Here is a 45,145-nt window from a genome sequence, read left to right on the forward strand (position 1 = left end):
GACCGCGAGGTCGGGGCGCCCGCCCGTCACGGCCGTCACCGTCGCGGCGGACGCGCCCAGCAGACGCACCCGTCCGGCGCCGTGCGCGCGCACCCGCGCAGCCGCCGGACTCCGACTCTCCGCGTCAGCCGTCCCAGCCGCCGGGGAGGTCGCGGACCACCCGCCAGCGCGGATCGAGCTGCGTCGCCGCCCCTCCGTTCCACGCGCGGCTGTGGAACCACGGCGCGATCACGTCGGCGCCGCCGTGCACGTGGTCGCCGAAATGCGCGCCCCAGTACGAGAAGGTCGAGTTCGTCAGCACCAGGCGGCGGGACGCTGCCAGCAGGGCGAGCTGCTGCGGCACCGGCGTCCCCGCCCCCGGGAAGCGCACCTCGAGGCCCTCGAGGACGCGGGCCAGCTTCACCCGGCACCAGTCGAGGTCGTCCGACACGATCAGGACGCTGCGCACGGGCTCCCGCTCGCGGGCCAGGGCGAGCGCCGCGTCGACGTACTCGACCACGTCGAAGGAGTAGCGGCCGCGGAAGGCCGGGACGCTGTAGTAGTCGCCGCGCCGGATGTTCAGGGTGAGGTCCGCCTCCGGTCGCGCCGCCGCCACCAGAGCGGTGAAGGGGCCGCCGGGCGGGAGCAGCATCGTCGCGACGAAGTCCGCCAGCTCGTCCGCCGTGAACTCCACGCCGAAATCCTGGTGGACGCTCCCGAGCTCGCGGGGGCTGAAGAACGACATCCCCGCCGGGGGCACCACGAGCTCCTCGACGACCCGCGGGAAGACCTCCGCCCACTCCGCGGTCCGCCGCGTCGCGCGCACCGCGGTCGGCACCCCGCGGCTCCGACGGGCGTGGGCCTGCAGCCAGAAGTAGGCGAGGTTCCCGACCCCGAACGACTCGCCGGGCAGCAGCACCGTCGTGCCCCGTCGGCGGAGGGGCGCCAGCAGCGTCGAGCGGACGTCGCCGAGCGTCACCACCGCGGGCCTCCCCCGCTCACGAGAGCTCTCCGAGCGCCACGAGCTGGGCGAAGCCGGGGTGCGCGGCCCGCACCTCCTCGAAGGTGCCGGCCCCCTCGATCCGGCCGCCGTCGAGGAAGAGCAGCCGGTCGGCGCCGCGCACGGTCGAGAGCCGGTGGGCGACCACGAGGACGGTCATGCTGCCGTGCAGCTCGGCGACGGCCCGCGAGATCTCGTGCTCCGTGCGGTTGTCGAGCGCCGACGTCGCCTCGTCGAGGACGAGGACGGAGGGGCGCCGGTACAGCGCCCGGGCGAGGCCGAGCCGCTGGCGCTGGCCGCCGGAGAGGCGGACGCCGCGCTCGCCCACGCGGGTGTCCAGACCCTGCGGCAGCCCGCCGACGAACTCCTTGAGCTGCGCCGTCCGCAGCACCTCGCGCACGCGCTCGTGGTCGACCTCGGCCGCCGGCACCCCGAAGGCGACGTTCGCGGCGACCGTCGCGTCCAGGAGGAACACGTCCTGCGGCACCACGCCGAGCCCCGCGTACCAGGCCGCCGGGTCCTCGTCGATCGGCCGCCCACCGCAGAGGATCCGGCCGCTCGTGGGCGGGAGCAGGCCGAGGACCAGGTCGAGGAGGGTGCTCTTGCCGGCGCCGCTGGATCCGACGAAGGCGGTCGTGGCGTTCCGCTGGATCACCAGCGAGACGTCCCGCACCACGTCCACGTCGGAGTCGGCGTAGCGGTACGTGACGTGCTCGAGCGCGATGTCGCCGGAGTAGCGGCCGCCCGGCCCGGGCGTCTCGTCGTGCGCCCCCTCGGAGGCGAGCTCCTCGGCCGCCTCGGAGACGATCCGCAGCCCCGCCTGCCCGCTGCGCACGATCGCGAACGTGGCCGAGACGCGGTTGAGCGTCGGCAGGGCGCGGAGGGAGGCGGCCGCGAAGACGCCCAGGACGGAGAGCGCCTCGGCGCCGGAGCCGGTGGCGACGAGGATCCCCGAGACGCCCACGACGGCGACGACGAAGCCGATCTCGAGCAGGTACTTCGGCAGCTCCGAGACGAGCGAGAGGGAGCGCAGAGCCTGGGCGCTGCGGCGCTTGGCCCCGCTGAAGCCGGCGACCAGGCTCGCCGCGCTCGAGGTCAGGCGCGCCTCGCGGAACCCGTCGAGCGAGGGGAGCAGGAACTGCCACGACTCCAGCGCGGCCTCCGCCATCTCCTCGCCGATCCGGCCCTGCCGCCGCCGCAGGAGCGCCTGGACGCCGCCGAGCAGCACCGCGAAGAAGACGGCCGCGAACAGGGTCGCGACCGGCGAGGCGACCAGCAGGATCGCCACGATCGCGACGAGCACCAGCAGGTCGGAGGCGATGCCGATCACGCCGAGGAGCACGCCGGCCGCCTGCGCGCTGGCGTCGTTGATGGTCCGGTACACCTCGGCGAGGCGCCGGGAGCGGTGGACGGCGTAGGGCGCGAGGACGTACCGCCGGAGCAGCTCCGTCGCAGCGTCGGCCGATATCCGCGTGGTGCGGCCGAGCAGCCACCACCGGAAGACGATCGTCCCGGCGCTCTTGAGCACGAAGACGACCGCGACGAAGCCGGCGATGATCGGGAGGAGGGTCTGGACGTCCGTCGAGCCGAGGACGCCGGAGAGGACGCCGAGCGCGCCCGTGGTGGTGTCGGTCCCGGTGAGCAGCGCCATGAGCGGCACCATCGCGGCGACGCCCAGGGTGTCGAGGACCGCGAGCGCGAGGGAGCCCGCGACGGCGGCGGTGATCCAGCCCGGAGAGGCGGCGCCGGCCAGCGAGAGGAGGGTGCGCAGCCCCGGCCGCAGGGACCCGCCGCTCACGCCGCCACCCCCTCGTACACGGCGGCGATCCCGCCGCACATGGCGGCGACGTCCCGCACGGCGCGAGGAGCCGCGGCCCTCGACGCCTGCCGCTCCAGCGCCGCGGCCACCGCCTCCGGGTCGTCGGCGTCGACCAGCGAGTCCCGCTCGACGATCTCGGGGTTCCCGCCCACCGCGGAGGCGACCACGCCGATCCCGCGGGCGGCCGCGTCGAGCAGCGTGTAGGAGCAGTTCTCCCAGACCGAGAGCTGGGCGACGACGTCCGCCGCGGCGAGCGCCGCCTCCGGATCGGCGAAGCCGGGGAAGGACACCGCGTCGCCGAGGCCGAGCCGCTCGGCCCGGGCGCGCAGGGCGCCGTCGAGCGGTCCCTCGCCCGCGACGGTCAGCGTGGCGCCGGGGACGCGCCGGTGCAGCACCGCGAAGGCCTCGAGCAGCGCGTCCAGGCGCTTCTCCGGCGCCAGGCGCGCGAGCGAGAGGACCCGGAGGGAGCCCGGCTCCCCCGGCTCGCGGTCGCGGGGCGCGGCGTCGACTCCGTTCAGCACGACCTGCACCGGCAGGCTCGGCCGCCACTTCTCGATCATGGTGCGGCGGGTGGCCTCCGAGACGGCGATCGCGCCGTGGAACGACCGCAGCCGCGCGTGGTGCGCCGCCGCGGTCGTCCGCGCCCGCAGTGCGGTGCGGTGGTAGACGTCGGGCCCGGCGATGCCGTGCTCCGTCGTGACGCGGCGGACCCCGCGGGGCAGCGGGGTCGCCGCGGTCACGAGGTCGGCGTGGGCGAGGTGGGAGTGGACGACCGCCGGGCGGAGAGCCGCCGCGGTCGCGCGCAGGGTCGCCACGGAGGCGGCGGCGCCGGCGGACGCTCCGAAGCGCCCGGTCGTCACGGCCGAGCCCTGCTCCCGCAGCCGCTCGGCGAGTGCTCCCTCCGGGCAGAGCACGACGAGGCGGTGGCCGGGGATCCCGTGCCGGGCGGCGTCGAGGACGTGGCGGGCCACCCCGCCGAACTCGCCGACCGGCACCGCCCAGAGCGCGAGCGGGGTCACAGCCACTCCTCCAGCCGCTCGAGCGCGGTCCAGAAGCCCTCGCCGCTGTTCACGTGCCCCTGCCAGATCTCGGGGATGAACGGCACCCCGGGCGCCAGCTCGTCGAGCGACGCCGCGAAGTCCGGCCAGTCGATCTCGCCCTCGCCGATCTGCACCCCCTCGCCGTCGACACCCGTCGCGTCGACGAGGTGCAGGTGCGCGCTGAGCGGAGCGAGCAGCGTCACCGCCTCCGAGAAGGCGAGCCCGAGGTGGTTCGCTGCGAGCTTGGTGTGCGAGGCGTCGAGGCAGAGCTGCGTGCCGGTCGCGGCCGCGAACTCGGCGGTGTCGCGCGGGTCCACGAAGAGGTTGTGGAACTGCTGCCCGCCCATGAGCCACGGGTAGGGCGGGAGGGTCTGCGCCAGCACGCGGACGCCGCTCGCGTCGATCCGCTCGAGGGCGTCGGCGACGCGCTCGTAGAGGGGAGCGCGCTGATCCGGAGCCACGTGCGCGTGCCGGGTGAAGCCGCCCATCGTGACGACCATCATCGGGTCCTCCTCCTGGCGGAACCAGCGCGCGAGGCTCCGGGTGGTCTCGACGGTGCGCTGCACCTCCGCGATCGAGCGCTCCCACACGTCATCGTCGAAGGAGGCGAGGTCGACGAGGAAGTCGCCCGCGAACAGGTCCGGCAGGTGGGTGGTGAAGCCGGAGTCGAGGCGGCGGGTGAACACGTCGTCCGGCTCGATCTCGAGGTCGCGGTACGAGAAGTGGAACTCGAGGAAGTCGGCGTTCGACTCCGCGGCGAGCGCCGCGTGGTCGTGGTACCGCACCGGCAGGCCCCAGGGGCGGCGGAACCGGAACGGCCGACCGGACGGCGTGCTCTCGCGCAGATCGCCGGCGAAGAAGAACCCGCCCTCCTCGACGTCGCGGTGGAGCGCGCGGCCGAGCAGCTGCGGCAGCTCGTTGGGCTGGAGGCCCCGGCCGGGGCTGCGGACGACGACGTCGGCGGCGCGCACCACGTCCCCGATCGAGAGGTCGCGGGAGGCGACCAGCGACTTCGCGAGCGAGACGCGGTTCATCGACTCGCCCGTCGAGACCGATCGGGCGTCGCGCGTGCCGAGCGAGTCCTCGATGTCGCGGATCTCGCCGACCATGCGGCGGAACTCGTCCGGGAGCAGGGACACCGTGTGGTCGTTGCCCTCCATCCCCCGGTCGACCGTGAAGTGCTTCTCGACGATGCGGGCCCCGCGGGCGACGGCGGCGATGGGGACGTGCCAGCCCCGCTCGTGGCCGGAGTAGCCGACGACGCCGCCGCCGATCTCGGCGAGCCGGTCGAGGTAGGCGAGGTTGAGGTCGCGGTAGGGCGCCGGGTACGTCGACTGGGTGTGCAGCAGGGCGAAGGAGGTGCCGAGCGAGCGCAGCAGCGCGACCGACTCGAGGATCTCGGACTCGCGGGACATCCCGGTGCTGAGCAGCAGGGGCAGCCCCCGGGTGCCGGCGTCCTCGATCAGGCCGTGGTTGGTGAGGTCCGCCGAGGCGATCTTGAGGCCCGGGATCCCGTAGTCGACGAGGGCCTGCACGCTCGGGGCGTCCCACGGGGTGCAGAGGACGTCGATCCCGGCCTCGGCCGCGTGGTCGAAGACCCGGAGGAGCGGCTCGGCGGGCAGCGAGAAGCGGCGCAGGAGGTCGATCGTGTACTGGGCGCCGAGGTCCTCCCCCGCGGTGGCCCCGCCGGCGCGCCGGTAGAGGGAGTCGAGGTCGCGCAGCTGGAACTTCACCGCGTCGGCGCCCGCCTCGACCGCGAGGTCGACCAGCCGCCGCGCCAGATCGACCGAGCCGTTGTGGTTGTTGCCGATCTCCGCGATCAGGAAGGCCGGGTGGCCGTCGCCCACCTCGTGGCGGCCGATCCGCAGCGCCCGGTCGCCCTCGACCGCGATCGCGACGAGGTGCCCGCGATCGTCGACGAGCGGGAGGTGGCTGATCCCGTCGCGGCCGAGCCGGGCGGCGATCGCGGTGGCCGGCTCGTCCGCTCCCGCCGTGCGGACGGCGGTGTTCGCGACGGCGAGGGCCGGGACGTCGAGGGAGGCCGTCGGGTTCGCGATGATCCAGCGGCGGAAGTCGCCGTCGGACACCGACCCGCGGAGGATCCCGTGCCCGTCGACGCAGAAGACGATCCGCTGCTTGTTCGCGTTGATCTTGGCCAGCGCGGTGAGCACCGGGTCCTCGGCGAAGACGATGAACGGGGCGAGGTGCCGGTCGATGATCATGCGCCGCCTCCCGCCGACAGGCCGAGGAGGGTCTGCTCGACCACCGCGAGGTCCGCCTCGGTGTCGATGTCCCCGCCCTCCGCCTCGTCCATGACGAACAGGCCGACCCGGCCGCCGATCCGGTTGCGCTCGCGCTCGTAGACCTCGGTGCGGGTGAGGTAGAGGGACCCGGTCTCGCGGTAGAAGAAGTCGGCCTCGGCGAGGTCCTGGCGCCGCGGCCGGGCCGTGACGTCGTACTGCGGCACGGAGGCGCCCTCCTGCAGCCGCCAGAGGAACGGCGTCTGCGGGACGACGCCCACCAGCGAGTCGACCCCCGTCGAGGCGAACTGCTCGAGCGCGCGGGCGAGGGTGCCCGGGAGCCGGATCGGCGAGGTCGCCTGGAGGAGCATCACCGCGTCCGGGCGGCGCCCCAGCGCGGCCCGGTGCTCGATCGCGTGGAGCACGACGGGCTCGGTCGCCGTCTCGTCGCGCGCCAGCTCGGCGGGCCGGAGGAACGGCACGTCCGCTCCCGCCCCCTCCGCGATCGCGGCCAGCTCGGGGTCGTCGGTCGACACGAGCACGTCGAGACCGGCGGCGAGCGCCTGCTCGATGCTCCAGACCACCAGCGGGCGGCCCGCGACGGGGCGGGCGTTCTTGCGCGGGACGCCCTTCGAGCCCCCGCGCACGGGGATGACGCAGAGAACGGTCACGGGGTGCCTCCTTCGGCGATGGCGAGTGCCCGGCGGGCGACGGCGACGGCCGGCTCGACGGACGGGACGGGCGGAGCCGCGGTCGGCGTCTCCCCGCCCCAGCGCGCGAGCCGGTACCGGCTCCAGAACTCGAGCACCCAGGCGGGCGGGTCCTCGCAGACGACCCACGCGGGGATCCCGGCGGCCGCGGCCTCGAGGACCCCGGTCGAGAAGATCGAGGCGACCGGCCGGGCCTGCGCGGCGAGGTCGCCGCCGCGGAGCACCCGGATGCCGCGGCGCTCCCACCGCGCGTGCTGCCAGCGCGAGCGGCGGTCGACCTCGGCGGGGTGGGGGCGGTAGTCGGCGCCCGCCTCGCGGCAGAAGCGGGAGGCGGTGGCCGCGGCCGTCCGCCGGGGCAGCTCCGCGCCGTGCAGCTGGCCGAGGAACAGGGGCCGCTCCTCGAGCCGCTCGGGGCGCGGGCGGCGCGACGCGGTCCAGAGCAGCTGGCTGCCGACGACCTCGGTCTCCACGTCGCTGCGGCCGGAGGTCCAGAAGGCCGCGTCCTCCTCCGAGAACGCCAGCAGCGTCGCTCCGGGCGGGAGCGGCGGGGCGGAGGGGGTGAGCAGGCCGTGCTGCACGACCAGGAAGCGGGCGCCGAGGATTCCGGACCAGCGGTGGGCGGCCGCTCCCGCCGCGAGGAAGTGGCCGGTGGCGATCACGGCGCGGAGGCCCCGCAGCTCGGCGGGCGGGTCCGCCTCCGGGTCGACCGGGTGCGCCCTCCAGCGGCCCGGCAGCAGCCCGGACAGCGCATCGCCGGCTCCGGAGGGAGCGAGGACCGCCGCGGGAGCCCCGCCGAGAGGAGCGAGCGAGGCCGCGGTCGAGGCGAGGGCGCTCGCCGTCGACGCCTCCACCGCGAGCAGGACCGCGGGCCGGTCGCCGCGCACGTGCAGCACCAGGCGGGTCGGCTCGGAGCCCCGCAGCGCCGCCCGGGCGGTGCGCAGCGGGTCGCGGCCGCGCTGCCAGCGGCGCCAGGCCTCCAGGTCGGTCGGGTGCGTCAGCGCCACAGGGCCCTCACCTCCCGCATCCGGTGCACGAAGGTGTGCTCGGCGCCGGTGCGGCGCGCGCCCGCCTCGCGGATGCGCCGCGCCCACGAGGGGTCCGCGCCCGCCCGCCGCACGTGCTCGACGAGCTGGTCGCGCTCCTCGAAGACGAGCACCTCGCTGCCCACCTCGTAGAACTCCGCCACCTCGGGCCGGTCGATCAGGGTCAGCGCCCCGACGCCCGGCGCCTCGAAGGCGCGCATCGAGAGTCCGCCGTGGCCCGCGCCGTGCAGAGCCAGGGTCGCGGTCGAGCCGGCCATCACCCCGTAGTAGCCCGCCCGCGGGACGTCGCGGCGGGCGGGGACGCCGGCCGAGCGCCAGCGGCCGGTGCGCGCCACGTCCCAGGGATGGCGCGACCACTGCCGCCCGTACGCCTCGACCGCGACCCCGCCGGCCGCGAGCTCCCGCAGCACGCGCTCGCGCTCGGGGTAGCGGGCGCCGACGAAGGTCACCGCGGAGGAGGGGCGGGGGCGGAAGGAGAGGAGGGAGTCGAAGGCGTCGGGCAGGTGCCCGGCCGGAACCCCCGCGCGGACGAGCTCGGCGACGTCGGCGACGGAGTAGCTGACGATCGACACCGCCTCCCCGGCGAGGGAGCGCAGACGGTCGACGGGGTGCCCCATGTTGCGGAGCTCGTCGTAGAGCCAGAGCACCACGGGGACGCCGGCGCGGCCGATCTCCTCCCACCAGGCGTCGCCGAGGGAGTCGCCCTTCACCACGAGGACGGCCCGGGGCCGGACGGCCCGCAGCGACGCGATCGCGCGGTCGGTCTCGGCGCGCATCGACGAGCGCCGGAGCCGGCCCCCGGGGAGCCGGTGGCCGAGGGCGTCGCGCACGTGGGCCAGCCCGGTCGCGGCGTCGTAGCGGTGGACGACCACGTCGTCGCCCAGGTGGGCCAGCGCCGACTCGAGCGCCTCCCAGTAGCCGTGGAAGACCGGGCTCACCACGAGCACGGGCCCGCTCACCGGGACGCCGCCTCGGCGGCGGCGACGAGCCGGAGCTCGCGCCGGAGGACGGCCAGCGGGCGCACGTCGCTGCCGGCGGCGGCGCGCACCGCGTTGGCGGCGAGGTTCACGGCGGAGGCGGCGCGCAGGGCCGCGGCGAGGGCGGCGGGGCGTCCGCCCCACTTGCGGGCGTAGCGCAGGCGCGAGGCGACCAGCCAGACCAGCCGGCGCGCGGGGTCGGAGGAGCCGCCTCCCGTGTGCTCGGCGACGACGGAGCCGGCGAAGACCGAGGGCACGCCGCGCTCGCGCAGCCGGCGCTGGAGGTCGACCTCCTCGCAGTTCATGTGGAAGGACTCGTCGAACCCGCCGACCGCGCGGAACTCGGCCACCGGCAGCAGCATCACGGCGCCCACCACCCAGTCCACCGGCACCGTCGCGCCCGGGGCGCACCGGGTGTCGTGGCCGACGGCGGCGTGCAGCCGCGGGCGCCAGCGCGCGAGCGGAGTGAGCCACTCCACGACGTAGTGGCGCAGCCGCGGGAAGCGCCGGCCGACCCACTGCCGCTCCCCGCCCGCGTCGACGAGGTCCGGAGCGACGACCGCGGGCAGCCACGGCCGTCCCGCCTCGAGCAGGTCGCAGAGGAAGGAGGGCCCGACGACGAGGTCGCTGTTGAGCACCAGGAGCAGCGGGTGGCGCGCCCGGGCGGCGCCCGTGTTCACCGCGGCGCCGAAGCCGCCGTTCCGCTCGCGCCGCACGACCTCCACTCCGTCGATCCCGGCCGGGAACGGGACCGGGGAGGCGTCGTCGACGACGACGATCTCGAGGGCGGGGGGCGACTCCTGGCTGCGGAGCCGCTCGACGAGGGCGAGCGCGGGCGCGGGGTCGCCGTAGTGCGGGATCACGACGCTCACCCCCTCGGCGGTCACCTCGCGACCGTCTCGGCGGCGCGGTCCCGGCGGAGCGAGCGGCGGGTGCTCCGGACGGTGGCGGCCGGGGGCTCCGCGCCGACGGGCAGAGCGCCGAGAGCGGGGAGGATCACCCGGAGCAGGGCGTCGATGTCCTCGACGGCCGCCGCGGCGACGTCCGGTCCGCGCCCGAACGGGTCGGCGAAGTCGTCCTCGGCGCCGTAGGGGGCGGTGTCGTCGGCGAGCAGTCGCAGGAGCGGGACGCCGGGGGCGGCTCCCGCCAGCCGCGCCGCCCGGCGGACCGTGGTGGTGCGGCGCGCGGCGGCCGGGAAGTGGCGGGTGACCCACTCCCGCTGGCCCGCCTCGAACACCAGCACGGGATCGGTGCCGGCGAGCATCCGGCCGTCGGCCTGGCGCGCGCGGTGCCCGGCCGTGGAGAGTCCGCGGGCCCGCAGCGCATCGCTGAGCTCGGGGTCGATCCCGCGGCCGGCCTCCGCGTGCGTTCCCGCGCTCTCGACCCGCCAGTCGGAGCCGGCGCCGAGCAGGCGCGCCGCGATCAGCTCGGCCGAGGGCGACCGGGCCACGTTCGCATGGCAGAGCAGGAGCAGGCGCCCGCTCATCGAGCCGCCCGGCGGGACGTCTGCGGAGGCAGGGCCCGCGACTCCACCGGGGCGAGCTCGGACCGGCGCGGTGCCGCCGCCGCGCGCTTGCGCCCCGTCGCCGGCTGCGGCTCGGCGTAGTACGCGTTCTTGCGGTCGTAGTAGTAGTACCCGGTGTCGCCGTCGCGGGCGGTGACCATGTTGAGCACGGTGCCGAGCACGCGGGCGCGGACCTGCTGGACGATCCGCCGGGCGGCGACCACCTCGGGCCGGTGCGTCTGGTTCGAAGCGACGACGAAGACGACGCCGTCGACGACGGTCGCGACGATGGAGGCGTCGGTGACGGGCAGCACGGGCGGCGCGTCGATGATGACGAAGTAGTCCTTCGAGAGGCGCGCGACCAGGGCGCGCATCGCCTCGGAGCCGAGCATCTCGGACGGGTTCGGCGGGATGTGCCCGGCCGGGAGGGCGTAGAGGCCCGCGGTGCCGGTGGGGCGGATCGCGTCGTCCACGGGGATCTGGTGACTGAGGACCTCGCTGAGGCCGATGGCGCCGTCGATGTCCAGCATCCGCGCCACGGAGGGCCGGCGGAGGTCCGCGTCGACCAGGAGGGTGCGCTGCCCGGACTCCGCGGTGACGCGGGCCAGTCCGGCGGCGATCGTGGACTTGCCCTCGGCCTGGTTGGCGCTGGTGATCACGACGCTGCGCGTCTCCTCGTCGACGCTGGAGAAGCGCAGGCCCGTCCGGAGCGAGCGGAACGCCTCCGCGGTGAGCGCGTCGGTGCCGCGGCGGCCGCCGGTCCGGCCCGGGCGTCCCGCCTTGGGGATGCGCCCGAGGACGCCGACGCCGAAGAGCTCGGTGAGGTCGTCGACGGTCCGCACGCGGATGTCGAGGGCCCGGCGGAGGAAGGCGAGACCGAAGCCGAGAACGAGCCCGCCCAGGGCGCCGAGCAGGATGTTCCGCACCCAGTCGGGGCTCGTCGGAGCGGCGGGCGGCTCCGCGTTCTCGAGCGGGACGACGGTGATCTGCGGTGTGCGGTCGGCGGCGGACTGCGTCTCGATGTCGGTGATGACGGCCGCCAGCGCCGCGAGCGCCCCGTTGGCCAGGGCGGCGGCGTTCTGCGCGGTCCCGGCCGCGGCGGTGACCTCGATCAGGGTGCTGCCCGGAGCGACCCTCGCGGTGAGGCGGCCGCTCAGGGCCTCCCCGCCCGGATTCGCCTCCGGGTCGGCCTCGATCCGCTCGGAGACGGCGCTGCTCGAGATCAGCGGCAGGTAGGCGTTGGCCCGGGTCACTGCGGTCTGCGACCCGCTGATCGCATCGGCCGAGCTGCCGTCGCTCGCGGCGATCACGAATCCGGCCGAGCTCGACTCGTAGACCTTCGGAGTGAGGAACGAGAAGGCGGCCATCGCCAGAGCTCCGACGAGCACGGCGACCACGAGGGTCCGCCAGTTCCGCCGGATGAAGGCGATGAGATCGACGACAGTCACTGCGCACCTTTCTGCGTGCCGCGCATGCGCCGCACGACGATGCTGAGGTGTCGGTCACGCTAGCAATGCGGAGCGCCTTTCCCTAGGCGGTCCCCGACCCCTCGGGAGGCCCTTTCTGCGAGGATGACGACATGTCCGCGCCAGGGGGAGAGATCGTCGCCGAGAGGCGTTACCCGCTCGTTCATGAGGCCTTTCCGATAGCACATTCCGCTCGGATACTCGATGCCGTCCTGATGGGCCTCCTGGTCTACCGGCTCCCCACTCCCTTCCTCCCGGGGAGCGTCCCGCTGGCCCAGACGGCGCTGGCCGCCCTGGTGCTCGTCAGCCTCTTCCGGCGGCCCACCCGCCGTCTCGGACGGGCCGCCTGGTACCCGTGGCTGTGCCTCGCCCTGCTCGCCTTCGTCCTCGCCGGCTCGTCCTTCGACGGCCTCGACGCCCTGCGCCGGGCGGCGAACATCGCGCTCGTCATGCTCGCCGCGGGCTTCCTCGCGAGCGGGCGGATCGACGTGGTCTCGGGGCTCAAAGGACTCGCCGCGGCGCTGTCGCTGAACGCCGTGCTGTTCGTCGCGGGACTCGCCCCGGACAGCTACCAGGGCGCCCTGACCGGCTACCTGCAGGACAAGAACGTGGCCGGTCTCGTCTACGGAGCGGCGGCGCTGCTGGTCTCGGCGCTCAGCTCGCGGCTGTGGCTGCGGATCGGCGTGCTCGCGCTCGGAGCCGCTGCGGTCGTCGCCACCGACTCCCGCACGTCGATGGCGGCCTACGCCTGCGCGCTCGTGTGGCTCGTCGCGGCGCCGTACCTGCGCCTGCTCTTCCGCGCGCTCCTCGGCGGCGGCCTCGTCCTGCTGTTCCTCTGGGCCGAGCGGAACCTGGCGACGGCGGGCGACTACGGGGTGGAGCGGGCCGGCTCCGACGCCCTGCGCGCCCGCATCCTCGACGCCTCGGTCGACAAGGTGGCGCTCTCGCCGTGGACCGGCTCCGGACTCGGCGAGGCGACCGCGCGGGTCGACGGGATCGACTGGTTCTTCCACAACTCCTACCTGGCGCTGATGGCCGAGGGCGGCGTCGTGCTGCTCGTCGGCGTCGTCGGCACCGTGCTCGTGGCCGGCTTCGCGACGACGGCCGCCGGGGCCGGGAGCCGCCCGGGGCACGCGGTCGGCGCGGCGAGCATCCTGGTGCTGCTGTGCGCGACGCAGCTGGGCGAGGTGTTCTTCGCCCCGATCTCGTTCGTCGTGATCGGCGCGGGTCTCGCTCTGCTCGCGGAGCGGTCCGCTCGCGCCCGCGCTCTGCCGCCGGAGTAGCGCCTCCCGCGTCCGCCCGATCCGGCGCGGATCCACGGGTCCGGGGCGCGGAGGTCCCGGTCGGCGGGCCCTTCCCGGCGGGGCGGAGGTCGCCTGGTGTTGCCCCGGCCGACCGCTGCTCAGCCCCGGCCGCGCTCGCGGACCGCGTCGCGGAGGATGGCGCGGACGCCCGCCCACATGTGCCGCGCGTTCAGCTCGGCCAGCACCCGCTCCCGGCCCGCGCGGGCGACCTCGGCCCGCTTCCCGTCGTCGCTCAGCACCGCCTCCAGCACCGCCGCGATCCCCGCCGGGTCGTGCAGGGGCAGCGAGAAGGACGTCTCGCCGTCGTGGACGTAGCCGGTCATCGCGGCGCTCGCGGTGACCGCCGTGCAGGTCCCGCAGCCGGAGGCCTCCAGCAGGACGCTCTGGCCCGTCGGGTAGGCGAGGTCGTGGCTGGTGACGACGACGAGCTCGGCGTCGCGCAGGTTGTCGCGGTGCCGACCGACCGGGACGGGATCGTGCAGGACGACGTTGGCCGGCAGCGCCCGGGACGGCCGCCGCGCAGGAGTGGTCACGATGTCGAACCGCCGGTGCGGCAGGCGCTCGGCGGCGGCGACCAGCGAATCGAAGTCGCGCCCGCGGTCGACCCCGACGGCGAGCACCTCGAACCGCTTCGGACGCGGCGGAACGGGCCGGTAGTAGTCGGAGTCGACCCCGAAGAGCACCGGTGCGATCCGCCGCTCGTCGACGCCGTGGCGGGCGAAGACCTCGCGCTGGTTCTCGCTGAGCACGACGAGCCGGTCGACCCCCTGAAGCAGCCGGACCACCTGTCGGCGCCGCTGCGGCGAGCCGGTGAGCAGCTCCTCCGCCCACCAGCAGGAGAGGACCACGAGCGGCGTGCGGCCGTACGGCCCGAGCCGCGCGCGCCGGAGCAGCGCGGGGAGGCCCGCCTCCGGCTCGAGCACGCAGAGCACCGTGTCGGCCGAGCGGACCGCCCGGAGCGCGCGCAGCTGCGTGTCCACGTTCAGCCCCGTGCGGTGCTCCACGACGTCGCGCAGCTTCACGTGCGCGGGCCGAGACGCGTGACCGGGGACGAGGAGCCGCGTCGAGTCGTCCCGGAGGAGGTCGGCCCGGTACGGCAGCCTCCCGCGGGCGAAGGGCTCGCCCGGAGCCAGGCGCAGTGTCGGGTGCTTGAGGAACAGTCCGAGCACTCTGAGGACTTCCGGTTCGCGGGTCATCGTCGTCCTTTCCGGAGGGAGGAGGAGAGGCTCGCCGCGGCATTCCCCGGAAAGCGGATCGGTCTCCTGGCGGGAGGATCAGGAATCATCGGAGAGGGCCATCCGCGCCAGAAGTCCGTCGATAGCCGACTTCCCGGAGGACGGCGAGTAGGAATCGTTCCAGCGGGCACGATCCCTCTCCCGCGACTCCGATAGTCCTCTCTTCTTCCGGGCTCTGATCAGCTCGGCCAGAGCCCGCGGATCCCCGGCTCGGAACGTGGCGTCGATCGACGGGCCGACGACCTCGGGGAGCGCACCGGCATCGCTCACCACCACGGGGACGCCGGCCGACATCGCCTCCGTCACGACCAGGCCGAACGACTCCGGCTGCACCGACGGCACCACCAGGAGGTCGATCCGCGCGAAGAGGTCGCCGGGCTCGATCCACCCCGGCCGGTCCACCAGAGCGGCGACCGGAGCGAGGGCCGCCTCCACCTCGCGACGCTCCCGCTCCGCCACGAACCGGGGCTCGCCCGCCAGCACCAGGCGATACGCGCCCGGTTCCCCGGCCTCCAGCAGCGCCAGCGCCTCGGTGAGGACCCGCACCCCCTTCGCGAGCGAGGGACGCCCGAGGAAGCCGAGGACGGTCGTCCCGTCCTCCCGCGGCCGCGCCTCCGGCAGGTCGACGCGGCGGCTCCAGTTCGGCAGCACGGTCGACCCGGGGACGACCCCCGCCAGGTAGCGGGAGGGGACGAGGGTCGCCAGCGCGCCGCGGCGGGCCACGGGCGCGAGCAGCCGCTGCAGGCCGGACGGGCGCTGGTGCAGATGCACGATCCGCCGCGGACGCCCTGCGGTCGCGACGGCCGGCACCAGCCCGTTGCACCACAGCACGCCCTCGCGGGAGGAGGCGTCCCAGCGCCGCAGCGCGCGCATCCAGGCGGGTCTGCCCGTGGCCTCGAGCTCGACGACCCGGTGGCCGGCGGCGAGGGCGGCGGCGACGAGCGCACGCGGCTCCGAGGGGCCGACGACCACGACAGGGATCTCGAGCGCCTCGAGCGCCTCCGCGATGCTCAGCAGCATCACCTCGCCGCCGCCGATGTCGCCGTTGTTGGTCGCGAGCGCCACCGGAGGCCGCCCGGCGCCGCCCGCTCCCCCGTGGATCATCCGCCGCCCCGCCCGCCTCCGTGCGGCGCCCCCGCGGCCCGCGGGCCCATCCTCACCGAGACGAGCGCTCCGCTCCACCGCCCCCGGCCGGGCTCCGCGGGCCGCAGGAGCGCTGGAATACTGACCGGATGGAGCTCGTGGGCGTTCTCTGGGCCGACGAGGCCGTGCCGCTCGTGTCGGCGTTCGTCCACCGGCGGGCCGACGCGGCGGGCCTGCGCGCACTCGTGCTCAAGGGACCGACCGCCGCCGCCGACCGGCTCCGGCCGCCCCGCGCCTCCGGCGACGTCGACCTGCTGGTCGCCCCCGACGACCTGCCCGGGATCCTGGCCCTCCTGGCCGCCGACGGCTGGACCGAGCGGCCCTGGCCGGACGGACCGACGCTCGCGGCCAAGCACTCGCGCTCCTACCGGCACGCCGCGTGGCCGGTCGACATCGACGTGCACTGGCGGTGGCCGGGATTCCTCGTGCCGCCGCGCGACGCCTTCGAGGCGCTGTGGAGCCGGCACCGGATCGTGGAGCTGGCCGGCCGTCCGGTCGCGACCGCCAGCGTCGCCGACTCGGCGCTCGTGCTGGCGCTGCACGCGCTCCGCGACGCCTGGCAGATCACCGACCCGCGCCTCACGCGGCCCTCCGACTACGACCTGCTCGTCGAGGCGGTGGCCGCCCGCGCGGAGCTGCACGCTCCGCTCCGGGCGGCTGCGGAGGAGCTCGGCGCCGTCCAGACCGCGCAGCCCTTCCTCGACGCGCTCGGCATCCGCGCGCGCGCCGGGGAGGTGCCCGCGGCCGAGCTGCGGGCGTGGCGGATCAACGCGAGCTCGCCCCACGCCTCCGCGGGGTGGGTGCAGGCCGTGCGCGCGGCCGGCTGGCGGCAGCGGCCGCTGCTCCTCGCCCGCGCCGTCTTCCCCGCTCCCCACGCCCTGCGCGCCGCCGACCCCGCCATCGGCCCGCGCCGGATCGACGTGGCGGCCGGCTGGTGGCGGCGGCTGCGACGCGGCGCCCGCACGGCTCCGCTCGCGTGGGACCACCTCCGACGAACGGACAGGACCTGACATGACCCGCCGGCTGATCCGCGCCCCCTTCGGTCTCGGCGTGCGCTTCACCTTCGACGACTCCGTCCCCGACCGCTTCGTGGCGGAGGTGGAGGAGTCGTGGAACGACGTGGACGACGACGCCGATCGCCCGGGCTCCGAGTACCGGGTGTCGCTGACCGAGCCGGTCGGGGAGCCCGGAGTGATCGCGCAGCCGACCGAGGACGCCCTCGCCGAGCACATCGGCGCCGCGCTCACCCTCGCGGCGGCCGACGCCTGCGAGGGCCGGCTGCTCAGCGTGCACGCCGCCGCGGTCGCCCTGCCCGACGGCCGCGTCGTCGCGTTCGCCGGCCGGCCCGGTGCCGGGAAGTCGACGCTCGTGAGCCTCGCCGCGCGCCGGTACGGGTACGTGACCGACGAGACGCTCGCCGTCCGCCGCGACGGGCGGGTGCTGCCGTTCCGGAAGCCCGTCGCCCTCCTCGACGGCGGCGACTGGAAGCGGCACCGCTCCCCCGCCGCGATGGGCCTGCAGCCGCTGCCGGACGCTCCGCTGCGCCTGACCGCCCTGCTCCTGATCGCCCGCGACCCGTCCGGCCCGGCAGAGCCCCGGCTCGAGCCGATCGCCTTCGACGAGGCGCTCTCGGTGCTGCTGCCCGAGCTGAGCCACTTCGCACGGCTGCCCGCGGCGCTGCACCACCTCGCGGGGCTGCTCGACTCCGTCGGCGGGGCCCGGGTGCTCCACTACCGCGAGGCGGAGACGGTGCTGCCGCTCCTGGAGCGCCTCGGGGAGGCGTCGCCGGTCGTCGCCGACGCGCCCGAGGCCGATGCGGCGGCGCCCGGCCCGGGTCTGCTCGCGCGCGCCGCCGGCGTCGAGTGGGTCGAGCGCGACGGAGTGGTCAGCTGCCTCCTCGACGAGCGGGTCGAGACGCTCACCGGGATCGGCCCGGTGCTGTGGCGTGCTCTCGGGACGCCCGCGACGGTCGACGCGCTGACCGGGGCCGTCGTCGCCGAGCACGGCGCCCCGCCCGCGGGCGACCCCCGGGCGCACGTCGAGGCCGTGCTCGACGCGATGGTCGAGCACGGCCTCGTGGTCCGCGGCGCCTGACGGCGCCGAGCGCGGCTAGCCCGTGCGGACGTTCGGCCCGACGGAGCCGCGGGCGATGAACAGGTCGAGCAGGTTCACGAGCCCCACCGCGCGGATGTAGAGCGCCGCGACGTCGTAGCGGCCGACGGGGAGCGCCTCGAGGGCGGCGGGCCCGGTCGGGTTGGTCGAGCGGTTCTGCGCGTTGACGTCGATCTGGATGACGTCCCGCAGGGCGGCGAAAACCGGGGTGATCGCGGTGGTGACAACGGCTCCGACAAGAGCAGGCAGGGCCGCGAGCAGCGGGTTCAGCACGTTCAGGACCAGGGTCAAGACGCTGGCGAGCACGCCAGCGCCGTTCAGCGGGATCCCGAGGATCCTGATGTTCTCGCGCAGCCGCTGTGTGAGCACGGTGACCAGCGACGTCGTGAAGGCGGTCAGGGCCGCCGCCGGAACGCCGAGTCCGCTGTCCACGAGGAGCGTCGAGTTCGGCGGGAGGTTGTTGAGGAAGGCGGAGTAGGAGCCGAACTGCGTGTTCCCGGGCTGCCCGGGAGCCGGCCCGAGGAGGGAGGCGAGATCGATGGTCAGTGTCGCCGGAGTCGTCCCGAGGCTCGCCTGGATCGGCTGACCTCCACCCGGCAGGTTCCCCGCGAGGATGGCGGCGGTGTCGACGGTGACAAGACCGATATTGCCGATCGTCGTCAGGGCGGTCGTCACTTGAGTGACGAGAGCTGTCAGCGCCGTCGACGTGAGCACCAGGTTCAGCCTGGTGATCTGGTAGTCGCGCTGCAGGTTGTCCGACCCGGGCACGCAGGCCGACTGAAGAGCTGCGCGTCCGGTGACGGCGCCGATCTGCAGAGTGAGCCCGGCAACGTTGGTCAGGAGGTCAGACAGACCAGGCCCGCCGACGGCGGCGAGGATCGCCTGCAGGTTGACGGTGCCGAAGTCGGGGTAGCTCCCCGACGTCGGGGTCAGCGCCAGCTGGCCGGCATTGGTGATCGCACCGGAGGCTCCGCGGACGGTGCCGGTGGTGCTCGCCTCCGCGTACTGGTTGAGGGTGCCGACGCCGGCGGGAGCCGCCAGCGTGAGGAGGGAGGAGAGCGTGCCGGTCAGCCCGGTCGCGTTCACGGCGATGCCGTTCAGTACCGTGGCGTTGACGCCGCCCGTCACGACGACCGGGTCGGGCGGATTCGGTCCCGACGCCGGCGCAGTCGCCGTCACGCCCGAGACACCGGCGACATTGTCGAGGTTCACGCCGCCGAGGAAGCCGCTGAGGAGGCGTCCGCGGGCGACCGCCTGGAAGACCGTGCCCACCGGGAAGCAGCTGATCGAGACGGCGGAGGCGGACTGCGCCAGCATCACCGCGGGCACCGACCAGACCGCTCCGGCCACGACCGTCCGCCGTGCGAAGACGCCCGCGGAATTCGCGCTCTTCTTCTCGCTCTTATCGCTGATATCGCTGGATGCGAGCGGATTAGACTCCGACATTGGCGGCCCTCCGGTGCTGTCGCTCGACGTACACCCCTTGGCGCGTCGGCGGCAAACATAGCGAGAGAGGCGTCGCGATAAGAGGCGCTGGCGGATTTCTACTCGCAGTGGCGGCGATCAGCGGAGAGGACGCGGAGAAGATGGCAGAGGACCCCCGGCTCCTTCTCTGGCGGCGCCGCCCGGACACGGCCTCCGTCGATCTGAACGGGCGCGTCCTGGTGCTCCCGCTGGACGTCTCCCCGATGGGCAGCCCCTACGCGCTGCGCGAGAGCGTGGCCGCGATTTGGCGGGCGCTCGACGACGAGCCGCAGGACTTCTCCGGCCTGGCCGACCGGCTCGCCCGCCTTCACTCCACCGATCCCGGCGCCATCGCCGACGACCTGGCGCGCGTGCTGAGCGGGCTGGAGGAACTGCTCCTGGTCGAGAGCAGCCCGCGCGGCGAGGAGCCACGATGAGCGTCGCGAGCGTCGTCGTCCCCAGCTACGCGGGTGCGGCGCGCCTGCCCCGCCTCCTCGCCGCCCTCGCGGCTCAGACCCACCGCGACCTCGACGTGGTCGTGGTCCTCGACGGCGTCGTCGATGCCAGCGAGCGCGCCCTCGACGCCTCCCCCGTGCCCGTGCGCCGCGTCGTGCTCCCCGAGAACCGGGGGCGCTCCGCCGCGCTCACCGCCGGCTTCGACGCCGCGCGGGGCGACGTGCTGATCCGCTGCGACGACGACCTCGAGCCCGGCCCGGGCTGGGCCGCCGCGCACGTCGGGGCCCACCGGGACGCGGTCGTCGGCGTCGTCGGCCTCTGCCCCGACGTCGACCCGGGCACCGCCTACTCGCGCGCCTACGGCCGACCCGCCGGCGAGCGCTTCCGCCGCGGCGCCTACGCGGCGGGTTCCGACGCCTCCTGGCGCTACTGGGGCGGCAACGTCTCGGTGACGCGGGCGACGTACGACCGGGTCGGCGGCTACAGCACCGACTACCGCGAGTACGGCTGGGAGGATGTCGACTGGGGCTACCGGCTGCACCGCCTGGGAGTGCCGGTGCGGATCGAGCCCGGCGCCGAGGCCCTGCACCACGGCGCCTCCGTCTCGGCGGCGGTCCGCAGCCGGCGCGCGTTCCTCTCGGGGGCGGCCCGCCGCACCTTCGAGCGGCTGCACCCCGAGCAGGTGCGGGAGGCGGTGCCCGCGGCCGGCGCGTGGGACGCGGCCGTGCGCCTCCTGGCCCGCGGCGGGAGCGAGCGGCGGACGGCACTGGTCGCGGGAGTCGCGGACGCCGCGCTCGGAGTGGTGCCCCGCCCGGTCGGCGAGAAGCTGGTCGCGCTCGCCGTCGAGTCCGCGGCGATCGCGGGCTACGACCGCGGCAGAGGGCGTCCCGCGCACGGGTGACGGCGGCGCGGATCGACGGACCCGCGGGCCCGGCAGCGGCGCCGACGCCGCGCGAGAGCCGATCTAGGCTCCCCCGCATGCGAGTCCTTCTGGTGGGCGGAGCGGGCTACATCGGGAGCCACACCGCCGTCGCGCTCCTCGAGAGCGGCCACGAGGCGCTGGTCGTGGACGACCTCTCGCACGCGAGCGAGCGGACCCTCGACGCGGTGGAGGAGCTGACCGGCTCGGTGGTCCCCCGCCTGATCGCCGATGCGCGCGACACGGCCGCGCTGACCCGCTTCCTCGCCGCCCACGGACCGGTCGACGCCCTGGTCCTGCTCGCCGGGCTCAAGTCGGTCGGCGACTCGGTGCGGCGGCCCCTCGAGTACTGGACGGTCAACGTCGGGCTCGCCACCGCGGCGTTCTCGGTCGCGGCGGAATCGGGGATCCGCACCGTCGTGTTCTCGAGCTCGGCGGCCGTCTACAGCCCGGGCGGCGTGATGCCGGTCGGGGAGGACTCCCCCGCCGGGCTGAGCGCGGCGAGCCCCTACGGCGCGACCAAGCGCGTCATCGAGGAGATCCTCGGCGACGCCGCGCGCGCCGATCCCCTCCTGCGCGCGGTCAGCCTCCGCTACTTCAATCCCATCGGCGCGCACCCGTCGGGGCGCATCGGCGAGGATCCGGCCACGGCGCCGGGGAGCCTCCTGCCCGTGCTGACGCGGGCCGCGGGCGACCCCTCCCGGTGCGTCGACGTCCTCGGCGACGACTACCCGACCCCCGACGGCACGGGGCTGCGCGACTACATCCACGTCTGCGATCTCGCGGCCGGGCACGTCGCGGCGCTCGAGCGCGCGCGGCCCGGGCACCGGGTCTACAACCTCGGCACGGGCTCGCCGACGAGCGTCCTCGAGCTGATCGACGAGGTCGAGCGCGCGAGCGGGGAGACGGTCCGGTGGCGGGCCGTGGGGCGCCGGCCGGGCGACCTCGCGGCGAGCTGGGCCGACCCGGCACGCGCCGAGCGGGAGCTGGGCTGGCGGGCGGTGCGCACCGTCCGCGAGGGCGTCCGCGACCAGTGGCGGTGGCAGACCCTGCAGCGCATCGGCGTCTCCTGATCCTTCGGGCACGGCGTCACTGAAAGAGTGATTTCTTCTTCTCCGCGACTCTCCTCCATCGTTGTGATCTCCGAGGGAATAGCGCCTCCGCGACGCACTCCAGACGATCCTCGCCATTCCACTCGCGGCTTATCCGGATCATCGGACTCTCCTTTCCCCGTCGTTCTGCGACGACTCGTACTCGCCTTTCGATTCCTTCTCCACGAGCCGGTTAGCTTCTACTGCACTGCTGATCGGTCACCGACGACGGATAAGCATTCGGAGCCGCTCCCGTCTCCGGATGGCCGCCCGATCCTCACCGCACGCCCGGGGGAAGGGGCCCATCATCACTGCCGTCATCGACGCGACCACCCGTTCCCGATCCGTCCCGCCGGTCGGTCCCGGCCTGATCGTGCACGAGTGGGTCGAGCGTCGCGGAGGCGCCGAGCGCGTGCTCGAGGCGATGACCGAGGCCTTCGCCGACGCCGACGTCCGCGTCCTCTGGAGCGACTGCGCCGAGGTCGTCGGCAGGCCCGTCTCGGAGTCCTGGCTGGCGCGCACGCCGCTGCGCCGCCACAAGGTCCTCGCCCTGCCGGCGATGCTGCCCACGTGGCGGCTCCCGGTCGGCGCCTCCCGCGAGTGGGTGCTGGTCAGCTCGCACCTCTTCGCCCACCACGTCCGCACCAGCGGACCGACCCGCAAGCTCGTCTACGCGCACACCCCGGCCCGCTACATCTGGGAGCCCGACCGCGACGGCCGCGGCAGCAGCCTCGCCGCCCGCACCGCGAGCCTGCTCCTCAAGCCGATCGACCGCCTCCGCGCCGCCGAGGCCTCCTCCATCGCCGTGAACAGCCTCTTCACCGGGCAGCGGGTGCGCGACGCGTGGCACCAGCCGTCGCGGGTCATCTACCCGCCGGTGAACACCGAGCTGCTCTCGACGATCACCGACTGGCGCTCCCCGCTCGACGACGACGAGCTGCGCCTCCTCGACTCGCTCGCCCGGCCGTTCATCCTGGGCGCCTCGCGGTTCGTCCCCTACAAGCGCCTCGAGAAGGTCATGGACGCCGGAGCCCGCACCGGGCTCCCGGTCGTCATCGCCGGGCACGGCCCCTGGGAGGCGCGGCTCCGCGCCTACGCCGAGGAGATCCGGGCCGACGTGACCTTCGTCATCTCGCCCTCCGACCAGCTGATCCGCGCGCTCTACGCGCAGGCGCTCGTGTACGTCTTCCCCGCCGTCGAGGACTTCGGGATCATGCCCGTCGAGGCGATGGCCTGCGGGACGCCGGTCATCGGGACCGACATCGGCGGAGTGCGCGAGAGCGTGTCCCTCGCCGGCGGGGGCGTCATCGCCGACCTCGAGGGCGATCCCGACTGGAGCGACCTGCTGCGGCGTGCGCTCGCGCTCGACGTCGACGCCTTCCGGGCTCGCACCCGGGTCTTCTCGCGCCGGCGCTTCATCGCCGAGATCCAGGACTGGGTCGCCGAGCAGACCGCCTGACGACGGCGCTCCCCGCCGCGGGAGGCCGTCCGTGCGCGCGTCACCGTGCGTGCGGACGACCCTCCCGCGGAGGGATCAGAACAGGCCGCGCGGGGGCTCGATCGAGGCGAGGACGCCGGGAGCGGCGATCACGCTGAGGCGGCCGACCTCCTCCGGGGTCAGCTCGGGCAGGCGCTGCGCGAGGTCGAGGAAGCGCTCGATCTCGGACTCCTCGAGCACGTCGGCGGCGAGCGTGCGGAACTTCGACACGTACTGCTCGCGGCTGAACGGATGCGCGCCCAGCGGATGCGCGTCCGCCACCGCGATCTCGTCGACGATCGTCGTGCCGTCCGTCATCAGGATCTCGACGCGCGCGCCGAACGCCTTCTCGCCCGGATCGGTGGAGTGGTAGCGGCGCGTCCACTCCGCGTCCTCCTGCGTCGTGACCCGGTGCCAGAGCGCGATGGTGTCGGCGCGGGCGGCCCGCTCGGGGGCGTAGCTGTGCACGTGGTGCCAGGCGCCGTCCTGCAGCGCCACCGTGAAGATGTACGGCACGGAGTGGTCCAGCGTCTCGCGGGACGCGGCCGGGTCGTACTTCTGCGGGTCGTTCGCGCCCGAGCCGATCACGAAGTGCGTGTGGTGCGAGGTGTGCAGGACGATCCGCTCGACGCGCTCGGGGTCGGCGGCCTCGGGGTGCGTCCGGTGCAGGCGGCGGGCGAGGTCGATCAGCGCCTGCGCCTGGTACTCGGCCGAGTGCTCCTTCGTGTACGTGTCGAGGATCGCGCGCTTGGCCTCGCCGCGGTCGGGCAGCGGGACGTCGTAGCTCGCGTCGGCGCCGTCGAGCATCCAGGCGATGACGCCGTCCTCGCCCTCGTAGATCGGCGACGGGCTGGTCTCGCCGCGCATCGCCCGGTCGACCGCCTCGATCGCCATCTTCCCCGCGAAGGCCGGCGCGTACGCCTTCCAGCTCGAGATCTCGCCCTTGCGCGACTGCCGCGTGGCGGTCGTCGTGTGCAGGGCCTGCGCGACGGCCTGCTCGATCGTCGCGACGTCGAGGCCGAGCAGCGTGCCGATCCCGGCGGCGGCCGAGGGGCCGAGGTGCGCGACGTGGTCGATCTTGTGCCGGTGCAGGCTGATCGCGCGCACCAGGTCGACCTGGACCTCGTATCCGGTGACGATGCCGCGGACGAGCTGCGCCCCGCCGATGCCCGCGTGCTGGGCGACGGCGATCAGCGGAGGGATGTTGTCGCCCGGGTGCGAGTACTCGGCCGCCAGGAACGTGTCGTGGTAGTCGAGCTCGCGCACGGCGACTCCGTTGGCCCAGGCCGCCCACTCGGGCGAGACCCGGCGGGCCGGGTCGACGCCGAGGACGACCGAGCCCTGGCCGCCGATGGAGGCGGGGTGCGCGAGAGCCTGCGCGCGGGCGGCGACGACCGGGCGGCGCAGGAGCGACGCGGTAGCGACGGCGGCGTTGTCGATGACCCGGTTGACCACCATCTCGGCGACCTCGTCGTCGATCTCGACCGGATCGACGGCGACCTCGGCGAGCGCGTGGGCGAGCTGCCCGTGTCGCGGGAGCTCCTCGTCGCTGCGGTGGACGCGGACGTGGTGTTGGTGCACGGGCGGCTCCTTCGTCTCTCCCCCAGGCTATCGCCCGCCTCCGGCCCCGGCCGCGCGGGCAGAATGGGCGGATGTCCTCCCCCACGCGCGTCGCGGCGCTCGACTGCGGCACCAACTCCCTCCGCCTGCTGATCGCCGACGTGGAGGGCGGCCGCCTCCGGGACGTCCAGCGCCGCACCGAGCTCGTGCGGCTGGGCCGCGGGGTCGACCGCACCGGCCGCTTCGACCCGGCCGCGCTCGAGCGGACCCTCGCCGTCACCCGCGAGTACGCGGCCGCCGCGCAGGAGGCCGGCGCCGAGCGCCTCCGCTTCGTCGCCACCTCGGCCACCCGCGACGCCGCCGACCGCGAGGACTTCCTCGCCGCCGTCGAGCGGATCCTCGGCGTCACCCCGGAGACGATCTCCGGCGAGGAGGAGGCGCGGCTCTCCTTCCGCGGCGCGGTCTCGGCCGTCGACTCCGCCCGACCCGTGCTGGTCGTCGACCTCGGCGGCGGCTCGACCGAGCTCGTGCTCGGCGGAGCGGAGCCGGAGCAGGCGCACTCGATGGACGTCGGCAGCGTCCGCCTGACCGAGCGCCACCGCCGGGCCGCCGAACCGACGGAGGGCGAGCGCGCGGCGATGCGGGCGGACGTGGGCGCCGCGCTGGCCGCCTCCTCCGTCGACCTCTCGCAGGCCCGGAGCGTCGTCGGCGTCGCCGCGACCGTGCTCACGATCACCGCGCACGTCCTCCGCACCACCGACCGCGCCGCGCTCGAGACGTCCCTCCCCCTCTCCGACGTCCTCGCCGCCTGCGACGAGCTCGCCGCGCTGTCTCCGGAGGGGACGGCGGCCCTCCCCTGGGTGCGCCCGGGGCGCGAGGACGTGCTGGCGGCCGGCGCGCTGGTCTGGGGCGAGGTCCTCCGCGCGGTCCACGAGGCGTCGCCGGGCGTCGACCGGGTCCGCTCGACCGCGCACGACATCCTCGACGGGATCGCGCTCGGCCTCGCCTGACGCCCGCGCGGGTCAGGCGGTGAGGGCGCTCCCGGAGTCGCGCGGGAGCCGGGCGGCGGCGGCGAGCGGCACGAGGGTCAGCACCGCGAGGGCGAGGAAGGCGACGCGGTACGGGACGAGGCCGGGCCCGATCGCGGTGCCGACGGCGAGCGCCACCGCGCCCACCGCGACTCCGAGGCCGGCCGCGATCTGCTGCGTGGTGGCGTTGAGGGTGTTCGCGCCCGACATCCCCTCCTGCGGGACCTCGGCGAACGTGACGGTGTTGTAGGCCGTGAAGCCCGCCGAGCGGGCCACTCCGCTCAGCACCAGCAGCGCCACCACGAGCGCCACCGGAGTCGCCGGATCGAGGAACGCCATCGCCGCCATGCACGCCGCCCCGACCGCGCTCGCCGCGACCAGCACCCCGCGGAAGCCGAGGCGCCGCAGCAGCGGAGTCGTGGCCGGCTTGATCGCCAGGTTGCCGGCGAAGAGCGCCAGCACCACGGAGCCGGCCTGCACCGGGCTCCAGCCGAACGCGTCCTGGAACAGCAGCGGGAGCAGGAACGGCACCGCGTTCACGGTCGCCCGGTAGAGCGATCCGCTCGCGTTGGCGACCCGGAAGGTGCGGAAGCGGAAGGCGTCGAGCCGCACGAGCGGATGCTCGGCGCGGCGCAGGTGCCGCACGGCGAGCGCCGTCACGACCGCGCCGACGAGCAGCGGCGCCACCGCCCGCCCGTCGAGCTCGGAGCCGGTGAGGAGCCCCGCCGCTCCGACCAGCGCGCCGAGCCCGACCGCGACGAGCACCAGCCCCGTGACGTCGAGCGGGGGCGGCGCGCTCTCGGAGGTGGCGGGGACGATCCGGCGCGCGATCGCGAACGCGACGACCCCGAGGGGCAGGTTGATCAGGAAGATCCAGTGCCAGGAGGCGACGGTGGTGAGCAGCCCGCCGAGGAACGGCGCGATCACGGGGGCGACCAGTCCCGGCCAGACCAGGATCGCGATGGCGTGGATGATCCCCTCCCGCGGAGTCGCCCGCAGCACCGCGAGCCGGCCGACCGGCACCATCAGCGCGCCGCCGACGCCCTGCAGGACGCGGGCGCCGACCAGCAGCGGCAGCGTGGGGCTGAGCGCGCAGAGCAGGGAGGCGAGGGTGAAGACGGCGATCGCGGTGGTGAAGACGCGGCGCACGCCGAAGCGCTCGCTGAGCCAGCCCGAGGCCGGGATGAGGACGGCGACGGTGAGGAGGAACGCGGTGACGGTGATCGAGACCGCGGCGGAGTCGACGCCCAGGTCGGCGGCGATCGCGGGCGCGGCGGTCGTCACGATCGTGGCGTCGAGGTTCTCCATGAAGAAGCAGCCGGCGACGAGCAGCGCGAGGGAGCGGTGGCGGGGGTCCGTGCTGTCCTCCTCGGCTTGGGGCTGTCGGCGGCGAGCGTAGCGCGGCGACGGCGCGGCCGCCGGGCGGGTACCGTCGCAGCATGAGCGCTGCAGCCGAGACCAGGACGATCCAACTCCGACGCTACGAGCTGATGGACGGGGTGATGGACGACTTCCTCGCCTGGTTCCCCGAGCGGATCGTGCCGGCGCGCGAGGCCCACGGCTTCCGGATCGAGTTCGCCTACGCCGACCGCGAGGTGAACGAGTTCGTCTGGGCGGTCAGCACGGCCGGCGACGCCGACGCGTTCGCCGAGGTCGAGCGGGCGTACCTGGCCTCGCCCGAGCGCGACGCCGCCTTCGCGGGCGAGCCGAAGCGCGTCGCGGTGCAGCGCGTGCGGCTGGTCGAGCGGATCGTCTGACCCGGGCGGCGTCCTGCCGGGGCGCCGCCGACTCCGGGCGCCGTCGGGTCCGGGCCCGTCAGCTCCGGGCGCGTCGCACGGCCGCGAGGACGCCGCGGACCACGAGCGTCCCGACCGCGATCGACCCGATCGCTCCGGTCAGGCGCGCCCAGACGTGCTTCGGCCGGTCGATCCCGGCGCGGTCGGCGGGCGAGGGGAGCGAGGCGGGCGCGAGCGTGCGGCCCGCGGCTCCCGCCTCGGCCATGTGGGCGAGGCGGCGCACGGCCTCGCGGTTGCGGATCCAGAGGAACGAGTGCATCAGCGGCTTCGGGATGAGCGTGCCCGGGCCCTTCACGGGCGCCTCGTGCATCCGCACCTTCGCGCCGCGCGCGTGCGGCTCGACCTCGACGCGCACCCGGGCCTCGCCGAGCGGCCAGCCGGCGGCCTGGATGACCATCCGGCGCGGCGGGTCCCACTCGAGAACCGTGGTGCGGTCGTCGATCACGAGCGGCCACAGGCCGAAGGAGTGGTGCAGCTGCGAGCCCACGTGCGGGAAGTCGGCGTCGACCTTCCGCATCCGCGACGCGCCGACGACCCAGCTCGGGAACAGCCAGCCGGAGGCGAGCACCGCGAAGACGGACTCGGGCGGGCAGTGGACGACGCGGGTGGTGCGGGACATCGCGGGCTCCTTCGAGTGGTGGTGGGGCGCGTGGCGGCGCCGTCCCTCAGCCTGGCAGGCCGGGGGCGGCGACGGGCGCAGCGCAACAGCGGCGGCTCAGGCCGGGCGCGCCTCCGGCGACAGGTCGGGCGACTCGCGCACCCCGAACTCGTGCCGCAGCGCGCTGCGGGCGGCGTGCCAGCCGGCCATGCCGTGCACGCCCGGCCCGGGCGGGGTGGACGAGGAGCAGAGGTAGAGCCCCTTCGCGGGCGTCCGCCACGGGTCGGTCGTGGGGACCGGGCGCGAGAGCAGCTGCGCGACGCTCGCGGCGCCGGCGGCGATGTCGCCGCCCAGGTAGTTCGGGTTGTAGGCCTGCATGTCGCGGGCGGTCATCGAGGAGGCGCCGATCACGCGGTCGCGGAACCCGGGGGCGAAGCGCTCGATCTGGGCGGTGATCGCCTCCTGCTGGTCGGCGGGCGAGTACCGGGGGACGTGCGTGTACGCCCAGAGGACGTGCTTGCCCTCGGGCGCCCGGGTCGGATCGGCGATCGAGGGCTGCGCCACCAGCACGTAGGGGCTGCGGCTGTGCCGGCCGCGCTTCACGTCGCGCTCGGCGGCCGCGATCTCGGCGCGGCTGCCGCCCACGTGCAACGTGCCTGCGCCGGCGAGCTCCGGGTTCGTCCACGGCACCGGCCCGTCGAGGGCGAAGTCGACCTTGGCCACGCCGTTGCCGTAGCGGAAGCGCTGGAGGGCCGCGGCGTACGCCGGGGGCAGCCGGTCCCCCGCCATCGCGAGCAGCGCCGTCGGCGTGCCGTCGACGAGCACGGCACGGGCCGGGGGCAGCTCGGAGAGCGAGGTCACCTCGACGCCGGTCTCGATGGTGCCGCCGTGCGCCCGGAGGTCGTCGGCGAGCGCGTCGACGATCGACTGGCTGCCTCCGATCGGCACCGGCCAGCCGCGCGCGTGGGCGTAGGCGCCGAGCGCCAGGGCGGCCGCGGCCGTCGACGGGCTCGGCATCGGGCGGATCGAGTGCGCGGCGACCCCGGAGAACATCGCCGGGGCGACGTCCTCGCGGAAGCGCAGATTCCACACCGGGGTGCCCTGCTCGAGCACCCGCAGTCCGAAGCGGATCAGCACGCTCGGGTCCGTCGGGATCCGCAGCAGCGCGTCGTTGGTGAAGCCCGCGACGCGGTCGGCCCGCTCGGAGAGAGGTCCCATCAGGGCGCGCCACGCCGCTCCGTCGCGCCCCAGCGCCTCGACCGTGCGGTCGAGGTCGCGGTAGGCGATGCCCGCGCGGCCGCCGTCGAGAGGATGCGCGTACGAGATCTCGGGGACGACCAGCTCGATGCGCCGGTCGAGCCCGAAGGCGCGGAAGAAGCCGGACGCGAGCGCCATCGGGTGCACCGCCGAGCAGACGTCGTGGTGGAAGCCGGGCAGCGTCAGCTCCGCCGTGCGCGCGCCGCCGCCGATCGTCTCGTTGCGCTCGAGCACGGTGACCGAGAGCCCGGCCCGCGCGAGCGTGACCGCGGCGGCGAGGCCGTTGGGCCCCGCCCCGATGACGACGGCGTCGACCACGGTCACTTCCTCCGCAGGGCCGAGACGACGCCCGCGGCGCCGGCGGCGAGGGCCGCGGCGGCCCCCGCGTAGCTCAGGGCGCGGTGGCGGATCATCCAGATCTGGGGCGTCATGGTGTGCGCGCGGTCGCTGAAGAGGCCGCGGGCGCCGTGATCGCCGGGGACCGGCTCGTAGACGTTGTTCGGCAGCATCGGCTCCGTCTTGTCGGGGGCCTGCTGACCGTCGAAGGCGCTGCGGGCGAGGTACCAGTCCATGAAGCGCCCGGCGAAGCGGTCGCCGAGGATGGTGCCCGCGGTCGGCTCGCCGACCCAGGTGCGGCGGCGCGGCTCGTCGGCCACGTCGGCGATCGCGATCGCGCCCACCTCGGGCTCGTAGATCGGCGGCACGGGCTGCGGGTGGTGCGGCAGCTGCGACTTCACCCAGTTGAACTGGATGGTGTTGAGCGCCGGCATGTCGACCTCGGACAGGCGCACGCGGCTCTTCGCGTGCAGCAGCTCCGCGGTGACGGCCTCGGTGAAGCCTCGGGCGCCGAACTTGGAGGCGCAGTACGCGGCCTGCAGCGGGATGCCCCGGTGCGCGAGGGCGGAGCCGACCTGGATGACGTGCCCGCGGTCGCGCGGGGTCATCCGGGAGAGGGCTGCGCGGGTGCCATTGACGAAGCCGAAGAAGTTGACGCCCACGGCGCGCTCGAAGTCGGCGGGCTCGGTCGACAGGAACTCGCCGAAGACGCCGACCATCGCGTCGTTGACCCACAGCTCGATCGGGCCGAGCTCGGCCTCGACCCGGTCGGCCGCCGACTCGACGGCCTCGCGGTCGGCCACGTCGGTCGGGATGCCCAGCCCGCGCCGGCCCTTCTGCTCGATCTCGGCCACCGTGGCCGCCAGTCCGTCCTCGCCGCGCGCCAGCACGGCGACGTCCCAGCCGCGGGAGGCGAGCTCGCGGACCGTGGCGCGTCCGAGCCCGGCCGTGCCGCCCGTGACGACGGCGACTCCGCGGCTCATGCGCGGGCCTCGCGGGAGGAGGTCTCGAGGCGGGGGTGCTGCGTCATGGTGCGGGCTCCTTCGTGAGGGCGCGGTGTGCGTCGGGAGTCCCACGCTAGGCGGGAGCGGCGGCGCGGCGCGCGGGGTTGCGCCTGATCGGTGGAGAGCTCGGTGGATCCGCGCCCGGGGAGGAGAATCGCTCCCGACAGCTCCCGGCTCTCCTCCAGAGACCGCCGCCAGACTGACGCCCGCCCGAGCACCCTCCGACCGGATCGACGCATGACCTCTCTCCTCGACCTGAGCCTCGTCTCCGGCCCCCTCGTCGTCGCCGTCTACGTGCTCGCGATCGGAGCGCTCCTCCTCCTGCTCGCCGCCCACGTCCGCGCTCCCCGCCGCGGGCGCTCCCGACGCGGCGGGATCGCCGTCGCGGTCCTCCTCCTGGGCCTGATCGGCGGCGCCGCCCTGGCCGCCCTCGTCGACGGGCCCGACGGCCCGTTCGGCGTCGACTTCACGCCGGTCACCCGGGTCGCGATCGGCCTCGGGATCGGCGGGCTGGGCGTCGCCCTGGTCGTCCTCGGGCACGCGATCGCCCGCCGCCGCGCGCGGGGGGTTCTCGCATCGCTCGCGGCCGGAGTGCTCGTCGTCGCGGCGGCCGCGATGACCGTCAACATCGACTTCGGCCAGTACCCCACGGTGCGCAGCGCGCTCGGGATCAGCGCGTACTCCGACTCCTCCGTGCCGGTCGCCGCCGCGGACGGACCGCACTCGGACCTCGCGACCTGGACGGCCCCGGCCGGGATGCCCGCCGTCGGCTCGGTCTCGACGGTCGCCATCCCCGCCACCGCGTCGGGCTTCCCGGCCCGCGACGCCGTGGTCTACCTCCCGCCCGCGGCCCTCACCGCGGCACCGCCGCTGCTGCCGGTGATGATCATGCTCTCGGGGCAGCCGGGGTCGCCCTCCGATCCGCTCTCGACCGAGAAGTTCCAGCAGACCCTCGACGCCTACGCCGCCGCGCACGCCGGCCTCGCGCCGATCGTCGTGTCGCCCGACCAGCTGGGCGATCCGGACAGGAACCCGATGTGCGTCGACTCGCCGCTCGGGAAGTCGGCCACGTACCTCACCGTCGACGTCCCCAACTGGATCCGCGCCAACCTGCCGGTGCTCGGCGACGCGCAGCACTGGGCGATCGGCGGCCTCTCGCAGGGCGGGACCTGCTCGATCCAGCTCGGCGCCGGCCACCCGTCGCTCTTCGGCAACATCGTCGACGCCTCGGGCGAGCTCGCGCCGACCCTCGGCAGCGAGGCGGCGACGGTCGCGCAGGGGTTCGGCGGAGACCAGGCCGCCTACGAGGCCGCGAAGCCGGTGAACGTCCTCGCGGCGAACGCCCCCTACACCGGCACCGTCGCGATCTTCGGAGTCGGCGCCGAGGACACCTCGTTCCTCCCCGGAGCGAAGACCGTCTACGCCGCGGCCGTCGCCGCCGGCATGAGCGCCACCTACCTCGAGGTGCCGGACAGCGCCCACGACGTCACGGCGTGGTCGGCGACCTTCGACAAGGGCCTCGAGATCCTCGCCGACCGCTGGAAGCTCGTCCCTGCCTCCTGAGCGGCTCCGGGCCTCAGGCGCTCTCGACCAGCCGGACCGCCGCCTCGATCCCGCCGCTCCACGGCGCTCCGTGGCCCGGGAGCACCCAGCGCGCCCCGGTGGGCAGGAGCGCCCGGAGCGACGCGAGCGCCTGCTCCGGCTCGTCGGTGAAGGGCGCGGGCTGCGGACCCGTGCGACCGGTGAGCACGTGGCGGGTGGTCAGCCCGTCGCCGACGAAGACCGCGTCGGCCAGCGGCACGTGCACGGCGATGCTCCCCGGGGAGTGGCCCGGGAGCGCGATCACGCGGGGAGCGCCCGGCAGGTCGAGCGTCTGCCCGTCGTGCACCTCGACGACCTCGGTGAGCGGCGGGACCGTCGCGATGCCCTTCCGCAGCGCGTAGGCCGCGAAGCCGAGGAGCGGCAGGACGCGCAGCCGCGGTGTCGCGGTCCTCGGCTTCGCCCCGCCCTTCGCCCGCTCGGCGTCGGCGGCGTGCACGTGGACCGGCACGCCGTGGTCGCGGCGCAGGCGCTCGGCGAAGCCCACGTGGTCGGAGTCGCCGTGGGTCAGCACGACGCCGCGCACGTCGTCGAGGGTGCGGCCCATTGCGCGCAGCTCGGCCAGGAGCTCCGGCCAGAGACCGGCCGGCCGCGTTCCTCCTCGTGACGGCCCCCGCTCCCGGCACGCCCGTCACCGCCCAGGAGTACCGCGACGCGGCGAGCGCCCGCCTGCTGGACCTCACCGCGCAGCTGGCGGGCGAGGAGGACGCCCTCGAGGCGGCGCGCACGCTGACCGCCTGGGCGACGGGGTTCATCGGGATGGAGATCACCGGCGCCTTCACCCTCGGCGGCGATGTGGAGAGCGCCTGGCGCTTCGGGCTGGGGCGGATCGTCTCCGCGCTCGCTCCGGCCGCGTCGCGCTGAGCGCCGCCGCTCAGGCCCGGCGGAGCGCCGCCTCGTCCTCGAGGAACCGCGGACGGCACGCGACGATCCCGCTGACCAGCAGCACCGCCACTCCGGCGAACAGCAGCGCGTACGCGCCGCCCCAGTCCCCCTGCGCCTCGTAGAGCACGCCGATCAGCAGCGGACCGAGGCAGGCGAGCCCGTAGCCGAGCCCCTGCGTGGCGCCGGAGAGGGTCGAGGAGCCGGTGGTCGTCCGCGTCCGCGCGTTCACGAGCGTCAGCGTCATCGGGAACGTGCTGACGCCGAGCCCGAGGCAGACCACCCACGCCACGGCACCCTCCAGCGGAGCGACGACGAGGCCCGCGTAGCCGACGGCGAGCAGCACGCAGCACACCACCACGACCACGACCGGGTTGCGCATCCCCAGAGTCAGCGGCGGCACCACGAAGGCGGCGGCGAGGCCGAACACCGAGAACAGCGCCAGCAGCGCCCCGCCCTGCGCCGGATCCGCGCCCGCGTCGACGAGGATCGTCGGCAGCCAGGTGATGATCCCGTAGGTGTGCAGACCGGTCATCCCGAGCATCAGCACCATCGCCCAGAGCAGCGGCGTGCGCCACGCCCCGTCCACACGGCCGCCGGCGGCGGCCGGAGCCGCCCCGCCTCCTCCGCGGGCCGCGAGCGCCGCCCAGAGCAGGCAGGCCGCGGCCGTCATCACGGCCCAGATCCCGATCGCCCAGCGCCACCCCGCCGTCGAGGCCAGCGGCACCGCGACCAGCGGAGCGACGAACTGGCCCACCTGCAGCAGCGCCAGGTAGAGCGAGCTGACCGTCTTGATCCGCTCGGCGAAGTACCGCTTCACGATCGGCACGATGAGCACGTTCGTGGTGCCCACGCCCGCGAAGGCGACGACGGTCGAGAGCACCAGAGCGACCGGGCTCGGGCTCAGCGCGCGGAGGGCGATGCCCAGCGTGGTCACCAGCGTCGCGATCGCGAGCGTGCGCTCCAGGCCGATCCGGCGCGAGACGGCCGCGGCGACGAAGCCGAAGACGGCGAAGGAGGCGGTGACGATCGTCCCCAGCGCCCCGTAGAGCGAGGGCCCGAAGCCGAGATCGGTGCCGATCGTGTCGAGCAGCGGGCTGAAGCCGGTGACGGCGGTGCGGAGGTTCAGCGCGGTGATCGCGATGGCGGCGAGGGCCAGGAGGGCGGTGGCGCGGAGCGTCGGTGCTGCGGTCATGGAGTCCCCGAGAGATAGGATGATGGGATGAATCCTGGCGAGTCTAGCCCCGCGGCGCCGTTCCAGCGCGAGAGCGTGATCGACCACGTCACGGCGCTGTTCCACGAGGAGATCCGCTCGGGCCGCTGGGCCGTCGGCGAGCGGATCCCGGTGGAGGCCGAGCTCGCCCGCTGGACCGGCGCCGGACGCAACTCCGTCCGCGAGGCCGTCCAGGCCCTCGTGCAGGCGGGCCTCGTGCGGCGGGAGCAGGGGCGCGGCACGTTCGTCACCGCGCGCTCGCAGCTCGCCGAGTCGCTGCGCCGCCGCATCCCGAGCGCCGCCCGCCGGGAGGGCCTCGAGCTGCGGTTCGCGATCGACGGGGCGACGGCCGCGCTGGCGGCCGAGCGCCGCACCGGGGAGGACGTCGCCGCCCTCCGCTCCCTGCTGGCCCGCCGGGCCCGCTCGTGGGAGGCGCCGGAGCTCGCCGAGCGGATCGCCGCGGACACCGCGCTGCACCGGGCCGTCGTCGTCGCGACCCACAACGACCTGTTCGTCGAGCTCTACGACGGCCTCACCGGCATGTTCGAGTCGGTGCTGGAGGAGGACGTCGGCGGCGAGGAGGACGTGCACGCCCGCCAGCACGCCGAGCTGGTCGAGGCGATCGCCGCGGGCGACGCCAAGGGGGCGCGGCGCCGGATCGAGGAGCTGCTCGCGCCGCTGCTGGCCGAGGCGCAGCACGGCGACGGCTGAGGGGGATCCTCTGCGGCGGGCGGCGGGCGGCGGGCGGCACGCGCTCACGGCCGGCGTCGTGCCGCCCGGCGAGCGGGATCATCCGAGTGGGATCAGCCCCGCGGACGCCGGGTCGACCAGAGCGCCCACGCCACCAGCAGCGGCTGGAACGCGAGGCGCACGGCGCGCTTGCGGTCGGTGTCGAGGCCGAAGGCGCTCGTCCGCGTCACCCACTGCGAGACGTTGCCCGGGAAGATCGCGGTGAAGAAGGCGGCGGCCGCGGCTCCGACCAGCGGCGCCCGGCGGCGCGCGAGCACCAGGGAGGCGCCCAGGCCGATCTCCACCACGCCCGAGGCGAGCACGACCGCGTCCTTGTCCAGCGGCACCCACTCGGGGACCTGCGCCTGGAACTCCTCCCGCTTGCGGGTGAGGTGGCTCACCCCCGCGAAGAGGAGGGCGGAGCCGAGGAGCACCTTGGCGCCGGTGCGGAGGAGGGACGGGGAGGAGGATGTCATGCGCTCCATCGTTCCCGATGCGGGCCGCCGCCGCCGCCGTGGCGCGGCCAGTGCGCACGAACGTGCCGGTGTCGGAGGCGGCGCCTAGTCTGATCGCGTGACTGACCGCATCCTCGTCCTCACCACCGGTGGCACCGTCGACAAGGAGTACTCGCTCGCGGGCGAGCTCGAGATCGGCGCCCCGATGGTGCCGCGCCTGCTCGCCCCGGTGCTCACCACGCTCGAGTTCCGCGTCGAGGAGGTCCTCGCCAAGGACAGCCTCGAGCTCGACGACGCCGATCGGGCCCTCATCCGCGAGCGGGTGCTCGCCGCCGAGGAGGACCGGATCGTCCTCACCCACGGCACCGACACGATGACCGCGACGGCCGAGGCCCTCGGCGTCGTCCGCGATCGGGTGGTCGTCCTCACCGGCGCGATGCAGCCCGCACGGATGCTCGACAGCGACGCCGCGTTCAACCTCGGCACCGCGGTGGCCGCCGTGCAGCTGCTGCCGCCGGGCGTCTACCTCGCGATGAGCGGACGGGTGCTGCCCGCCGGCTCCGTGGTGAAGGACCGGTCGATCGGCGTGTTCCTCCCGGCCTGAGCCGAACGCCGGGCCAGGGTCGCCCGCGGACGGGCTCCCGGCCGGACCACCCTCAGGCCTCGGCGAGCCCCGCGGTGCAGGCCGCGCAGAGCCCGAAGACGTCCACGACGTGGTGCGCGTCCGTGAAGCCGTTCTGCGACGCGACCGAGCGCGCCCACTCCTCGACCTCGTCGGCCGCGATCTCGACCGTCAGCCCGCAGCGGCGGCAGATCAGGTGGTGGTGGTGCGTGCCCGGCGTGCAGGCGCGGTAGAGGCTCTCGCCCTCGGGCGACTGCAGCGAGTCGGCCTCGCCCTCCACGGCCAGGTCCGAGAGCGCGCGGTAGACCGTCGCGAGCCCGATCGGCGAGCCGGAGGCGTGCAGCGCACTGTGCAGGCCCTGGGCGCTGACGAAGTCCTCGCGACGCCCGAGAGCCTCGCGCACCGCCTCGCGCTGCCACGTGTTGCGCTTGACCACTGGACCACCTCCACTCCGCACGACCCGGGCCACGCTACCGCCCCCCGCCGACGGCGAGCCGGGAGCGCCGGACGCCCTTCCGGCCGATGATCCGGCAGACCGCGTAGATCGCGAACGAGATCGTCGTCACGTAGGGGCTGATCGGGATCGATCCGCCCAGCGCGAGCAGGATGCCGCCCACCAGCGCGCCGACGGCGAAGAGCACGCTCAGCAGCGGCACGATCACCGGCGAGGCGGAGAGGCGCAGCGCCGCGGCCGCCGGCGTCACCAGGATCGCGAGCACGAGCAGCGAGCCGACGATCTGCACCGAGACGGCGACCGCGAGGCCGAGCAGGAGCATGAACGCGATCGAGAGCGCCCGGGTGGGGATGCCGCGCGCGGCCGCCACGTCGGCGTCGACGCTCGCGAAGGTGAGGGGGCGCCAGATCAGCGCGAGACCGACGAGGACGACCACCGAGATGCCGATCAGCCACCCGAGCTGCGGGTCGTCGACCGCGACGATCTGACCCGTGAGCAGGCCGAACTTGTTCGCGCTGCGGCCAGGGTAGAGGGCCAGGCAGAGGATGCCGATGCCGAGTCCGAACGGCATCAGCACCGCGATGATCGAGTTGCGGTCGCGGGCGCGCGAGCCGAGCACGCCGATCAGGACCGCCGCGATCAGCGAGCCGACGATCGATCCCTCGACGACGCCGACGCCCAGCAGCAGCCCCGCGGACGCCCCCGCGAACGAGAGCTCACTGATGCCGTGGACCGCGAAGGCCATGTCGCGCGACATCACGAAGACGCCGATGAGCCCGCCGACCACTCCGAGGACCGCGCCGGCGATCACCGAGTTCATCAGGAGCGACAGCAGCGCTCCGTAGTCCGAGAAGTCGAAGATCTGCGACCAGACGTCCGTCACGACTGCCCCTCCTCGTGCTCGTGCACGTGCGAGTGGTCGGGTGCGCCGACCACGATGACCCGGCCCCGGGCGCGGATCACGTCGACGGGTGCATCGTAGAGCTCGCTGAGCACCTCCGAGCGCAGGACCTCGTCGGGGGTGCCGATCCGGAACCGGCCGCCGGCGAGGTAGAGCACGCGGTCCACCATGCCGAGCACCGGATTCACGTCGTGCGTGACGAAGAGGACGCCGAGGTTCCGCTCGCGGCGGTGCCGGTCGATCAGCTCGCTGACCGCCCGCTGGTGGGCGAGGTCGAGCGCGATCAGCGGCTCGTCGCAGAGCAGGAGCGCCGGGTCGCCCGCGAGCGCCTGGCCGACGCGGACGCGCTGCTGCTCGCCGCCGGACAGGCTGCCGATGGGGGCGTCGGCGAAGGCGGTGGCGCCGACGGCCTCGAGCAGCGCGTCCACGGCCGCACGCCGGGAGCGGGAGGGCAGGGGCAGGCCGAACCGGTGGCCGTCGATCCCGAGCCCGAGCAGATCGCGCGCGCGCAGCGGAGTGCCCTCGTCGGCGAGCCTCTGCTGCGGGATGTAGCCGATGCGCCGGTTGCCGCGGTGCACGGGCTCGCCGAGCACGTGCAGCTCCCCCGCGCTCAGCTGCTGCTGACCGAGCACCGCGCGCAGGAGGCTCGTCTTGCCGGAGCCGTTCGCCCCGAGCACCGCGACGAACTCGCCGGCGCGCACGTCGAGGTCGACGCCGCTCCACAGCTCGCGGTCGCCGAAGCGGAGCCCGGCGCCGCGCAGCCGCAGCACGGACGCCGAAGGGCCCGCCTCCGGGGAGACGGGCCTGGTCGGGGAGTCGTGGCTCACTGGGAGAGGGCTCCCTCGATCGCGTCGAGGTTGGCGGTCATCCAGCCGGTGTAGTCGTCGCCCTCGGGCAGCGTCTCGGTGACGGGGACGGCCGGGATCCCGGCGGCCTTCGCGGCGTCGAGCACCGCGTCCGTCTGCGCGCCCTCGGTCTGCTCGTTGTAGATCAGCGCGTCGACGGCCTCGCCGGAGAACAGCGCCAGCGTCTCCTGGAGCGTGGTCGCGGGGACGTCGGTGCCCTCCTCGACCGCCTCGCTGAAGGCCTCGAGAGTCGCGTCAGTCAGGCCGAGCGCATCGGTCATGTACAGCGGGACGGGCTCGGTGATCGCGATGGAGCGGCCGGAGAGCGCGCCCTTCAGCTCGTCCTCGCGGGCGATCAGCGCGTCGAGCCCCTCGTCGAGGGTGGCGAGATTGGCGGAGTAGGCGGAGGCGTTGTCGGGGTCGAGCGCGGCGAGCTCGTCGCCGATCCGCCCCGCGACCTCCTTCATCACCGAGAGGTCGTACCAGACGTGCTCGTTGAACTCCGCGTGCTCGTGCCCGCCCTCCGACTCCTCCTCCTCCGCGTGGTCGTGGACGTCCTCCAGGCCGGCGATCACGGTGGCCGTGATGACGGGGGCCTCGGTGCCGGCCGCGCTGATCATGGTGTCGAGGAAGTGGTCGTAGCCGCCGCCGTTCTCGATCACGAGGGTCGCGCCGGACACGGCGAGCTGGTCGCGGGCGGTGGCCTCGTACTCGTGCGGGTCCTTGTCCGGGCTGTCGATGATGCTGGTCACCTCGACCAGGTCGCCGCCGATGCTCGAGACGAGGTCGCCGTAGACGTTCGTCGACGCGACGACCTTCACGGGCCCGCCCGCGGCGGCGGCGGAGGAGCTGTCGGAGGCGCTGCCCGCTCCGGAGCAGCCGCTCAGGGCGAGCGCGGTGCTGCCGAGGAGGGCGGTGAGGGCGAGGAGGCGGGTCTTCACGGTGAGCCGATCTGGGTCAGGGGCCGGGCGGGTGCCCCCACGCTAACGGCTATTGATAACGATTGTCAAAATCGTGCAGAGGCGCCCGCCGGTCATCCGCGGACACACGCGGACACGGGGCGACACGCGCCTCGCTCTGAGCACCTCGCCCCTGGCACAGTCGCTGCACACCGCCCCCGACGAGACGAGGACACCGTGACCACCACCGCACCCACGACCACCGGCGCCGACGCCGCGACGACGATCGGCGCCGCCGCCGAGCACTGGTCGGCCGCACCCCGGCCCGACTCCCCTGACGCCTGGCTCGTCCGCGCCGAGGAGGTCGCCGCCGTGCTCGCGACCGACGCCCTCGAGCGCGACCGCGCCGGCGCCGCCCCCTTCGCCGAGGTCGCCCTGCTCAAGGCGGCCGGCCTCGTCACGCTGCTCGGGCCCGCCGAGCACGGCGGCGGTGCCCAGGAGTGGACCACCGCCCTCCGCGTCGTCCGCACCGTCGCGCGCGGCGACGGCTCGATCGGCCAGCTGCTCGGCTACCACTACCTCTGGGCCTGGGCGGCCCGCCTCGTGGGGACCCCTGAGCAGATCATCGCGGTCGAGCAGCTCGCGACCGAGGGGGACCTCCTCTACGGAGGCGCGGTGAACCCGCGCGACTCCGACCTCACCGTGCGGGAGGAGGGCGACGAGCTGGTCTTCACCGGCCGCAAGTCGTTCTCGACCGGCGGCGTGGTCAGCGACCTGACCGTGCTCGAGGGGGTGCTCGAGGGGACGGACACCCACCTCTTCGCGATCGTCCCCACCGATCAGGAGGGGATCGTCTTCGGCCGCGACTGGGACAGCCTCGGCCAGCGGCTCACCGAGTCCGGCTCCGTCGAGATCCGCGGCGTCCGCGTGCCGTGGGCGGCGGCGGCCGGCTTCGTCGACAAGGTCTACCGTCCGCTCGTCTACAACACCCTCAACGTGCCCGTCATCCAGCAGGTCTTCGCCGAGTTCTACCTCGGCATCGCGCAGGGAGCGCTCGAGCGCGCGGCGCAGTACACCCGCGAGCGCACCCGGGCCTGGCCGTACGGCGGCGACGACAAGGAGCGCGCCGGCGACGAGTGGTACGTGCTCGAGGGATACGGCGACCTGCAGTCCCGGCTCTGGGCCGACGAGGCGCTGATCGACGCGACGGGGGCCGCGCTCTCGGCCGCGCTGCACGCTCCGCGCGAGGAGCTGACGCCTCGGCGCCGCGGCGAGATCGCCGTGCGGATCGCCGCGGCCAAGGCGCGGATCGTGGAGGACGGCCTCGCGACGGCGACCCGCGTCTTCGAGCTGACCGGCGCCCGCGCCTCCGCCAGCTCGGTCGGACTCGACCTCTACTGGCGGAACCTCCGCACCCACTCCCTGCACGATCCGCTGCCCTACAAGCGCCGCGAGGTCGGCGTCTTCGCCCTGCTCGACACCGTCCCCGAGCCCAGCTGGTACACCTGATCGGCCGTGGGGCGCGTCCTGCTCCGGCGGCGCGCCCCGCCCGCACGCCGCCCCGGCGTCGATCCGCGACAGGCCGGAGCGGAGCCCCGGGGTAGCGTGAGGGCCGAGCGGAGGGAGGACCGTGGCCGTCACGCTGCACGACGTCGCCCGCGCCGCCGACGTCTCGATCAAGACCGTCTCGAACGTGATCAACGACTATCCGCACGTGCGCCCGGCCACCCGCTCCCGGGTGCAGGCGGCCATCGCGCAGCTGGGCTACCGCCCCAACCTCTCCGCGCGGAGCCTGCGCCGCGGCCGTACAGGCGTGATCGGCCTCGCCCTGCCGGAGCTGAGCCTCCCCTACTTCGCCGAGCTCGCCGACAGCGTGATGCGCGCCGCCGACGAGCGCGGGCTGACGGTGCTGATCGAGCAGACCGGCGGCGACCCCGAGCGCGAGCGGAGCGTGCTGGCGAGCGAGCGCCGGCAGCTCACCGACGGGCTGCTCTTCAGCCCGCTGGGCCTCGCCGACGAGGACGCGCTCGCGGTCGGCTTCCCCCTGGTGCTGCTCGGCGAGCGGATCTTCACCGGGCTGGTCGACCACGTCACCATGCAGAACACGGCGGCGGCGCACGCTGCCACCGCGCACCTGCTCGCCTCCGGCCGGCGCCGGATCGTGGCGCTCGGGACCCACCCCGACGCCGCCGTCAGCTCGGCGTCGCTCCGCCTCGAGGGCTACCGCGCCGCGCTCGCCGAGGCCGGCATCGCCTACGACGAGCGGATGATCGGCGTCTCGGGCCCGTGGCGGCGCTCCGGCGGCGCCGAGGCGATGCGCCGCGTGCTCGCCTCCGGGCTCGACTTCGACGCCGTGTTCGCGCTCAACGACACCCTCGCGCTCGGCGCTGTCCGCGCGCTCCAGGAGGCGGGGGTCCGCGTCCCCGAGGAGGTGGCGGTGATCGGCTTCGACGACATCGACGAGGCGGGCTACTCCTCCCCCAGCCTCTCCAGTGTGGACTCGGGGCGCGACGAGATCGCGCGGACCGCGGTCGAGGTGCTGCAGGCCCGGATCGAGGGCACCCGCACCGGCCCGGGGACGCTCCACGAGGCGGCGTTCACCGTGGTCGCCCGGGAGTCGACCGCGGGCCGTCCGATCGCGGAGGACCCGTCGGTCGGCCGGGCGTCGGCCGGGGCCTAGGCGCAGGTCCCGCTGCCGCAGATCTCGCGGCGGATCCACGCGCCCGCGTCCGCGACGGCCAGCTCGCCGCGGCGGAGGAGCCGGCTCCACTCCACGGCCCGCGTCGTCAGCCGGTCGTCGGCCGAGCCGCGGACGTCGCCGCCGACGGTGCGGAGGAACAGGTGCGCGAGCGGGCCGCCGAGGTACAGCGTGGCGCCCGCGACGCCGGCGAAGTGGCGGGCCTGGCCGCGGGTGCCGTCGTCGTAGGGGCGGCGGAAGCCCTTCCCCCGGACCCGGTTGCGGCCGCCGTGCGCCAGGTCGAGGGCGCCGAGCGGGGCGCTGCGGATGCCGGCGACGTCCTTCGCGACGGCCGCGAGGAACGCGCGCGGGCGGGGATGCGACGCCGCGAGGGCGTCGGCGCGGTCGGCGAGCTCGGAGCAGGCGTCGGTGGCGGCATCGGAGGAGGGCACCCGCCCAGTCGAGCACAGGTGCGCTGAGCGGCGGCGGGGAGGGCCGACGCGCGAGGAGGTCGGCCGACCTCGGCAGCGGCACGCAGCGAGGCGGGTGGGCCCCGTGCCGCTCTTGACAGCAGCGGAGGCGGGGCGGACCATCGTGTACAACGTTAGAAAGACCGCTCGCCGCCGAGCCCGCTGCGGGAGCCCGAAGCCCGAAAGGCCCTCATGACCGACGCCACCGCCGCCACCGCGCGCATCAGCCTCGACCCCGCCGCGGTCGTCGCCCCCGTCACTCCGCGCCTCTTCGGCTCGTTCGTCGAGCACCTCGGCCGCTGCGTGTACGACGGCATCTACGAGCCCGGCCACCCCGCCTCGAACGAGGACGGCTTCCGCCTCGACGTGGTCGAGCTGGTCAAGGAGCTGGGCACCACGACGATCCGCTACCCCGGCGGCAACTTCGTCTCGGGCTACCGCTGGGAGGACGGCGTCGGCCCGCGCTCCGAGCGCCCCCGCCGCCGCGACCTGGCCTGGCACTCGCTCGAGACCAACGAGGTCGGGCTGGACGACTTCGCGAAGTGGGCGGAGCTGACCGGCAGCGAGATCATGTACGCCGTCAACCTCGGCACCCGCGGCGTCCTCGAGGCGCTCGACGTCCTCGAGTACGCCAACGGACCGGCCGGCACCGCTCTCGCCGACCAGCGCATCGCCAACGGCGGGACCGAGCCCTACGACATCCGCATGTGGTGCCTCGGGAACGAGATGGACGGTCCCTGGCAGGTCGGCCACATGAGCGCCGACGACTACGGCAAGCTCGCCTCCCGCACCGCCAAGGCCCTCAAGATCGCCGACCCCTCGCTCGAGCTGGTCGTCTGCGGCTCGTCGAGCTCGTCGATGCCGACCTTCGGCGAGTGGGAGCGCGTGGTCCTCGAGCACGCGTACGACGACGTCGAGTACGTCTCGTGCCACGCCTACTACCAGGAGTACGACGGAGACCTCGGCTCCTTCCTCGCCTCCTCCCTCGACATGGAGTACTTCATCGCCACCGTCGCGGCGACCGTGGACCACGTGAAGTTCAAGCTCAAGAAGACGAAGGACATCAAGCTCTCCTTCGACGAGTGGAACGTCTGGTACCTCGAGGAGTGGCAGGCCAAGGAGAAGGCCGACGCCGAGGGCGACCAGAGCACCCGCGAGTGGGCCTACGCCCCGCGCCTGCTCGAGGACGTCTACTCCGTCGCCGACGCCGTCGTCCTCGGCAACCTGATGATCACGCTGCTGAAGAACTCCGACCGGGTCACCTCCGCCTCCCTCGCGCAGCTCGTCAACGTGATCGCGCCGATCATGACCGAGCCGGGCGGAGCCGCGTGGCGCCAGACCACGTTCTTCCCGTTCTCGACCACCGCGCGTCTGGCCTCCGGCTCGGTGCTTCGCCCCCGGATCGACGCGGGGACCTACTCGACCGCCCGTCACGGCGACGCTCCGCTCATCGACTCCGTCGCCACCGTCGACGAGGGCCGCGCGGCCGTCTTCCTGGTGAACCGGTCGCAGACGGAGCCGATCGAGGTCACCGTCGACGTCAGCGGCCTCGGAGTCTCGAGCATCGCGGAGGCGCTGGCCCTGTTCGACGAGGACCCCTACGCGAAGAACACGCGTGACGACCAGAACCGCGTGCGCCTGCGCGAGGCCCCGGCGACGCTCGAGGACGGCGTGCTGACGCTGACCCTCCCGCCCGTCTCGTGGACGGCGGTCGCGCTCACGGCGTAGCGACGTCCGACCCGCGGGACCGCGTCCGGCCTCCCGGAGCCGCGCGGTCCCGCGGGCCCCGTCGGCAACCGTCTCGGCTCAGGCCGCGGGCCGCAGCGGGGAGGAGGCGCTCGAGCTGGTCCGCGAGGTCGTCCGCCACCCCCACCAGTACGTGGCGGGGATCGGGCTCGACAACCTCGAGACGGCGGGTCCGCCCGAGCGCTTCGCCGATGCCTACCGCCTCGCCGGGGAGGCCGGCCTGGGCCGGACCGCCCACTCCTCCGAGCACGCCCCGACCGCGGCCAACACGACGACCTGCCTCGATCTGCTGGGCTGCGACCGGATCGACCGCGGCTACTTCGTCCTCGAGGACCCCGCCGTCGTCGAGCGCGTCCGCGAGCAGGGCGTGGTGTTCACCGTCGCCTCGACGACCTCGCGCCGCTCCTGGCGGCCCTGGCGGCGCGCGTCCATCCGGGCGATGCTCGACGCGGGACTGCGGGTCGTGCCGTGCTCCGACGATCCCGGGATGTTCCCGACCACGCTCGCCGACGAGTACCGGCTCGCCGCCGGCCCGATCGGTGCGAGCGCCGCGCAGCTGCGCGCGATGGCGCTCACCGGAGCGGAGGCCTCCTGGCTGCCCGCCGACGAGAAGGAGAGTCTGCGCGCGTCGTTCGCCGCGGAGCTGGACGCGCTGGACGCGGAGTTCGGGCTCGTCTGAGGCCCGGAACGCGACGGGCTCCCCGCCCTGACAGAGTGGACGGATGAGCCCCCTCCCCGATCCCCTGGCCTTCGACCTCGAGGCGCTGCGCCGGGAGGTGCTGCCGGACGACGGGGGCGAGGTCGACGACAGCATCCCCGCGCTCAAGGACGCCGACCTGGGTCTCTGCGCGATCGCGCTCGTCCTGCCCGACGGGTCCGTCCGCGCGAGCGCCGACGCGGAGGCGCGGTTCAGCATCCAGTCGGCCGTGAAGCCGTTCCTGTTCGCGCTCGCGCTCCTCGACACCGGCGGCGACGCGCTCGACCGCGTCGGCATCGAGCCCACCGGCGAGGCCTTCGACGCCCTCAAGCTCGAGAGCGGCACCGGGCGTCCGCCGAACCCGATGGTCAACGCGGGAGCGCTGCTGACCGCCGCCC

At 74.8% G+C, this 45,145-nt stretch carries 43 protein-coding genes and 1 pseudogene; 18 read left to right on the plus strand and 26 right to left on the minus strand.

The features are described from left to right. Positions 1 to 124: 124 nt before the first annotated feature. From C5C50_RS12520 to C5C50_RS12565, 10 genes are read right to left on the minus strand one after another with little or no spacing between them, the layout of a single operon-like run. Positions 125 to 961 (minus strand): alpha-1,2-fucosyltransferase, encoded by an 837-nt coding sequence (locus C5C50_RS12520; RefSeq protein ID WP_104273567.1) that lies wholly within the window; start codon positions 959 to 961, stop codon positions 125 to 127. A gap of 16 nt (positions 962 to 977) precedes the next feature. Next, on the minus strand, positions 978 to 2,777 hold the full coding sequence (locus C5C50_RS12525; RefSeq protein WP_104273568.1) for an ABC transporter ATP-binding protein: 1,800 nt from the start codon (positions 2,775 to 2,777) through the stop codon (positions 978 to 980). Beyond that, positions 2,774 to 3,817, minus strand: coding sequence for a glycosyltransferase family 4 protein (locus C5C50_RS12530; RefSeq protein WP_104273569.1), 1,044 nt, complete (start codon positions 3,815 to 3,817; stop codon positions 2,774 to 2,776). The genes C5C50_RS12525 and C5C50_RS12530 overlap by 4 nt, the downstream gene beginning before the upstream one ends. After that, positions 3,814 to 6,060 carry an N-acetylneuraminate synthase family protein gene (locus C5C50_RS12535; protein ID WP_104273570.1) on the minus strand — a complete coding sequence of 749 codons (2,247 nt, stop codon included), beginning with the start codon at positions 6,058 to 6,060 and terminating at the stop codon, positions 3,814 to 3,816. The genes C5C50_RS12530 and C5C50_RS12535 overlap by 4 nt, the downstream gene beginning before the upstream one ends. Then, positions 6,057 to 6,749, minus strand: coding sequence for a cytidylyltransferase domain-containing protein (locus C5C50_RS12540; RefSeq protein WP_104273571.1), 693 nt, complete (start codon positions 6,747 to 6,749; stop codon positions 6,057 to 6,059). Before C5C50_RS12540 ends, C5C50_RS12535 begins: the two co-directional genes overlap by 4 nt. Beyond that, positions 6,746 to 7,792 carry a hypothetical protein gene (locus tag C5C50_RS12545; RefSeq protein ID WP_104273572.1) on the minus strand — a complete coding sequence of 349 codons (1,047 nt, stop codon included), beginning with the start codon at positions 7,790 to 7,792 and terminating at the stop codon, positions 6,746 to 6,748. The genes C5C50_RS12540 and C5C50_RS12545 overlap by 4 nt, the downstream gene beginning before the upstream one ends. Beyond that, positions 7,783 to 8,790 (minus strand): glycosyltransferase, encoded by a 1,008-nt coding sequence (locus tag C5C50_RS12550; protein ID WP_104273573.1) that lies wholly within the window; start codon positions 8,788 to 8,790, stop codon positions 7,783 to 7,785. The genes C5C50_RS12545 and C5C50_RS12550 overlap by 10 nt, the downstream gene beginning before the upstream one ends. After that, entirely contained in the window at positions 8,787 to 9,695 is a 909-nt protein-coding gene (locus tag C5C50_RS12555; protein ID WP_104273574.1) for a glycosyltransferase family 2 protein, read from the minus strand. The genes C5C50_RS12550 and C5C50_RS12555 overlap by 4 nt, the downstream gene beginning before the upstream one ends. Next, on the minus strand, positions 9,692 to 10,294 hold the full coding sequence (locus tag C5C50_RS12560; RefSeq protein ID WP_104224517.1) for a hypothetical protein: 603 nt from the start codon (positions 10,292 to 10,294) through the stop codon (positions 9,692 to 9,694). The genes C5C50_RS12555 and C5C50_RS12560 overlap by 4 nt, the downstream gene beginning before the upstream one ends. Continuing rightward, positions 10,291 to 11,760, minus strand: coding sequence for a polysaccharide biosynthesis tyrosine autokinase (locus C5C50_RS12565; RefSeq protein ID WP_104273575.1), 1,470 nt, complete (start codon positions 11,758 to 11,760; stop codon positions 10,291 to 10,293). The genes C5C50_RS12560 and C5C50_RS12565 overlap by 4 nt, the downstream gene beginning before the upstream one ends. A 233-nt stretch (positions 11,761 to 11,993) precedes the next feature. Here C5C50_RS12565 and C5C50_RS12570 point away from each other — a divergent pair, with 233 nt between their 5' ends. After that, complete coding sequence (locus C5C50_RS12570; protein ID WP_104273576.1) at positions 11,994 to 13,061, plus strand: O-antigen ligase family protein; 1,068 nt, start codon at positions 11,994 to 11,996, stop codon at positions 13,059 to 13,061. Between the two features lie 119 nt (positions 13,062 to 13,180). Here C5C50_RS12570 and C5C50_RS12575 read toward each other — a convergent pair whose 3' ends face one another. Beyond that, positions 13,181 to 14,278, minus strand: a complete 1,098-nt coding sequence (locus tag C5C50_RS12575; RefSeq protein WP_104273577.1) for a glycosyltransferase family 4 protein — start codon at positions 14,276 to 14,278, stop codon at positions 13,181 to 13,183. A 78-nt stretch (positions 14,279 to 14,356) separates the two neighbouring features. Beyond that, the gene (locus C5C50_RS12580) at positions 14,357 to 15,421 is read right to left on the minus strand and encodes a glycosyltransferase family 4 protein (RefSeq protein WP_104273578.1); all 1,065 of its coding nucleotides are present in this window, start codon (positions 15,419 to 15,421) and stop codon (positions 14,357 to 14,359) included. A gap of 128 nt (positions 15,422 to 15,549) precedes the next feature. Here C5C50_RS12580 and C5C50_RS12585 point away from each other — a divergent pair, with 128 nt between their 5' ends. Together C5C50_RS12585 and C5C50_RS12590 are read left to right on the plus strand one after the other, a co-directional pair. Continuing rightward, positions 15,550 to 16,470 carry a nucleotidyltransferase family protein gene (locus C5C50_RS12585; protein ID WP_104273579.1) on the plus strand — a complete coding sequence of 307 codons (921 nt, stop codon included), beginning with the start codon at positions 15,550 to 15,552 and terminating at the stop codon, positions 16,468 to 16,470. Between the two features lies 1 nt (position 16,471). Then, on the plus strand, positions 16,472 to 17,554 hold the full coding sequence (locus C5C50_RS12590; RefSeq protein ID WP_104273580.1) for a PqqD family protein: 1,083 nt from the start codon (positions 16,472 to 16,474) through the stop codon (positions 17,552 to 17,554). A 15-nt stretch (positions 17,555 to 17,569) separates the two neighbouring features. Here the strand turns inward: C5C50_RS12590 and C5C50_RS12595 are convergent, their stop codons facing one another. Then, positions 17,570 to 19,018: a choice-of-anchor G family protein gene (locus C5C50_RS12595; RefSeq protein WP_146081518.1), complete on the minus strand. Its 1,449-nt coding sequence runs from the start codon at positions 19,016 to 19,018 to the stop codon at positions 17,570 to 17,572. 140 nt (positions 19,019 to 19,158) lie between these two features. Here C5C50_RS12595 and C5C50_RS12600 point away from each other — a divergent pair, with 140 nt between their 5' ends. From C5C50_RS12600 to C5C50_RS12615, 4 genes are all read left to right on the plus strand, one after another. Continuing rightward, entirely contained in the window at positions 19,159 to 19,473 is a 315-nt protein-coding gene (locus tag C5C50_RS12600) for a PqqD family peptide modification chaperone (RefSeq protein WP_146085641.1), read from the plus strand. Beyond that, on the plus strand, positions 19,470 to 20,393 hold the full coding sequence (locus C5C50_RS12605; RefSeq protein WP_104261308.1) for a glycosyltransferase family 2 protein: 924 nt from the start codon (positions 19,470 to 19,472) through the stop codon (positions 20,391 to 20,393). Before C5C50_RS12600 ends, C5C50_RS12605 begins: the two co-directional genes overlap by 4 nt. A gap of 77 nt (positions 20,394 to 20,470) precedes the next feature. Continuing rightward, a complete protein-coding gene (gene galE / locus C5C50_RS12610) occupies positions 20,471 to 21,484 on the plus strand; it encodes a UDP-glucose 4-epimerase GalE (protein WP_104248008.1) in 1,014 nt (337 codons plus the stop codon). A 280-nt stretch (positions 21,485 to 21,764) separates the two neighbouring features. Beyond that, on the plus strand, positions 21,765 to 22,961 hold the full coding sequence (locus tag C5C50_RS12615; protein WP_104224527.1) for a glycosyltransferase: 1,197 nt from the start codon (positions 21,765 to 21,767) through the stop codon (positions 22,959 to 22,961). A 75-nt stretch (positions 22,962 to 23,036) separates the two neighbouring features. On the opposite strand, the gene C5C50_RS12620 is transcribed toward C5C50_RS12615, so the two are convergent. Then, on the minus strand, positions 23,037 to 24,560 hold the full coding sequence (locus C5C50_RS12620; RefSeq protein ID WP_104248007.1) for an MmgE/PrpD family protein: 1,524 nt from the start codon (positions 24,558 to 24,560) through the stop codon (positions 23,037 to 23,039). 71 nt (positions 24,561 to 24,631) lie between these two features. Between C5C50_RS12620 and C5C50_RS12625 the strand changes: the two genes are divergently transcribed. Continuing rightward, positions 24,632 to 25,549 carry an exopolyphosphatase gene (locus C5C50_RS12625; RefSeq protein ID WP_104248006.1) on the plus strand — a complete coding sequence of 306 codons (918 nt, stop codon included), beginning with the start codon at positions 24,632 to 24,634 and terminating at the stop codon, positions 25,547 to 25,549. Between the two features lie 12 nt (positions 25,550 to 25,561). Here C5C50_RS12625 and C5C50_RS12630 read toward each other — a convergent pair whose 3' ends face one another. After that, complete coding sequence (locus C5C50_RS12630; protein ID WP_104273582.1) at positions 25,562 to 26,875, minus strand: MFS transporter; 1,314 nt, start codon at positions 26,873 to 26,875, stop codon at positions 25,562 to 25,564. 131 nt (positions 26,876 to 27,006) lie between these two features. Between C5C50_RS12630 and C5C50_RS12635 the strand changes: the two genes are divergently transcribed. After that, a complete protein-coding gene (locus tag C5C50_RS12635; RefSeq protein ID WP_104273583.1) occupies positions 27,007 to 27,324 on the plus strand; it encodes an NIPSNAP family protein in 318 nt (105 codons plus the stop codon). 58 nt (positions 27,325 to 27,382) lie between these two features. On the opposite strand, the gene C5C50_RS12640 is transcribed toward C5C50_RS12635, so the two are convergent. From C5C50_RS12640 to C5C50_RS12650, 3 genes are all read right to left on the minus strand, one after another. Next, a complete protein-coding gene (locus C5C50_RS12640) occupies positions 27,383 to 27,982 on the minus strand; it encodes an SRPBCC domain-containing protein (RefSeq protein WP_104224532.1) in 600 nt (199 codons plus the stop codon). 96 nt (positions 27,983 to 28,078) lie between these two features. After that, positions 28,079 to 29,536: a phytoene desaturase family protein gene (locus tag C5C50_RS12645; protein WP_374953871.1), complete on the minus strand. Its 1,458-nt coding sequence runs from the start codon at positions 29,534 to 29,536 to the stop codon at positions 28,079 to 28,081. Between the two features lie 2 nt (positions 29,537 to 29,538). Then, positions 29,539 to 30,537, minus strand: coding sequence for an SDR family oxidoreductase (locus tag C5C50_RS12650; RefSeq protein ID WP_104248002.1), 999 nt, complete (start codon positions 30,535 to 30,537; stop codon positions 29,539 to 29,541). 258 nt (positions 30,538 to 30,795) lie between these two features. On the opposite strand from C5C50_RS12650, the gene C5C50_RS12655 reads away from it, so the two are divergent. Further along, entirely contained in the window at positions 30,796 to 32,121 is a 1,326-nt protein-coding gene (locus C5C50_RS12655) for an esterase family protein (protein WP_104258167.1), read from the plus strand. Between the two features lie 13 nt (positions 32,122 to 32,134). Here the strand turns inward: C5C50_RS12655 and C5C50_RS12660 are convergent, their stop codons facing one another. Further along, positions 32,135 to 32,722 (minus strand): MBL fold metallo-hydrolase, encoded by a 588-nt coding sequence (locus C5C50_RS12660; RefSeq protein ID WP_308471833.1) that lies wholly within the window; start codon positions 32,720 to 32,722, stop codon positions 32,135 to 32,137. A 38-nt stretch (positions 32,723 to 32,760) separates the two neighbouring features. On the opposite strand from C5C50_RS12660, the gene C5C50_RS12665 reads away from it, so the two are divergent. After that, positions 32,761 to 33,021, plus strand: a complete 261-nt coding sequence (locus C5C50_RS12665; protein ID WP_104261301.1) for a TetR-like C-terminal domain-containing protein — start codon at positions 32,761 to 32,763, stop codon at positions 33,019 to 33,021. A gap of 10 nt (positions 33,022 to 33,031) precedes the next feature. Here C5C50_RS12665 and C5C50_RS12670 read toward each other — a convergent pair whose 3' ends face one another. Further along, a complete protein-coding gene (locus C5C50_RS12670; RefSeq protein WP_104261300.1) occupies positions 33,032 to 34,234 on the minus strand; it encodes an MFS transporter in 1,203 nt (400 codons plus the stop codon). A gap of 27 nt (positions 34,235 to 34,261) precedes the next feature. Here C5C50_RS12670 and C5C50_RS12675 point away from each other — a divergent pair, with 27 nt between their 5' ends. Continuing rightward, the gene (locus tag C5C50_RS12675) at positions 34,262 to 34,963 is read left to right on the plus strand and encodes a FadR/GntR family transcriptional regulator (RefSeq protein ID WP_104273586.1); all 702 of its coding nucleotides are present in this window, start codon (positions 34,262 to 34,264) and stop codon (positions 34,961 to 34,963) included. A 92-nt stretch (positions 34,964 to 35,055) separates the two neighbouring features. Here the strand turns inward: C5C50_RS12675 and C5C50_RS12680 are convergent, their stop codons facing one another. Then, positions 35,056 to 35,466 (minus strand): hypothetical protein, encoded by a 411-nt coding sequence (locus tag C5C50_RS12680; protein ID WP_181027249.1) that lies wholly within the window; start codon positions 35,464 to 35,466, stop codon positions 35,056 to 35,058. An 88-nt stretch (positions 35,467 to 35,554) separates the two neighbouring features. Here C5C50_RS12680 and C5C50_RS12685 point away from each other — a divergent pair, with 88 nt between their 5' ends. Further along, the gene (locus C5C50_RS12685) at positions 35,555 to 36,040 is read left to right on the plus strand and encodes an asparaginase domain-containing protein (RefSeq protein ID WP_104224541.1); all 486 of its coding nucleotides are present in this window, start codon (positions 35,555 to 35,557) and stop codon (positions 36,038 to 36,040) included. Between the two features lie 52 nt (positions 36,041 to 36,092). On the opposite strand, the gene C5C50_RS12690 is transcribed toward C5C50_RS12685, so the two are convergent. From C5C50_RS12690 to C5C50_RS12705, 4 genes are read right to left on the minus strand one after another with little or no spacing between them, the layout of a single operon-like run. Next, on the minus strand, positions 36,093 to 36,494 hold the full coding sequence (locus tag C5C50_RS12690) for a Fur family transcriptional regulator (RefSeq protein ID WP_104224542.1): 402 nt from the start codon (positions 36,492 to 36,494) through the stop codon (positions 36,093 to 36,095). A gap of 34 nt (positions 36,495 to 36,528) precedes the next feature. Further along, entirely contained in the window at positions 36,529 to 37,332 is an 804-nt protein-coding gene (locus C5C50_RS12695) for a metal ABC transporter permease (RefSeq protein WP_104233592.1), read from the minus strand. Positions 37,333 to 37,391: 59 nt separating this feature from the next. Then, a complete protein-coding gene (locus tag C5C50_RS12700; protein WP_104273587.1) occupies positions 37,392 to 38,240 on the minus strand; it encodes a metal ABC transporter ATP-binding protein in 849 nt (282 codons plus the stop codon). Continuing rightward, positions 38,237 to 39,199: a metal ABC transporter solute-binding protein, Zn/Mn family gene (locus tag C5C50_RS12705; protein ID WP_104273588.1), complete on the minus strand. Its 963-nt coding sequence runs from the start codon at positions 39,197 to 39,199 to the stop codon at positions 38,237 to 38,239. Before C5C50_RS12705 ends, C5C50_RS12700 begins: the two co-directional genes overlap by 4 nt. Before the next feature lie 195 nt (positions 39,200 to 39,394). On the opposite strand from C5C50_RS12705, the gene C5C50_RS12710 reads away from it, so the two are divergent. Then, positions 39,395 to 40,666, plus strand: a complete 1,272-nt coding sequence (locus C5C50_RS12710; RefSeq protein WP_258067751.1) for an acyl-CoA dehydrogenase family protein — start codon at positions 39,395 to 39,397, stop codon at positions 40,664 to 40,666. 121 nt (positions 40,667 to 40,787) lie between these two features. Further along, positions 40,788 to 41,837, plus strand: coding sequence for a LacI family DNA-binding transcriptional regulator (locus C5C50_RS12715; RefSeq protein ID WP_104273589.1), 1,050 nt, complete (start codon positions 40,788 to 40,790; stop codon positions 41,835 to 41,837). Here the strand turns inward: C5C50_RS12715 and C5C50_RS12720 are convergent. After that, positions 41,834 to 42,286, minus strand: a complete 453-nt coding sequence (locus C5C50_RS12720; RefSeq protein WP_104273590.1) for a hypothetical protein — start codon at positions 42,284 to 42,286, stop codon at positions 41,834 to 41,836. The genes C5C50_RS12715 and C5C50_RS12720 overlap by 4 nt on opposite strands. A 210-nt stretch (positions 42,287 to 42,496) precedes the next feature. Here C5C50_RS12720 and C5C50_RS12725 point away from each other — a divergent pair, with 210 nt between their 5' ends. From C5C50_RS12725 to C5C50_RS12735, 3 genes and pseudogenes are all read left to right on the plus strand, one after another. Next, complete coding sequence (locus C5C50_RS12725) at positions 42,497 to 44,032, plus strand: alpha-N-arabinofuranosidase (RefSeq protein WP_104273591.1); 1,536 nt, start codon at positions 42,497 to 42,499, stop codon at positions 44,030 to 44,032. Positions 44,033 to 44,144: 112 nt separating this feature from the next. Further along, positions 44,145 to 44,729: pseudogene (locus C5C50_RS12730) on the plus strand (adenosine deaminase); the annotation flags it as partial. Positions 44,730 to 44,772: 43 nt separating this feature from the next. Continuing rightward, the coding region (locus tag C5C50_RS12735; RefSeq protein ID WP_146085895.1) for a glutaminase at positions 44,773 to 45,145 on the plus strand (373 nt) is incomplete at its 3' end.

The organism is Rathayibacter sp. AY1D9 (assembly GCF_002932395.1).
Taxonomy (GTDB): Bacteria; Actinomycetota; Actinomycetes; order Actinomycetales; family Microbacteriaceae; genus Rathayibacter.

Coding starts and splice junctions, on each gene's coding strand:
- C5C50_RS12570 (WP_104273576.1), top strand. CDS start 11,994: ATGGGCCTCCTGGTCTACCGGCTCCCCACTCCCTTCCTCCCGGGGAGC.
- C5C50_RS12655 (WP_104258167.1), top strand. CDS start 30,796: ATGACCTCTCTCCTCGACCTGAGCCTCGTCTCCGGCCCCCTCGTCGTC.
- C5C50_RS12535 (WP_104273570.1), bottom strand. CDS start 6,060: ATGATCATCGACCGGCACCTCGCCCCGTTCATCGTCTTCGCCGAGGAC.
- C5C50_RS12635 (WP_104273583.1), top strand. CDS start 27,007: ATGAGCGCTGCAGCCGAGACCAGGACGATCCAACTCCGACGCTACGAG.
- C5C50_RS12580 (WP_104273578.1), bottom strand. CDS start 15,421: ATGATCCACGGGGGAGCGGGCGGCGCCGGGCGGCCTCCGGTGGCGCTC.
- C5C50_RS12670 (WP_104261300.1), bottom strand. CDS start 34,234: ATGACCGCAGCACCGACGCTCCGCGCCACCGCCCTCCTGGCCCTCGCC.
- C5C50_RS12585 (WP_104273579.1), top strand. CDS start 15,550: ATGGAGCTCGTGGGCGTTCTCTGGGCCGACGAGGCCGTGCCGCTCGTG.
- galE (WP_104248008.1), top strand. CDS start 20,471: ATGCGAGTCCTTCTGGTGGGCGGAGCGGGCTACATCGGGAGCCACACC.
- C5C50_RS12680 (WP_181027249.1), bottom strand. CDS start 35,466: ATGGAGCGCATGACATCCTCCTCCCCGTCCCTCCTCCGCACCGGCGCC.
- C5C50_RS12630 (WP_104273582.1), bottom strand. CDS start 26,875: ATGGAGAACCTCGACGCCACGATCGTGACGACCGCCGCGCCCGCGATC.
- C5C50_RS12590 (WP_104273580.1), top strand. CDS start 16,472: ATGACCCGCCGGCTGATCCGCGCCCCCTTCGGTCTCGGCGTGCGCTTC.
- C5C50_RS12575 (WP_104273577.1), bottom strand. CDS start 14,278: ATGACCCGCGAACCGGAAGTCCTCAGAGTGCTCGGACTGTTCCTCAAG.
- C5C50_RS12625 (WP_104248006.1), top strand. CDS start 24,632: ATGTCCTCCCCCACGCGCGTCGCGGCGCTCGACTGCGGCACCAACTCC.
- C5C50_RS12605 (WP_104261308.1), top strand. CDS start 19,470: ATGAGCGTCGCGAGCGTCGTCGTCCCCAGCTACGCGGGTGCGGCGCGC.
- C5C50_RS12600 (WP_146085641.1), top strand. CDS start 19,159: ATGGCAGAGGACCCCCGGCTCCTTCTCTGGCGGCGCCGCCCGGACACG.
- C5C50_RS12650 (WP_104248002.1), bottom strand. CDS start 30,537: ATGAGCCGCGGAGTCGCCGTCGTCACGGGCGGCACGGCCGGGCTCGGA.
- C5C50_RS12695 (WP_104233592.1), bottom strand. CDS start 37,332: ATGAACTCGGTGATCGCCGGCGCGGTCCTCGGAGTGGTCGGCGGGCTC.
- C5C50_RS12675 (WP_104273586.1), top strand. CDS start 34,262: ATGAATCCTGGCGAGTCTAGCCCCGCGGCGCCGTTCCAGCGCGAGAGC.
- C5C50_RS12560 (WP_104224517.1), bottom strand. CDS start 10,294: ATGAGCGGGCGCCTGCTCCTGCTCTGCCATGCGAACGTGGCCCGGTCG.
- C5C50_RS12595 (WP_146081518.1), bottom strand. CDS start 19,018: ATGTCGGAGTCTAATCCGCTCGCATCCAGCGATATCAGCGATAAGAGC.
- C5C50_RS12725 (WP_104273591.1), top strand. CDS start 42,497: ATGACCGACGCCACCGCCGCCACCGCGCGCATCAGCCTCGACCCCGCC.
- C5C50_RS12615 (WP_104224527.1), top strand. CDS start 21,765: ATGGCCGCCCGATCCTCACCGCACGCCCGGGGGAAGGGGCCCATCATC.
- C5C50_RS12640 (WP_104224532.1), bottom strand. CDS start 27,982: ATGTCCCGCACCACCCGCGTCGTCCACTGCCCGCCCGAGTCCGTCTTC.